Here is a 56,691-nt window from a genome sequence, read left to right as displayed (position 1 = left end):
CGTCTGATCGTTCCATGAACGACCCGAATGGCCTGACCCCCGAAGACCGCGCGCATCACAGGGGCAAGGCCCGAACCGGGCTGGACCGGCAACTCGCCAAGGTCCGGCCGGGTTCGTACGCGTTCGAGATCCTGAAGCGGACCTCGATCGGCGTCTTCAACGACGGGTTCATCCATGCGGGCAACCTGGCCTATCTGGCGTTGATGACGGTGTTCCCGTTCTTCATCACCACGGCCGCCCTCCTGTCGCTGTTCGGGCAGAGCAACGAGACGCAGCATGCGGTCGAGAGCTTCCTGCACGTCCTGCCCCCCGATGTCAGCGACCTGTTGCGCAAGCCGATCCGCGACGTGCTGGCGGCGCGGACGGGATCGCTGCTCTGGCTGGGCGGGCTGGTCGGGCTGTGGACGGTCGGCGGGTTCATCGAGACGATCCGCGACATCTTCCACCGGGCCTACGGCGTGAAGGCGACGGCGGCCTTCTGGCGATCGCGGCTGTCCTCGACTTTGGTCATCATCGCCTCGGTCGTCATCGCGCTGCTGTCCTTCCTGGCGGCCGGTATCCTGACCGCCGCCGAGCAGTTCATCTATCGCCTCGTCCCCTTCGCGCAGAATGTCGCAGGCTGGGTCGGGCTGTCGCGGCTGATCCCCGGCGCGGTGATGTTCGGCGCGCTCTACATGCTCTTCTATTCGGTCACCCCGTCCAAATATCGCGAGAGCAACTGCCGCAAATGGCCCGGCGCGCTGTTCACCGCCGTCTGGTGGGTCAGCATGACCGCGCTGCTGCCCTGGGCGCTGTCGCAACTGGGCGGGTACGACCTGACCTATGGCAGCCTGGCGGGCGTCGTCGTGATGCTGCTGTTCTTCTATCTGATCGGCCTGGGGCTGGTTTTCGGCGCTCATTTGAACGCGGCACTGGCGGAACCGCCCGAACCGGCGCTAGAGAGGGCGATTGAAGACAGCGAACCGGCAGGAGCGGTAACGGCGTGAACGGATTGATGGCAGGCAAGCGGGGGCTCATCATGGGCCTGGCCAATGACAAGTCGCTGGCCTGGGGCATCGCCAAGCAGCTTTCGGAGGCGGGCGCGGAGCTCGCCTTTTCGTATCAGGGTGCGGCGATGGAAAAGCGGGTCCGCCCGCTGGCGGAACAGCTGGGCGTGGCGCGCCTGTTCGACTGCGACGTCTCCGAGATGGAGTCGCTCGACAAATTGTTCGAGGACCTGAAGGCGGAATGGCCGACGATCGACTTCGTCGTCCATGCCATCGGCTTTTCCGACAAGTCGCAGCTGCGCGGGCGCTATTACGACACCACGCTCGACAATTTCCTGATGACCATGAACATCTCGGCCTATTCGCTGGTCGCGGTCGCCCAGCGCGCGCGCACGATGATGCCCGAGGGCGGCTCGATCCTGACGCTGACCTATTATGGCGCGGAAAAGGTCATCCCGCATTACAACGTCATGGGCGTGGCCAAGGCGGCGCTGGAGACGAGCGTGAAGTATCTCGCGGTCGACCTGGGCCCGGAGAATATCCGCATCAACGCGATCTCGGCGGGTCCCATCCAGACGCTGGCCGCGCGCGGCATCGGCGACTTCAACTATATCCTCAAGTGGAACGAGCTGAACTCGCCTCTGCGTCGCACCGTGACGATCGAGGATGTGGGCGGTGCTGGCCTGTACATGCTGTCCGACCTGTCGTCGGGCGTGACCGGCGAGATCCACCATGTCGATGCCGGGTATAATGTCATCGGCATGAAGGCCGAGGACGCGCCGGACATCGCGCTGGCGTAATCAACGCTTCCTCCCCTGCAAGGGGAGGGGGACCAGCGAAGCTGGTGGAGGGGTGTCGCGCTCTGCGAGCGAAGCCCTTTCCTCTCCACCGGCTACACCCCTCCGTCAGGGCTGCGCCCTGCCACCTCCCCTTCCAGGGGAGGAATAGCGGCGAACATTATCTATCGCGCCTTGTGGCCCGGCGACGCTAAAGACGAACCCATGTCCGAACAGCCCAACGCTGCCATCACCATCCGCCCTGCGCAGGGGCAGGACGTCGCCGCGCTCGACGCGCTGCTGGTTGCCAGCTTCCCCGCCCCCGCCGAAGCCGCACTGGTCCGCGACCTGTGCGTCGAGGGCGACATGGTGCTGATGCTGGTCGCGATCGACGAGGCGACGGACGCGCTGGTCGGCGCGATCGCCTTCAGCCGCATGAGCGTCGAGATCGGCGGCAAGCCGATCAATGCGGTCGCCCTCGCCCCGATCGCCGTCGCGCGCGACTGGCGGCAACAGGGCGTCGGCGAGGCGCTGGTCGCTGCGGGGATCGAGCGGCTGGAGCAGGAGGGCGTCGTCCTGTGCTTCGCGCTGGGCGATCCCGCCTTTTACGGACGGTTCGGCTTTGCGGCGGACGTGGCGCGCGGTTTCGACAGCCCCTATGCGGGCGATTATTTCCTGGCGGTGCCGCTGCAAGGCGGACTGATCCCCTGCGGCGTGCGGGGCGCCGCCGCCCATGCCCCCGCCTTCGCCCGGCTTGGAGACGCAGCGTGAGTTTCAACAGTTTCGGCCGCCTGTTCCGCTTCACCACCTGGGGCGAGAGCCATGGGCCTGCGCTGGGCGCGGTGGTCGACGGGTGCCCGCCGGGGATCGCGCTGTCCGAAGAGGACATCCAGCCCTGGCTCGATAAGCGCCGTCCGGGCACCAGCCGCTTCACCACCCAGCGGCGCGAGCCCGATCAGGTCCGCATCCTGTCGGGCGTGTTCGAGGGCAAGACCACCGGCACCCCGATCAGCCTGATGATCGAGAATGTCGACCAGCGGTCGAAGGACTATTCCAACGTCGCGCTCGCCTATCGCCCCGGCCATGCCGATTATGCCTATGACGCGAAATACGGCTTTCGCGACTATCGCGGCGGCGGGCGCTCCTCGGCGCGCGAGACGGCGGCGAGGGTCGCGGCGGGCGCGGTCGCGCGGGCGGTGATCCCGCAGGTCCGCATCCGCGCCTGGGTCGAGTCGATCGGCGGCGACCGGATCGACTATGATGGCTTTGACGATGCGCAGATCGACGCCAACCCCTTTTTCTGCCCCGATGCGGCGGCGGCGGAACGCTGGGAAGCGATCGTGGACGGCGCGCGCAAGTCGGGCTCCTCGGTCGGCGCGGTCGTCGCGTGCGAGGCGACCGGCGTGCCTGCGGGCTGGGGCGCGCCGCTCTATGCCAAGCTGGACAGCGAACTCGCCTCGGCCTGCATGAGCATCAATGCGGTCAAGGGTTTCGAGATCGGCGACGGGTTCGCCGCCGCCGCGCTGACCGGCGAGCAAAATGCCGACCCGATGCGCAGCGGCAATGGCGGCCCGCGCTTCCTGGCCAATCACGCGGGCGGCATCGCGGGCGGGATCGCCACCGGCCAGCCGGTGACGATGCGCGTCGCGTTCAAGCCGACCAGCTCGATCCTGACCCCCGTCGACACCATCACCCGCACCGGCGAGGAAACGCAGATCGCGACCAAGGGCCGTCATGATCCCTGTGTGGGCATTCGCGGCGTTCCGGTTGTGGAGTCGATGGTCGCGCTGGTTTTAGCCGATCAGGCGTTGCTTCATCGCGGTCAGTGTGGTTAAATAGAGGAACGGACGTTCTCCTGCCTCGTTAACCATTACGAGAATAAAGCAGGAGAGAATCAATGCGTTACATGCATATGATCGCAGCCGGTGCCCTTTTGATCCCCGCCGCCGGCATGGCGCAGGTCACGGGCGGCACGACGGGCACGATGTCGGGCCAGACGACCATGCCGGGCCAGGCGCCCGGACAGACCATGGGCCAGCCCGGCGACACGATGAGCACGACGCCGAGCACCACCACCCGCTCGACCACGCGCAGCAAGAGCCGCAGCCGCACGACCACGCCTGACAGCACGGTCAACACCCCCTCGACCATGCCCGACACCACGGGTTCGTCGACGACCACGGGCAGTGGCACGCTGGGCAGCGACCCGACCACCAGCGGCTCGGCAGGCAGCGGTACGACGGGCGGCACCACCACCCCGCCGGGCAGCAGCGGCGGCATGTAACCCCTTCGGGTTCGTCACTACGGAAAAGACCCGGTCGCGCGAGCGGCCGGGTCTTTTGTTTGGGTTCGGGGCGTGGCCTTCGACTTCGCTCAGGCGGAACGGAGCGGAGGACAAGACCTTCCACAACATCCGTTCAGCCTGAGCGAAGTCGAAGGCCAAGGGACTCCGCCCCAAAAAAGGCCCCGACTCTCGCCGGGGCCTTCCAGATCAATCCGCAAACGGATCGCGCACCAGGATCGTGTCCTCCCGCTCCGGGCTGGTCGAAACCAGCGCCACCGGGCAGCGGATCAGTTCCTCGATCCGCCGGATATATTTGATCGCCTGGGCAGGCAGATCGGCCCAGCTGCGCGCGCCCGCGGTCGATTCCTGCCAGCCTTCCATCGTCTCGTAGACGGGAACGACCTTGGCCTGATCCGCCGCATGGGTCGGGTAGTAATCGAGCGTCTGATCGCCCAGCTTGTAGCCGACGCAGATCTTCACCTCGTCGAACCCGTCGAGCACGTCGATCTTGGTCAGCGCGATGCCGGTGATGCCGCCGACCGCCGCCGACTGGCGCACCAGCACCGAGTCGAACCAGCCGCAACGCCGCTTGCGGCCCGTGACGGTGCCGAACTCATGCCCACGCTCGCCCAGCCGCTGGCCGGTCTCGTCCTCCAGCTCGGTCGGGAACGGGCCCGATCCGACGCGGGTGGTATAGGCCTTGGCGATGCCCAGCACGAAACCGACGCCCGACGGCCCCAGGCCCGAACCGCCCGCCGCCGCACCCGCGATGGTGTTGGACGAGGTGACGAAGGGATAGGTGCCGTGATCGATGTCGAGCAGCACGCCCTGCGCGCCCTCGAACAGGATGCGCTTGCCGCCCGCCCGCGCCTCGTTGAGGTCGCGCCACACCGGCTTGGCAAAGGGCAGGACGAAATCGGCGATCTCGCGTAGATCGGCCAGCAGCCGCTCGCGATCGATCGGCGGCTCGCCGAACCCGGCGCGCAGCGCATCGTGATGCGCGCACAGCCGGTCGAGCTGCGGCCCCAGGTCATCCAGATGCGCCAGATCGCAGACGCGGATCGCCCGGCGGCCGACCTTGTCCTCATAGGCCGGGCCGATGCCGCGCCGCGTGGTGCCGATCTTGCCCGCGCCGCTCGCATCCTCGCGCAGACCGTCGAGGTCGCGGTGGATGGGGAGGATCAGCGGGCAGTTGTCGGCGATGCGCAGCGTCTCCGGCGTGGCCTTCACGCCCTGCTCGCCCAGCCGCTCAATCTCGGCCTTCAGCGCCCAGGGGTCGAGGACGACGCCGTTGCCGATGACGCTGGGGGTGCCGCGCACGATGCCCGAGGGAAGCAGCGACAGCTTGTAGACATTCTCGCCGACGACCAGCGTGTGACCGGCATTATGCCCGCCCTGGAAGCGGACGACCATGTCGGCGCGCTCGGCCAGCCAGTCGACGATCTTGCCCTTGCCTTCGTCGCCCCATTGCGCGCCGATGACTGCTACATTTGCCATGGATGCTATGCTCCGCCTGCCGGACGGACCCCATGCGCCCTTCGACAGGACTCGGCGCGAGGGGGGTTTCCAATGATGTGCGGGGCGCGCCTAGCGGGACGCGGCCCCCGATGTCAACCGGCGATGGCGCGTGGGATAGCACCGTCGAGGATATGAGTGCAAAGCTGCGCCTGCGGGGTATCCCCCTCCTCCAGCGCCTGCACCGTCACCCAGCCCTGCGCACGCAGCGAAGCCCCCGTTGCAGGCGCGGTGCCGAAGGGAAGGAACAGCCGCCGCCGCTCGGTCGGCGGGGCGGTGGCGACGATGGCGTCGGCATAGAGCGAGAAGCCGGTCGCCTTCTCCTCGGCGCCATCCTCGTGGAAGATGGTATAGGTGCCGCCGCGTCCCACCTCGCGCGGGGGGCCCGCGACGAACAGCGAGAAGCCCAGCCAGCTCTGGAATTCAAAGCCGTGCCGCTCGGTCGGGTCGAGCGTCATCGACACCCCCTCGCCCAATGCGGCGGCGATCGCCTCCAGCGCGTCGAGACGGCTGGCCAGCACGCCTTGGGTGTCGAAGGCGCGCAACCGCTCCATCGCGGTGGTGAACGGCCCAGCCGCCTCGACAAGGGGCAGATAGTCGGGAGCGATCGCCGCGACACCGCCCGCATCCTTGGCATCCAGCCGATCACGCAACGCCGCGACCTGATCGCTCGCGACCGGGAGCGGCCCGGCGGCGAGCAGGTCGACCAGATCGGGCAGCGTGAAGTCGATCGAAATCCCGGTCGTGCCCGCCGCGACCAGCGCCTCGACGGCGACGCGCACCACTTCGGTGGCAGCGGCCGTCGAGTCGAGCCCGATCAACTCCGCCCCGATCTGCCGCCACTCGCGCGCGGGCGCCAGTTCGGAGCCGCGCAGGCGCACGACGGTGCCCGCATAGGACAGCCGCACCGGGCGCGGGTGATGGCCCATGCGGGTCGCCGCGATCCGCGCCACCTGCGCGGTCAGGTCGGGCCGGATGGCGAGCGTGCGCTGCGACACCGGATCGACGAAGCGAACCGCATCATGCAGCCCCCCCGCCTTCAACCGCGAGCCCAGCGCCTCGGCAAACTCGATCGACGGCGGATCGGCGCGCTCATAGCCATGCAGCCGCGCCGCCTCCAGCACCCGCGCCTCGACCGATGCGGCGGCATCGGCATAGGGCGGAAGACGGTCGTGATAGCCTTCGGGAAGGAGCGCGGTCATCGGGTAAACCTGTTCATCAGCGTGTGCGCCACGCCGTCGGGGTTGGTCATGACTTCCGCATTGGGAAACCGGATCACCTGGTATCCCGCTTGCGCCAGCCATGCCGTACGACGGGCATCGCGTGATTGGTCGCTATGCGTATCGCCGTCAACCTCGATGACCAGCTTGTGGGACCGCGCGGCGAAGTCGGCGATATAAGGGCCGACCGGGACTTGGCGCGAGAATTTGATGCCGTGGAAGCGACGGTCGCGGAGAATGAGCCAAAGGCGCTTTTCGGGCTCGGTCATTGCGCGACGCATTGCGCGGGCACGGTCGCGGAGCACCGGATCGGTCTGCATTATGATAGCTCCCCGTTTTGGGGAACGTATCACTCCCTCTCCCCACTGGGGAGAGGGCCGGGGTGAGGGGCTGGGGCCAGGCGAGACGCCAACGCCCAGCCCCCGCCCCTCACCCAACCCTCTCCCCGAGGGGGAGAGGGCTTTTAGGCTTCAGAACACCAGGCCCATCGCGGTCTTCACGCCCGGCAGCGCCTTGACCTTGGCGAGCAGGTCCGTGTCCACCGCCTCGTCGACCGAGAGCAGCAGCACCGCCTCGCCACCCGCCGAGCGGCGGCCGAGGTGGAAGGTGCCGATATTGACGCCCGCCTCGCCCAGCGTGGTACCGAGACGCCCAATGAAACCGGGGGCGTCCTCGTTGACGACGTACAGCATCGGCCCGGCCAGATCGGCCTCGACCTTGATGCCGAACAGCTCGACCAGGCGCGGGGCCTGATCGCCGAACAGCGTGCCCGCGACCGAGCGCTCACCGTCCGCCGTCTTGACCGACACCCGCAGCAGCGTGTGGTAATCGCCCTCGCGCTCGGTCCGCACTTCACGCACCTCGACACCGCGGTCGCGGGCGAGCAGCGGCGCGTTGACCATGTTGACCGTGTCGGTCTGGTTGCGCAGGAACCCGGCCAGCACCGCGCTGACCATCGGCTTGGCGTTGAGGTCGGCCGCCGCACCCTCGGTATGGACCGAGATGCGCGCGATCGCGCCCGTCGTCAGCTGGCCGACCAGCGCGCCCAGCTTTTCGGCGAGCGCCATGTACGGCTTCAGCTTGGGGGCTTCCTCGGCCGACAGGCTAGGCATGTTGAGCGCGTTGGTGACGCCGCCCGACACCAGGAAATCGGCCATCTGCTCGGCGACCTGGATCGCGACATTGACCTGCGCCTCGGTGGTCGACGCGCCGAGATGCGGCGTCGAGATGAAGTTCGGCGTGCCGAAGAGCGGGCTCTCCTTGGCGGGCTCCACCTTGAACACGTCGAGCGCCGCGCCCGCGATATGACCCGAATCGAGCCCGGCCTTCAGCGCCTCCTCATCGACCAGGCCGCCACGCGCGCAGTTGATGATCCGCACGCCCTTCTTGGTCTTGGCGAGATTCTCGGCCGACAGGATGTTGCGGGTCTGGTCGGTCAGCGGCGTGTGCAGCGTGATAAAGTCGGCACGGGCGAGCAGCTCGTCCAGCGTCACCTTCTCGACGCCCATTTCCAGCGCGCGCTCGGGCGTCAGGAACGGGTCGAAGGCGACGACCTTCATCCGCAGGCCCAGCGCGCGGTCGGCGACGATCGAGCCGATATTGCCCGCGCCGATCAGGCCCAGCGTCTTGGACGTGAGTTCGACGCCCATGAAGCGGTTCTTCTCCCACTTGCCGGCCTGGGTCGAGGCATCGGCCTCGGGCAGCTGGCGGGCGAGCGCGAACATCAGCGCGATGGCGTGTTCGGCGGTGGTGATCGAGTTGCCGAACGGCGTGTTCATCACCACGACGCCCTTGGCGCTGGCGGCGGGGATGTCGACATTGTCGACGCCGATTCCGGCGCGGCCGACGACCTTCAAATTGGTCGCGTGCTCGAGGATCTCCTTGGTGACCTTGGTCGAGCTGCGGATCGCCAGGCCGTCATACTGGCCGATGATCGCCTTCAGCTCTTCCGGAGTCTTGCCGGTGATCTCGTCCACCTCGACCCCGCGCTCGCGGAAGATCTGGGCGGCCTTGGGGTCCATTTTGTCGCTGATGAGAACTTTGGGCATGGGGATTGCTCCGGGAATAGGGGAATAGCTCCCTCTCCCCGCTGGGGAGAGGGTCGGGGTGAGGGGTTGGGGCTGGGCGATCCATTTGCGGATCAGCCTAGTGCCGCCCCTCACCCAACCCTCTCCCCAGCGGGGAGAGGGCTAAGAAGGGTCAGGCCTTGGCGGTCGCGTAGGCCCAGTCGAGCCAGGGGCCGAGCGCCTCGATATCGGCGGTCTCGACCGTGGCGCCGCACCAGATGCGCAGGCCCGCGGGCGCGTCGCGGTAACCCGCCACGTCATAGGCGGCCCCTTCGGCCTCCAGCAGCGCGGCCATCTTCTTGATGACCGCCTCGTCCGCGCCCTCGACCGTCAGGCAGACGCTGGTGGTCGAGCGGATCGCCGGATCGGCGGCGAGATGGCCGAGCCAGTCGCGCTCTTCCACGATCTTGTTCAGCGCCGCCGCATTGGCGTCCGAACGCTTGACCAGCGCCTCAGCACCGCCCAGCGCCTTGCCCCATTCGAGCGCGAAGATCGCGTCCTCGACGGCGAGCATGGACGGCGTGTTGATCGTCTCGCCCTTGAACACGCCCTCGGCCAGCTTGCCCTTCGACACGAGGCGGAACACCTTGGGCAGCGGCCAAGCGGGGGTGTAGGTTTCGAGCCGCTCGACCGCGCGCGGGCCCAGGATCAGGACGCCGTGCGCGCCCTCGCCGCCCAGCACCTTCTGCCACGAGAAGGTCGCGACATCGATCTTGTCCCAGGGCAGGTCATAGGCGAACACCGCGCTGGTGGCGTCGGCGAAGGACAGGCCCTCGCGGTCGTCGGCGATCCAGTCGCCATTGGGCACGCGCACGCCCGAAGTGGTGCCGTTCCAGGTGAAGAGCACATCGTTCGACCAGTCGACCGCGTTCAGATCGGCGATCTGGCCGTAATCGGCGCGCAGGACGGTGGGTTCGAGCTTCAGCTGCTTGACCGCGTCGGTCACCCAGCCCTCGCCGAAGCTTTCCCAAGCCAGCGTCGTCACGGGACGCGCCCCCAGCATCGTCCACATCGCCATCTCGAACGCGCCGGTGTCGGAGCCGGGGACGATGCCGATACGGTGGGTGTCGGGGAGCTTGAGCAGCTCGCGCATCAGGTCGATGCAATATTGCAGCCGCTGCTTGCCCAGCTTCGAGCGATGCGAACGGCCGAGGCTGTCCGTCGCGAGCTTGGCCGCTTCCCAACCGGGAGGCTTGGCGCAGGGACCGCTGGAGAAATAGGGGCGCGCCGGTTTGGTGGCGGGCTTCGCGGACGCAAGAGTGGCGTCGGCGACAGTCGTATCAGTCATTTAAGACTCTCCTCACAGAGAGCACGCGCGGCGTTGGGACCGCGTGGCCCGTCGACGGCCCTAGCGATGTCGATCGAAGATGACAACCACAATCGCAACGGCGCAATTTTGCGTCGATCGGGGCCCTCGCCGAGAATGTTGAAACGGTTGCAGCGACAGAGGTCGTCAGGCGCCCGACGCCACCGCGACCGCGCTACACGGCCAGCCCGGCGATGGGCCGGAGCATGTCGCAACCCCGGCTCTGCACGCCGGATCGGGGCTGACAAAAGCGCAGCGGCAGCGGACAAGGGGATACATGGTTCGCGTTCCCCTTTCCCTCGCCCTCCCGATTCTCGGGGCCGTTCTGCTTTCGGGATGCGGCCGCCCCGACCGCCCCACCCAACCGGCCTCGCGGCCCGAGCCCTATCGCCCGCCGGTGCGCGAAACCGCGCAGTGCGAGGCCGATCTGCGGCGCGAGGGCGTGGCCTATCGCCGCCTGCCCGACAAGGAACTGGGGCCGGGTTGCGGCCTGTACGGCGCGGTGCAGCTGACCGATATCGGCGTGCCCGTGACTGGCGTCACCGCGATGCGGTGCGGCAATGCCCGCGCCTTTGCCGGATGGGTGCGCAATGCCGTGGCCCCCGCCGCCTGGCAGATATTGGGATCGCAACTGGTCAAGGTCGAGGGGATGGGCAGCTATGCCTGTCGCAACATCGTCGGCACCACGCGGATGGGGGATCGCCGATCGGGCCATGCGCTGGCCAATGCGGTCGATGTCGGCGGCTTCGTGCTGAAGGACGGGCGGCGGATCACCCTGTTGAACGACTGGTATTCCAGCGATCCGCGAATCCGCCAGTTCTGGACGACGATTCGCGCGTCCGCCTGTCGGCGCTTCGGCACGGTGCTCAGCCCCGACTATAACGCCGCGCACCGCAATCACCTGCATCTGGAAGACGATAACGCCCGTTTTTGCCGGTAGCATCGGCCCCGGCGATCCCCTACATCATCCGAAATGACCGATAAGACCCAAGTACCGAACCGCGTCTTCCCCAATGCCAGCCAGGACGCCGAAAGCGCCAAGACGATCGTCTCGACGCCGCAGACCGAAAGCCCGGCCTATACGCTGGCCTTTCAGGACATGGACTTCCTGCTGCGCGAAGACCTTCGCCCCGTCCGTTTCCAGCTGGAATTGCTGAAGGCGCAGCTGCTGCTCGAAGAGGCCAAGATCGCCTCGACCTTCGTCTTCTACGGCTCGGCGCGCATCCCCGAGCCCGCCAAGGCGCAGGCGATGCTCGAGCTGGCGCATGACGACAAATCGCGCAAGATCGCCGAGAATCTCGTCGCCAAGAGCAAATATTACGACATCGCGCGCGAGCTGGCGCAGATCACCAGCCGCCTGCCGCGCGACGATCGCGGCATGCGGCAGTTCGTCGTCTGCTCGGGCGGCGGTCCGTCGATCATGGAGGCGGCCAATCGCGGCGCGCATGACGTCGGTGCCGAGTCGGTGGGTCTGAACATCGTCCTGCCGCACGAGCAGGCGCCCAACCCTTACGTCACGCCGTCGCTGAGCCTGCAGTTCCACTATTTCGCGCTGCGCAAGATGCACTTCCTGCTCCATGCGCGCGCGCTGGCGGCCTTTCCGGGTGGGTTCGGCACGTTCGACGAGCTGTTCGAGCTGCTGACGCTGATCCAGACCGGCAAGATCCAGCCCATTCCCGTGCTGCTGTTCGGCCGGGCCTTCTGGGAGCGCGTCGTCAATTTCGAGGCGCTGGTCGAGGAGGGCGTGGTGTCCGAGCGCGACCTTGGCATCTTCACCTATGTCGAGACCGCCGAGGAAGCCTGGGACGTGGTGCGCAACTTCTATGAGGAGCGCGCCCGCAAGGAAGCCGAGCGGGGCTGAACCCCGGCAACCCGACAAAAGCGGTTCCCAAAGCCCGTCTTCGCCAGAAGGCGGGCTTTGTCGTTGGCGACGCGAATCGATTGTCTTCGCCCACGGCGTCGCGCATGATCGCGGCACCTCTTGGGATGATCGTCGATGCTTGCGCTGGCCTTTTTCGCTTTCGTCGCTGCGGATCATTGCCGGGTCGAGAATGCCCGCTACGTGCTGCGCCATCAGCCGAGCGTGACCGCCGCGTTCCGTCCGGTCGATAGCGGCCCGGAATGGCCCGCCGGGGTCGCCATGGCCATTCGCTTCGGCGATAGCGGGCGGCGCCTCTGGTGGCTGCCCTGGAACGGCGGCACCGATGGCCGCCAGCATCTGGCCTCCACGACCGACGTGACCCGGCCCGGCTGGCACCCGCCCTCTCCCGATGGCGGGCCCCGGCCGCTGGGCGACATGGCCTATGTCGGAACGACCGCCGCCTATGATGTCATCGAATCGGTGCCACGGCGCGGCGGACCGGCACCCGCGCACATCCTGCTTACCGATCTGCGCGATGCGGCGTGGCATGGCGATACGGGCCAGCGCGATCGGGCGGCCACGCAATTCTTCGATCTGGTCGAATGTGCGCCCGCCACCCGCTCGGGCAGCCGCTGAGCCCATTCGGGCCGTCCTCACCCGCCGATCATCAGCCCCCGCTCATGACCGAGCCGGGCGGCGGAAAACGCCGCCCGCGCGTCAGCGAGTCGTCGGAATCATCCGGGCGATCGCGCAGCCAAACACGACCGAACCCACTATCCAGCTCACACCGATTTCAATGGCCAGTGCCATGACACCCCTCCCCGTCTCTCTATGACGATCCATGTATCGGGATAAACACTATCGCGCCAACAAACTTGTTCGCAGTCGGTGATCGGAGGCGTGATTGAAGGCCGCCGCGTCCTTCCTCTGGACAGGCCGCCGCCCCCAAAGAAAAAGGGCCGGACGTTTCCGTCCGACCCCCTTTCCGACAGGCTGGCTGTTACGCCGCCTTCGAGCGCGCGGCGCGCTTGCGCTCGTTGGGGTCCAGGAAGCGCTTGCGCAGACGGATCGACTTCGGGGTCACTTCGACCATTTCATCGTCGTCGATATAGGCGATGGCCTGTTCCAGCGTCATCTTCTTCGGCGGGGTCAGGCGGATGGCGTCATCCTTGCCGCCCGACGCGCGGAAGTTGGTCAGCTGCTTCGCCTTCATCGGGTTGACCTCGAGGTCATCCGTCTTGGCGTTCTCGCCGATGATCATGCCTTCGTACAGCGCTTCGCCATGGCCGACGAACAGGATGCCGCGCTCTTCGAGCGGACCCAGCGCATAGCCCTGCGCTTCGCCCGCGCCGTTCGAGATCAGGACGCCGTTCTTGCGACCCTCGATCTTGCCCTTGTGGGGGCCGTACTTCTCGAACAGGCGGTTCATGATGCCGGTGCCGCGCGTGTCCGACAGGAACTCGCCGTGATAGCCGATCATGCCACGCGACGGCGCGGAGAAGGTGATGCGGGTCTTGCCGCCGCCCGAGGGACGCATGTCGGTCATCTCGGCCTTGCGCAGGTTCATCTTCTCGACGACCGTGCCCGAATATTCCTCGTCCACGTCGATGATGACGGTTTCGTACGGCTCGGTCTTCTTGCCGTCCTCGTCCTCGCCGAACAGCACGCGCGGGCGGCTGATGCCCAGCTCGAAGCCTTCGCGGCGCATCGTCTCGATCAGAACGCCCAGCTGGAGTTCGCCGCGACCGGCAACCTCGAAGCTGTCGCGGTCGTCGCTCTCGGTGACCTTCACCGCGACGTTCGATTCCGCTTCGCGCATCAGGCGGTCGCGGATCATGCGGCTGGTGACCTTGGTGCCCTCACGGCCCGCCATCGGCGAGTCGTTGACCGCGAAACGCATCGACAGCGTCGGCGGATCGATCGGCTGCGCCTGAAGCGGCACGGTGACCGAGGTGTCGGCGATGGTGTTCGCCACGGTGGCGACCGCCAGACCGGCCAGCGAGATGATGTCGCCCGCCTTGGCTTCCTCGACCGGCACGCGGTCCAGGCCGCGGAACGACAGGATCTTCGACGCGCGGCCGGTTTCGATCACATTGCCCTCGGCGTCGAGCGCGTGGATCGCCTGGTTCAGCTTGACCGTGCCTGAATTGACGCGGCCGGTCAGGATGCGACCCAGGAAGTTGTCGCGGTCGAGCAGCGTCACCAGGAAGGTGAAGGGCACGTCCTCGACCTCGACCTTCGGCGCGGGGACGTGGTTCACGATCGTCTCGAACATCGGGATCAGCGTGCCTTCGCGCGCGTCCATGTCGGTCGAGGCATAGCCGTTGCGGCCCGAGGCATAGAGGACGGGGAAGTCCAGCTGCTCGTCATTCGCGTCGAGCGAGACGAACAGGTCGAACACTTCGTCCAGCACTTCCTGGATACGCGCGTCGGCGCGGTCGACCTTGTTGACGACGACGATGGGCTTCAGGCCCAGCGCCAGCGCCTTGCCGGTCACGAACTTCGTCTGCGGCATCGCGCCTTCCGACGAGTCGACCAGCAGGACGACGCCGTCGACCATCGACAGGATGCGCTCCACCTCGCCGCCGAAGTCGGCGTGGCCGGGGGTGTCGACGATGTTGATGCGGATCGACTCGTCGCTGCCCGGGGGAGTCCAGTCGACCGAGGTCGGCTTGGCGAGAATGGTGATCCCGCGCTCCTTTTCCAGGTCGTTGGAGTCCATCGCGCGCTCTTCCACGCGCTGGTTGTCACGGAAGGTGCCCGACTGGCGGAACAGCTGATCGACCAGGGTCGTCTTGCCATGGTCGACGTGCGCGATGATCGCCACGTTGCGGAGGCTCATGCAGGTTTCTCTTGTTCGGAGGGTATGTCGCCGCGCGCCATAGCCGAAAGCTGCGCAAAGCGAAAGGGCAGCGCGGATTTTGCAGCGCACAAAGGCTATAGGCGGGCAAAACGACGCCCATGCGAACAAGTTCCTCCCCTGCAAGGGGAGGTGTCAGCCCAAAGGGCTGACGGAGGGGTGTCACGGCCAGCGAGGATACCCCTCCACCATGCTGCGCATGGTCCCCGTCCCCTTGCAGGGGCAGGAATTTACTTTTGACGCGGCACGACCTTCAGCGTCCAGTCGGTGTCGGGCCGCAGATATTTCGCCGCCACCGCCTGGATGTCGGCGGGGCCGATCGAAACGAAATCCTTCGCCAGCCGCTGGGTCGCCTCGATCCGGCGGGAGTCGTAGGAGGCGCCCGCCAGCCGCTGCATCCAGAACTGGTTGCCCGACGACATCCGCATCAGCCGCTGCGCCATCGGGCGCTTGATCCGCTGCAACTCGTCGGCATCGATCGGATGCGCGGCAAGGTCGGTGGCGATGGCGCGCGCGGTCGACAGGAAGAAGTCGACCTTGTCGGGGGCGACCATGCCGATCGCGATCATCCGCCCGCCGCCGGGCAGGCCGAGCGGCCACTGGCTGCCGACCTGCGGGCTGTAGCTGGCCCCGGCCTGCGAACGGAGCCGGTCGAACAGCCGGTCCGAAAAGACCTGCGCCAGCACGTCCAGCCGGTTGCGGATCCGGTCGTCCCCCGCCCCGCCGCCGGTCGGCCAGGCGATCACCGCCGCCGCCTGGTCGGCGGGGCCGCCATGGGTGCGCACGATCGGCGTGGCGACATGCGCGGGGAAGCGGACCGGGGGCGCGGGCGACCCATCGACCTTGCGCGCGGGGATCGCGCCCAGGCTCTCGGCCACCGCCTTGATCGCCTCGTCCGCCTTCACGTCGCCGAACACCGACACCTCGATCGGGCCCGAGGCGAGCAAGGGCGCCCACAGCGCCTTGAACGACGCGGGGGTGACCGCCGCCACCGCCTCGCGCGGCGGGGTGCCCCAGCGCGGATCGCCGTCGCGCAGCAACCGCTCCAGATCGCGGCCCAGCACGCTGTCGGGCGAGGCGTCGAGCCCGTCATACCCCGCCAGCATCGCCGCCTTGGCCCGGTTGACCGGCGCGGCGTCCCAGCGCGGCGCGATCAGCTTGGCCGCCATCAGCTTCAGATTGTCGGCATAATCGTCGGGCGAACTCAGCGCGTTGAAGGCAAAGGCATCGTCCTCGATCCCAAAGTCCATCCCCATGCGCCGCCCGGCGGTCAGCCGGTCGAGATCGCCCTGGTCGAACTTGCCGATCCCGCCCGCCACCAGCGCCAGATCGGCCGCCCAGGCCGGGCTCTCGCGGTTGGCGGGCAGCGCGTCATAGCCACGCCCGAACCGGACGCGCAGATAGATGCGCGCCGTCTCGCCGTCATTCGCGAACAGCAACAGCCGCACGCCATTGGCGAAGGTGATCTTTTCCAGCCCCAGCGCATCGATCTTCTCGCGCGCCACGACCTTGCCCGGCGCGCCCAGCCTGGGCAACTGGGCGAAGCTGATCGTGCCCTGTCGGCGGCGCTGTTCGGCCAGCGGGCGGACATCGGCCTTCAGCGCGGCGGTCAGCCGGGCGACCGCATCGGCTTGCGCGGTGCGGGTGTTGACCAGCGCGCGCGTCGCGGTCCCCTGGAAGATCCGGCGCGTCGACGCCAGCACCGTATCGGGCGTGAACATCCGCGCCGCCACCGCCTGCTTCAAGATCTGATAGCTGCTCTCCGGCGCGGTCACGGTCTCGCGAATGTCGAGCGCGCCGACCATGTCGTCGGCCTGCTTGGCCCCCGCCTCGACCCGCGCGGTCTCGACCTCGGTGCGCAGGATCGCGTCGTAATCGGCGAGTTCACGGTCGATCTCGGCCTGGGTGGGCGCGGTCGCCATCGCATCGGCGATGACCGCGCGCACGTCCTTGAGCGCGGCCTCCCAATCCTCGCCGAGCGGCACGACGTTCACCGTCGTCATATTGGCCGAGCGGGACACGTCGTCGAGCGCGACGCTGGCCTGCAGGAAGCTGCCCCCCGCCCGCGCCCGGTTTTCCAGCCGGCGGCTGATCAGGCGGGCGGCCACCATGTCGACCATCCGCTTCTGGTTGAAGATCGCGGTGTCGTCGCGATACTGCCAGGGGCGCAGCACCCCCATCGCCACGGTCGGCGGCAGGGCGGGTTCGACCAGCGCGCCCGCCATCGGCGCATCGGCCCTGGGGCTGCCGAAATCGGGATCGGGCGGATTGGCGCCGACGCCCTGCCAGCTGCCGAAATTCCTGGTGACCAGCTGCGCCAGGACGAGCGGGTCCATGTCGCCCGAGATGACGACCACCGCGCGCTCGGGCCGATACCATCGGTCGTGGAACGCCCGTACGCTCTCCGGCGTCGCCGCCTCCAGCGTGGCGAGCTGCCCGATCGGCGACCGCTCCGCGAGCGGCTGGCCGGCGAAGAAGGTCTCGCGCAGCTTGTCCGAATAGCGGACCTGCGGCCCCGGCTGCTCGCGGCGCTCGGCCAGCACCACCGGCCGCTCGGCATTCAGCGATTGGGCGGTGATCGAGGGGGCCGCCATCATGCCCGCCAGGATCTTCAGGCTCTCGTCCAGCCCCGCTTCGGTCGCGCCGGGCAGGTCGAGCTGATAGACGGTCTGGGTCGGCGTGGTCGAGGCGTTGGAGTCCGAGCCGAAGGTCGCGCCCAGCCGCTGCCAGATCCGCTTGGCCTCGCCGTCGGGGACATATTGCGAGCCGCGGAACGACAGATGCTCGATCAGATGGGCAAAGCCGCGTTCCGGGTCGCGTTCGTTGAGCGACCCCGCATCGATCCGCACCCGCACCGCCACCTGCCCCGGCGGCACCCCGTTGCGCCGGACCGCGAAGCGCAGGCCATTGGCCAGCCGCCCGAACTTCCACGCCTTGTCCTGCGGCAGGTCGGAGCCCTTGTAGAGCCAGGCGCTCTGGTCGACGCCGGGGATGGGCGGCAGCGGCGCGAGCGGATCGCGCTCGGCGGGCGCGGCGGGCGCGGTCGCCACCGTGACGGGGACGGGCATCCCCTGCGGCACCGAACGCTGGTCCGTCGGGCCCGGCCGGGGGGCCTGGGCGATGACGGGAAGGGCCAGCCCGATCAGGACCGGCAGGGCAAGACTGCGCAACGCGCGGATCGTGAACGCCATGCCCCCCTCTTATCGCGGCGAACGCGCCACCGCCAGTCGCCCCCAAATCGCCCCAATCCCCCGTCCCGTGGCGCTCCCCGCCGGGTCGTCGCCATCATTTCGACCCATAGGCGGGCTAGTCCGGCGACACTGACCTTGCGGCAGGAGGACGGCCAACGTCCCCGGTGCAGGCGTCGAGGCCGGGGATATGAAGCGCGTGATGACCAAGTCGATGAATGCCGGAGTCCAGCGTCCTTCGCAGGGCGCAATATGGCATAAATCGGGCGCATGCGACGCGGATGCCCCCGCCCCCAGGGCCGACCTGTCGCTGGTCCCGCCCCAGCCCGCCCCGTTCCCGCCGACCGACGCGGCGGCGCGGCCGTCGCTCGGCCGGGCGATCGGCGCGCGGTTGCGGCACCTGCCCGACCGGGTGATCGCGGCCTCCTCGCTGGTCGCCAATGATCCGGTACTCGACGTGCGCGACTTCGGCTGGACGGCGGGGCTCCGTTGCCAGTGGACCGCGATCCGCGACGAGGTGCGCGCCGATCCGGCGGCCGGGGCGGACTGGCGCGCCTGCCCGCGCCTGGCGGCGATCGTCGCGGCGATTCCGGGGCTCCATGAAGCCCATATCGCCCGACTCGCGCCCGGTGCGCATGTCCCGCCCCGGCGCGGCGCGACCAAGGGGCTGATCACCTGCCATCTGGGGCTCGCCGTCCCGCGCGACGGCGATGCGCGGATGCGGGTGAAGGATCGCATCGTCCGTTGGGCCGAGGGCGAGACCCTGGTGTTCGACGACACCTATGTCCATGAAATGTGGAACGAGACGGGCGGGACCCGCACCGTCCTGGTCGTCCAGGCCGTCCGCCCGATGCGCCAGCCGGGACGCTGGATCGCCGAGTCGCTGTTGGGACTGGGGCAGCACGACCGCCCCGCCTAAAAATCCCGACCGGGGGCCCGTGACGCGGCGACGTTAATATTTTGGCAACCCGCCGACACCAATGGCAAGTCATTCTTTCCATTGGCTTTTGTCACAAAATTGTCATGAAAATCAAAAGTGTCGCCGCCCGCCTGATCGCCCCGATCCTGGTGTCCGTGATATTGCTCGCCAGCCTGTCGGGGGTGACGCTTCACCTCTCGCAGAGGGTGGCCGCCGCCAATGAAGCCGCGACCGATGCGGGCGCGCTGATGTTCCGGCTGGCGGAACTGCGCTCGCTCAGCCGGTCGTTGCAGCGCGATGCGCTCAACCTGGCGCTGGAGGAGGACCCGGCGGAGCGGCAGGTGATCCTGACCAAATTCATCAAGCGACTGGCCAGCTTCGGTGACGAGCTGGCGTCGCTGCGCCGCGCGCCGCCGGGATCGGTGTCGGCCGAGTATCTGGCGTCGCAGGACCAGGTGCGCGCCGAACTGGCGATCGCCGGGCGGCTGGCCAATGGCGGCGACCGGGCGGGCGGCCTGGCCCATTTCCGCCAGCGCGTCCGCCCCGCAGAGCGGCGCGCCTCCAGGATCGCCGACAGCCGGATCGACGCGCTGAAGGAGGACGTCGCCGCGCTTCACGACCGCGCCGCCGAGACCGCCGAACAGGGTCGCTGGATCCTGATCGGCGCGACCGTGATGCTGGCGGTGGTCGGGCTGGCCATGGGGCTGACCATCGCGCTGCGCACGGTGGTGCGCCCGCTGCACGACCTGCGCGCCGCAATGGGGGCGCTGGCCGCCGGGCGGACCGACATCGCCATCCCGCACGGATCGCGCGCGGACGAGGTGGGCGAGATGGCCCGCTCGATGGCGGCGTTTCGCGACCATCTGGCCGAGGCCGAGGCGGCCAAGGCGCGCCAGACCGACCTGATCGTGTCGAGCATCGGCCAGGGCCTGTCCGCGCTGGCGAAGGGGGACCTGACCGCCCGGATCGACGCGCCGCTGGAGGCGCCCTTCGCGCGGCTGAAGGCCGATTTCAACGGCGCGATGCTGGCCTTGCAGGCCGCCATGGCGGCGGTGGCGGGCACGGCGGACGGCATCCGGGCGGGCGCGATCGACATTCGCCAAGCCTCCGACGACCTGTCCCGCCGGACCGAGCAACAGGCCGCCAGCCTGGAGGAAACCGCCGCCGGGATGGACGAGGTCACCGCCACCGTCCGCCACGCCGCCGACGGTGCCGCCCGGGCCGCGCAGGTGGTCGAGCGGACCCGCAGCGAAGCGCGCGAGGGCGGCGCGGTGGTCGACCGCGCACGCGCCGCGATGGGCGACATCGAACACGCCTCGACCGAGATCGCCACGATCATCGGGGTGATCGACGGCATCGCCTTCCAGACCAATCTGCTCGCGCTCAACGCCGGGGTCGAAGCCGCGCGGGCGGGCGATGCGGGCAAGGGCTTCGCGGTCGTCGCGTCCGAGGTGCGCGCGCTGGCACAGCGTTCGGCGGATGCCGCGCGCGACGTGAAGGCGCGGATCCTGGCCAGCGCGGATCAGGTGCGCGTCGGCGTCGACCTGGTCGGCCAGACCGGCGACGCGCTGACCCGGATCAATCAGGGCATAAGCGAGATCGGCGCGCTGATGACCGGCATCGCCAAGGACACCGCGCATCAGGCGGGCAGCATGGGCCAGATCAACCTTGCGCTGACCGAGATGGACGGCGTCACCCAGCAAAATGCCGCAATGGTCGAACAGGCGACCGCCGCCGCGCGCACCCTGGCGCAGGAGGCGGAGGAGCTGAACGCGGCGATCGCCCGCTTCCGCCTGGCCGAGCCGCGCAGCGCCCGGCCGTCGGCGCCGCTGCACCTCGTCGCCTGAGGGGTCGTTTGGAAACGCGCTGGCAGCGCGTTCGGGCGGTGCCGGCCCGCTCCCCCACCCGGCCTCCCACAGAGTATCCTTGATGGGAGGCCGGGTGGGGGAGCGGGCCGGTGCCGCCGGAATCGGGTGGGGAGCATCATGGCTTGGGGATTCGAAACGCATCCTTTCCCCGCCCGTGCTTGATCCCCGTCGCGACCCGCGCCACATGGGGGACATGCTGATCGAGACCGAACCGACGCCCAATCCGGCGACGCTGAAATTCCTGCCCGGCCGCAAGGTCATGGACAGCGGCACCCGCGACTTCGCCTCGCCCGAGGAAGCCGCCGCCAGCCCGCTGGCCGAGGCGATCTTCAACCTGGGCGACGTGACCGGCGTGTTCTTCGGCCGCGACTTCGTCTCGGTCACGGTCGCGCCCGGCACCGACTGGTCGGATGTGAAGCCCGATGTGCTGGGCATCCTGCTCGACCATTTCTCGGCACAGATGCCACTGTTCAGGCAGGGCGCGGCCGACTTCGCGGTTCCGGGCGAGGAAGAGGCGTTCGCCGACGATCCCGAGGATGCCGACATCGTCGCGCAGATCCGCGAACTGATCGACACGCGCGTCCGGCCCGCGGTCGCCAATGACGGCGGCGACATCGTCTATCGCGGCTTCGACAAGGGCAAGGTCTATCTCAAGATGCAGGGCGCCTGCGCGGGTTGCCCCTCCTCCACCGCGACGCTCAAGAACGGCATCGAGCAGCTGCTGCGCCATTATGTCCCCGAAGTCACCGAAGTGAGGGCCGTCTGATGAACCCGATCGACGACGCCAGCCTCGACCGGCTGTTCCGCGAAGGCCGGACCTTCAACCATTATCTCGACACGCCTGTCGGCGAGGACGAGATTCGCGCGGTCTGGGACCTGATGAAGATGGCCCCGACCTCGACCAACCAGAGCCCGGCGCGCATGGTCTGGTGCCTGAGCCAGGAGGCGAAGGACAGGCTGGCCGACTGCGCGACGGGCAGCAATGCGGACAAGATCCGCGCCGCCCCCGCCGCCGTGGTGATCGGCATGGATGTCAATTTCCACGAAAACCTGCCGCAGCTTTTCCCGCATGTCGATGCCAAGAGCTGGTTCGACGGCAATACCGAGCTGCGCGAAGCCTCCGCCTTCCGCAACAGCTCGCTTCAGGGCGCCTATCTGATCCTGGCCGCGCGTGCACTGGGGCTGGATACCGGCGCGATGTCGGGCTTCGACCAGGGCGCGGTGGACAAGGCGTTCTTCGCCGACCAGCCGGGCGTGCGGTCCAACTTCATCGCCACGATCGGCTATGGCGACCGCAGCACGCTGCACCCGCGCAATCCCCGCCTGTCGTTCGAACAGGCCAACCGGATCGTCTGAGCCCATCTTGCGCACGCTGGTCATCGACACCGCCACCGCCGCCTGCTCGGTCGCCCTTCTGGAGGGCGAGCGGGTGATCGGCCATGCCCATGACGTCGTCGGGCGCGGCCATGCCGAAAAGCTGGTGCCGATGATCGCCGCGCTGCCCGATGGCGGCCGGGCGGCGCGCATTCTGGTCGATTGCGGCCCCGGCAGCTTCACCGGCATCCGGGTCGGCATCGCCGCCGCGCGCGGGCTGGCGCTGGGCTGGGGCGTCGGCGCCACCGGCTATCACTCGCTGGCGCTGGTCGCCGCCGCCGCCTTTGCGACGCGGACGGACGAGGCGCTGACCGTCGTGCTGGAGGGCGGGCATGGCGAGGTGTTCGTCCAGGCCTTTGCCCGCGACCTGACGCCGCTCTCCCCCTTCGCCTCGATGAAGCCCGATGCCGCGCTCGCCGCGCTGGAGGGCCGGGTGGCGGTCGGCAACGGCGTGCGCTGGCTGACCGCGCTCGCCCCCGACCTGCCGGTGGTCGAGGCGCTGCCCGATGCGTCCGAGGCGTGGCGGCTGCCGCCGGAGCTGGTCGGCTTGACGCCGCGCCCCGTCTATGGCCGCGCGCCCGATGCCAAGCTGCCCGGCGGCATCACCCCGCCCGGGCTCGCCGCCTGATGGCCAGCCTCAGCGTGCAGCTGCGCGCCGGGGATGCCCGCGATGCTGGCGCGGCCGAGCAGGTCATGGCCGCCGCCTTCGATCCGCAATGGGGCGAGGCCTGGACGCGGGCCCAGCTGCTGGGCGTGATGGCGATGCCCGGCGTCCATCTGCTGATCGCCGCGGCGGGCGGCGAACCGGCGGGCTTCGCGCTGACCCGCGCCGTGATGGACGAGGCCGAGCTGCTGCTGCTGGGCGTCGTCCCCGATCATCGCCGCCATGGGATCGCCAGCGCGCTGATCCGCTCGGTGATCGCCGACTGCGCCGCATCGGGGGTGGTGACGCTGCACCTGGAGGTCCGCTCGAACAATCCGGCCGTGCTGTTCTATACCGCGCACGGCTTTGCCAAATGCGGCGAACGGCGCAATTATTACAAGGGTGCGGACGGGCGGCATTACGATGCCCACACCTATGCCCGCGCCATCGGCTGACCCGATCACAGTTTCCGGGTTATTGCGAGTCGCTATCCCCTTTTCGCAATTAGGCTTTGCGCGTAGAGAGGGGGTCAGCCCGAGGAGTTGAACGTTACCATGGCCCGCAAAATCGATCTTGAAGCGCTGTGCGCGCAAAAGGGACTGCGCATCACCGAACAGCGCCGCGTGATCGCCCGCGTCCTGTCGGAAGCGGAGGACCATCCCGATGTGGAAAAGGTCTATGAGCGCGCCGCCAAGATCGATCCGGGCATCTCGATCGCGACGGTGTACCGCACCGTCCGCCTGTTCGAGGAAGCCGGCATCCTGGACCGCCACGATTTCGGCGACGGCCGCGCCCGCTACGAACCCTCGCCCGAGGCGCATCACGATCACCTGATCGATGTCGAGACCGGCCGCGTGATCGAGTTCGTCGACCCCGAGCTGGAACAGCTGCAAAAGGCGATCGCCGAGAAGCTGGGCTTCCGCCTGGTCGACCACCGGATGGAGCTTTACGGCGTCAGCCTCGACCGCAAGGGATGACGGCGAGCGTCGCCTCGTTCGATGCCGACCACCAGGGCGGCCTGCGTGCAGCGGGTCGCCTTTCGTGCATTATCGGCACCCTACTGGTCGCGCTGGTGCTGCATGGGGCCTGGCGGGCGCTCGGACGCCGCTCGCCCTGGCCGCGCCGGTTCCTGCGTCGGGTCGCGATCATCCTGGGCGCGGATATTCGGGTCACCGGCACCCCGCTCCGGCGGGATGCGATGATCGCGGCCAATCACCTGAGCTGGATGGACATCCTGCTGCTGGCGGGCACATCGGGCACCCGCTTCGTCGCCAAGGCGGAGGTGGCGGCGCTGCCGCTGATCGGCTGGCTGGCGGGGCTCAACCGCACCTTGTTCGTCGCGCGCGGCGACCGCCTGGGGGTCGGCGATCAGGTAGCGACCATCCGTGCCGCGCTGACCGAGGGGCAGCCGCTGGCGATCTTTCCGGAGGGGACGACGGGCGACGATCTGCACCTCCTGCCCTTCAAGCCCGCGTTGTTCGCCGCCTTGGTCCCGCCCATCCCCGGCATTCGCGTCCAGCCGGTGCGGATCGACTATGCTGCGGCAGCGGCCGATCTGGCCTGGCTGGGCGACGATGCGGGCGACGCCCATGCCAGACGGGTGCTGCGGCGACCGGGGCGCTTCGTGGTGACGCTTCATTATCTGGAGCCGTTCGACCCCGCCGATTTCCCTGACCGCAAGGCGATCGCCACCGAGGCCCGGGCGCGCATCGCCGCGTCCTGACCCGTTTGTCGCACCGTGCGGGGGCCCTGTCCTGCCCGGCGCGACGCCCCCATCGCCGACGCTGGCGAGGCCCCGCGATTTGCGATAGGAGGCGCGTCATGCCCGCATCTCCCAAGACCTTCCACGTCAAGTCCTTCGGCTGCCAGATGAACGTCTATGACGGCGAGCGCATGGCCGAGCTGATGGCCGCGCAAGGCCTGTCCGCGACCGACGATGCCGGTGCCGCCGATCTGGTGGTGCTCAACACCTGCCACATCCGCGAACGCGCGACCGAGCGCGTCTATTCGGAGATCGGCCGTATCCGCAAGGACGCCGCCGACGAAGGCCGCAAGCCGATGATCGCGGTCGCCGGCTGCGTCGCGCAGGCCGAAGGGCCCGAGATCGTCCGCCGCGCCAAGGTCGATGTGGTGGTCGGCCCGCAGGCCTATCACAACCTGCCCGACCTGGTCGCCAGGGCGGCGGCGGGCGAGGCCGCGCTCGACACCGACATGCCGGTCGAATCGAAATTCGTCCACCTGCCCGGCCGTCGCAAGGTCGGCCCCTCGGCCTTCCTGACCGTGCAGGAGGGCTGCGACAAATTCTGCACCTATTGCGTGGTGCCCTATACGCGCGGGGCGGAGGTCAGCCGCTCCTATTCGGCGATCATGGACGAGGCGCGCGCACTGGTCGATGCGGGCGCGCGCGAGATCACGCTGCTGGGCCAGAACGTCAATGCCTGGAACGACGCCGACGACCGGGGCCTGCACGGGCTGATCCGCGAGCTGGACCGGATTCCGGGGCTTCACCGCATCCGCTATACGACCAGCCATCCCAACGACATGACGCAGGGGCTGATCGACGCGCACCGCGACGTCGAGAGCCTGATGCCCTTCCTCCACCTGCCGGTCCAGTCGGGCAGCGACCGCATCCTGAAGGCGATGAACCGCCAGCATAGCCGCGACAGCTATATGCGGGTGATCGACCGGGTCCGCGAAGCGCGCCCCGACATCGCGCTGTCGGGCGATTTCATCGTCGGCTTTCCGGGGGAGACCGAGGCGGAGTTCGCCGACACGCTGAGCCTTGTCGACGCGATGGGCCATGCGCAGGCATTCAGCTTCAAATATTCCCCCCGCCCCGGCACCCCCGCCGCGACCATGGCCGACCAGGTCCCCGCCGAGGTGATGGACGACCGGCTCCAGCGCCTCCAGGCCGCGCTCAACCGCGACCAGCACGCCTTCAACATGGCGAGCGTCGGGCGGACCTGCACCGTCCTGATCGAGCGGCGCGGCAAGCTGCCCGGCCAGATGCTCGGCAAGTCGCCCTGGTTGCAGTCGGTCCACCTGATCGGCGACCACCAGATCGGCGATCTGGTCGAGGTGGAACTGGTCGCGGCGGGCCCGAACTCGCTGACCGGGCAGGCCAAGGTGAAGGCGGCGGCGTAAGCCGTCCCCCTACCTCTGTTCGGGCCGGGCGAAGGCGAAGCCCACGCGACGATGTTTGTTCACGCGAAGACGCGAAGGCGCGAAGTGAAGCCGGTCACCGACAGCGCATCCCGCTCTCGCGACCGGAAGACCTATCGAAACGGTCGAGAGGGATAGGCCGCCTTCGCCCGCGATACGACATCATCGCGTCTTCGCGTCTTCGCGCGAACCAAATCTTCTGATCGCGCAGAGGCGCAGAGAGCGCAGAGGAAGAAGAGGGTCTGCCGATCGCAAAGGGGTGCTCTTCTTCTCTGCGTCCTCCGCGCCTCTGCGCGCGAAAAACCGTCCCTCCGACACACCTATGTCATGCAATTTCGCTGGCGTTCCGTGCCCCGCCATCCCATCTTGGCGGGACAACAGACGGTGAAAGGACCGCATGAGCCGCAAGCCCCTCCCCGCCCAGGCCGGTGAACGCAGCCGGGCGGAACTCAGCTTCGACAAGCCGCAAGTGCTGGCGCAGCTGTTCGGCCAATATGACCGCAATCTGGTCGCGTTGGAAAATCGATTGGGCGTCTACATCACCGCGCGCGGCAACCGCGTCGGGCTGGAGGGGACCTCGGAGCAGGTGGCGCTGGCCCGCGACGTGCTGAACGACCTCTATGCCCGTATCCAGCGCGGCGAGGAGGTCGATACCGGCCTGGTCGACGCCGCGATCGCGATGGCCTCCGAACCGACGCTCGATGGCATCCTCAGCGCCGAGCGGACGTCCGCCCCGCCGATCATGATCCGCACGCGCAAGAAGACGATCGTCCCGCGCACGCCCGCCCAGGCGCATTATATGAAGCAGCTCGTGTCCAACGACATGATCTTCGCGCTCGGCCCGGCGGGCACCGGCAAGACCTATGTCGCGGTCGCGCAGGCGGTGGCGCAGCTCATCACCGGCTCCGTCCAGCGGCTGATCCTGTCGCGCCCCGCGGTCGAGGCGGGCGAGCGGCTGGGCTTCCTGCCCGGCGACATGAAGGAGAAGGTCGATCCCTATCTCCGTCCGCTCTACGACGCGCTCTACGACTGCCTGCCCGCCGAGCAGGTGGAGCGGCGGATCGCCAGTGGCGAGATCGAGATCGCGCCGATCGCCTTCATGCGCGGCCGGACGCTGGCCGATGCCTTCGTCATCCTCGACGAGGCGCAGAACACCACCCCTGCGCAGATGAAGATGTTCCTGACCCGCTTCGGCCAGAACAGCCGGATGGTGATCTGCGGCGATCCCAACCAAGTCGACTTGCCCGGCGGCGTCGCGGCCTCGGGCCTGGCGGATGCGGTGCGGCGCCTGGAGGGCGTGGAGGGAATCGCGATGAGCCGCTTCACCGCCGCCGACGTGGTGCGCCATCCCATCGTCGGGCGGATCGTCGATGCCTATGAAGGGCCGAATGCCTGACGGCCTCGTCCTTTCGTTGGCGTAACGCCGGAACTGTTGATAGGGGGCGGCGATTTACCGTCCGACCGCCCCCGCCGCCCCTGAAAGGCCCCGATGATCGAGATTGCGCTGATCCATGAAGAGCCCTGGTCCGGCGACGAGGACCAGTGGACCGCGCTCGCCACCCGCGCCGCCCGCGCCGCGATCGAGCGGACGCCGCATGGCCCCCTGCTGACCACCCCCGCGATCATCGAGATCTCGGTCCGGCTGACCAGCGATGACGAGGTGCACGCGCTCAATCGCCAGTATCGGCAAAAGGACAAGTCGACCAACGTCCTGTCCTTCCCGATGGTCCAGCCCGACCTGATCGAGACGGTCACGCAGAATTCGGACGATGGCGAGGTGCTGCTGGGCGACATCGTTCTGGCGCATGGCGTGTGCGTCGCCGAGGCGGCCGAACGCGGGATCGCGACCGAAACCCATGCGACTCATCTGCTGGTGCACGGCGTGCTTCATCTGCTAGGCTATGACCATATGCAGGATGACGAGGCCGAAGCGATGGAAGCGATCGAGCGCGACGCGCTGGCCAGCCTCGGCATCGCCGACCCCTATCTGATACGCGAGGACTGACACCCCCCGATGGCCGACGGCCCCAGTAGCAGCACCGGCAACGGTGACTCCCACGAATCCGGTATCTGGCAGGGGCTGAAATCCCTGATCTTCGGCGGCGATCAGGAAGAATCGCTGCGCGACCAGCTGGAAGAGGCGATCGACCGGCACGAGGACGATCCCGGCCCCGACGCCAAGGGCGACCTGACCCCGCTGGAGCGGCAGATGGTCCGCAACCTCCTGCATTTCGGCGAGCGCGACGCGGGCGATGTGGGCGTCCCCCGCGCCGACATCATCGCGATCGAGGAGCGGACGACCTTCGACCATCTCGTCCAGATCTTTGCCGAGGCCGGGCATAGCCGTCTGCCCGTCTATCGCGAGACGCTCGACCAGATCATCGGCATGGTCCATATCAAGGACGTGTTCAACATCCTGGCGACCGGCGCGGAGCATCCCGCCACCCTCGCCGGGCTGATCCGCGATCCGCTCTATGTGCCGATGTCGCGCGGCGCGCTCGATCTGCTCGCCGACATGCGCCAGAAGCGGGTGCATCTGGCGGTGGTGCTCGACGAATATTCGGGCACCGAGGGGCTCGTCACCATTGAGGACCTGATCGAGGAAATCGTCGGCGAGATCGAGGACGAGCATGACGAGGCGCCGCAGGCGCTGCTCGTGCCGCTCGACGGCGGGGCCTGGGACGCCGATGCGCGGGTCGGGCTGGAGGAGGTCGCGCGCACCGTCGACCCCGCGCTCGAAGAGGCGGAGGACGATGTCGACACGCTGGGCGGCCTGACCGCGGTGATGGCGGGACAGGTGCCGCCGGTAGGCACGTGCCTCGACCATCCCAGCGGCTGGCGGATCGAGGTGACGGAAGCCGACGAGCGCCGCATCCACCGCCTGCGCCTGCATCCTGCGGTGGTGGCGGCGGAGGAGTGATCCGCGCCTGACGAGCCGGGGAGCGCGACGCCTGCCTGGCGCTGTTCGACGGTAACAGCGCCCCCTATATTTCGCCGTCCAGGCGGGCCGATTTTGCGCATTTCCTCGACCATGAGGCTGCGCAATGGGGCTTTCAGGTGGCGGGGCGGGATGACCGCGTTATTGACTGAGGCGACATGGCGATCGGCGCGGACGGGCGAATTGCGCATTGCTGCTGAGGCATGGTCGATCGCGCACTTCACCGACGGGGCTCCGGTCCAAGCGAGACTGGACAAGGCGGGCGAAGCAGGTGTCCGCGAGGTCCGCCTGGATACCAGCCAGCACAGCCGGGCTTTTTACGAGCGACTGGGTTTTGGCACGGATGGTGTGACCACGGGTGGTTGCGGGCCTGGCCTCGACCGCTACGACATGATTCTTGGCCTATAATACCCCACCAAGCACTCATATTCTTTCTGGGGCCGACCTGCCGCACGGTAGCAGCAGGTCGGCCGGCAAGGGTATCGGCGTTAGTTCAAGTCCCCCTCGCGCCGGAAGGCGATCCAGTCGTTCCCGCCGCTCCAGAACGAAGGTCCGCCCGTGCATCGCCAGGCAGTCTCTTCCTCGACGCACTCTTCGTAGCTGGAATGACGGGTATCCAGCCGAGGCCGTCCCTGCACGTCATGCCCCGAACAGCGAATCCGCACCTCCTGTTCGCAGGACGGCATGGCGGCAGCTGGCTGCGGTGCCGTCAGGCATCCCAGGATGCCGATCACGCTGAACATCGGAACAGTTTTGAGGAAATTCTTCATCGGATACCTCCCTCGGCGGCGCCCCTTGCGCCGTCGGGGAGGTTGAAGGTCGAACGCCATACCCTGCAATGGCAGACATGTCCGTTCCGGGGAAAGCGCGGACCGACGAACCCATTTCGGCCGTTTCCACCCGCGAAAAATGATTCAATCGATTACAGAGCGCATTTTAATGCATTACCCAACCTGACGGACCTGCCCTATAATCGGTGGCATTGGCGATCAGGCCAAGTCTTTCCCAGTTCGAGGGCGCGGATAAACTCCCTGACATTCGTGCCCTTGATGGCCGCCGGTGCGCTTCCTGTGCATCGGCGGCCAAATCTTATCCCTCAAAGATGCTCCGTCCGGCTCAACCGATCGGTATTGGGGAATCGACGCCGTCCCTTGCCACGGCGGGGCGGTAAAGGACGACTGGCCGCGCGTAACGAAAATGCAGGAACTCGATCTCGATTGGTCCGTGGTGACCTAGAGGCTGTTATGAACCTGCGGCGAACGCGGCAGCCTGCTTCATCATGATGCAGGCGAAAGCGACGACGTGAAGTCCGGCGAGTGTTTGAGCATAGCGTTCATAGTCTTTGACGAGACGGCGGAAGCGGGTTGCCCAGGCGAATGACCGCTCGACGACCCAGCGGCGCGGCAGGAGAACAAAGCCGCGCTTGGCCTGCGGCAGTTTGACGACTTCGAGCGCGATGCCGTGCAAGGCTGCGGCATCGGCGGCCCGCCCGCCGGTATAGCCCTGGTCCACCCAGGCCAGCTCGACCGTGTCGCCGGTGACCGCCTGTACGGTGCGGGCGAGCCGCTCCATCTCGCCGCGATCCTCGGCGCTGGCTGGCGTGACATGGAGGGCCAGCAGATGGCCCAGCGTATCGACGGCCATGGGGATCTTCGAGCCCTTCTTGCGCTTGGCCCCGTCATAGCCGGCCCGCTCGCCACTCTCGGGCGTCGATCGAAGCGTCCGGCTGTCGATGATCGCAGCGGTCGGCTCGGCCTTGTGCCCCGCTGACAGCCGCAGCACCGCGCGCAAGTCGTCCACCAGCGCCTCGAAGCAGCCCGCCGCCAGCCAGCGCTGTGTCTGCTGGTACACAGCTGCCCAGGGCGGCAGATCGTTCGGCATCCACCGCCATGGCGCGCCCGTCTTAACAATGTAGCCAAGGCCGTTGAACACCTCCCGCAGGTCATGCTCCCGCTGCCCGGCATCCTCGCGTTGCAGCAGTAGGTACGGTGCAACCAGCAACCATTCCTCGTCGCTCACGTCAGATGGATACGGCTTGCCGCAAATGCTCATCCCACCTCGGATGAATCAGCAAACCTCTCAAGTCCATAACAGCCTCTAGGCAATGCCCCCTGATCGAGAACGCAATAGACATATTGGACTTGAAGCGCAGGCTGGCCATGCACTCTCGTCAGTCGGGTGGCGTCGTCCGGTTAGGAACATACCAGACATTGCAGCGCCCGCGCGCGAATCCGTTCGTCGGGATCGGCGAGACGTAGCGGGCGAGTCTCCGTCGCCCCAGTCGGGCCCGAACGGAGGGATGGTCCACTGGCCAAGTCGTCAGTTCCACCTCTGGCGCGCAATGCGCGACGCCATGCTTTCCCCTTCCCCCCGCGCCGTCCGCCGCCTATCCTGCCCACCATGCGCAAACACGTCCTGATCGTATCCGGCATCATCGTCCTGATCGGCATCGCTATCGTCGTCTGGCTGGCCTGGCCCGACACGGCCCGGCTGAGCGTCGACCAGGTGGCGGGCAAGCAGCCGACCATTGGGGCACCGCGTGAACAGGTGATCCCGACCGTCGACATCGCCAAGCCGGTGGGCTGGGCGAACGGGGCCAAGCCGAGCGTGGCGCCGGGGCTGGCGATCCAGGCCTTTGCAAGCGGGCTCGATCATCCGCGCTGGCTGTACGAACTGCCCAATGGCGACGTGCTGGTGGCCGAAACCAACTCGCCGCCCCGGCCCAATGCCGGGATCGTGCAGCGGGTCATGAACTTCTTCCTCGGCCGGGCGGGCGCGGCGGTGCCGTCGGCCAACCGGATCACGCTGCTGCGCGATACCAATGGCGACGGCGTGGCCGATCTGAAGACGCCGTTCCTGACCGGGCTGAACTCGCCCTTCGGCATGGTGCTGTTCGACGGCTATCTGTACATCGGCAACACCGATGCGCTGGTGCGCGTGCCGTATCGCGACGGCGAGACCAGGATCACCGCCCGCCCCGAAAAGGTCGTACCGCTGAACCCGGCGGGCAATCACTGGGCGCGTAACGTCATCGCCTCGGGCGACGGCCAGACGCTGTTCGTCTCGGTCGGATCGGCCAGCAACGTCGCCGAGAACGGCATGGAGGCCGAGAAATACCGCGCCGCCATCCTGCAGGTCTGGCCCAGGGACAAGAATTGGCGGATCTATGCCTCGGGCCTGCGCAACCCGAACGGCATGGCGCTGAATCCGCAGAACGGGCGACTGTGGACCGTGGTCAACGAGCGCGACATGCTCGGTTCGGACCTCGCGCCCGACTATCTGACGCAGGTGGAGTTCGGCGACCAGTTCGGCTGGCCCTGGTATTATTGGGGCGGCTATCCCGATGACCGGGTCCAGCCCGCCAACCCCGCGCTCCAGCAATATGTGAAGCGCCCCGACTATGCGCTGGGGCCGCACGTCGCGGCGCTGGGCCTGACCTTCGCACAGGGGGCCAAGCTGGGCGACCGCTTCGCACAGGGCGTGTTCGTCGGCGAGCATGGCTCGTGGAACCGCAAGCCGCCCTCGGGCTACAAGGTCGTGTTCGTGCCGTTCGCCGCGAACGGCTTTCCGGTGCCGGGGGTGAAGCCGGTCGATGTCGTCACCGGCTTCCTCAACGCCAAGGGCGAGGCGCAGGGGCGTCCCGTCGGCGTGATCGTCGACAAGGCGACGGGCGGCCTGCTGGTGGCGGACGATGTCGGCAATGTGGTGTGGAAGGTCCACGCCGCCCAATAAGGTGGGAGGGGGTCCGGTCGGTCCGGGCCCCGCCCTCCCGCTCAGGGCCCGCTCAGGCGGGTTTCACCTTCAGCAGCGCCAGGCCGAAGCCCATGAAGATCGCGCCCGTCAGGCGGTTGAACGCGCGCTTCACCGACGGCCTGCCCAGATAGCGCGACAGCGAACGCCCGCCGAGCGCATAGACCGCATACCACAGCCCCTCGATCACCGCGAAGGTGGCGACCAGGATCGCGAATTGCGGCATCTGGGCTCTGGCGGGATTGATGAACTGGGGCAGGAAGGCGACGGCGAACAGGATCAGCTTGGGGTTGCTGATCCCGATCAGGAAACCGCCGCGAAAGACCGCGCGGTGCGACAGGCTGGGCGGGATCGCGCCGTCACCGACATCGACCGGCGCGACGTCCGCGCGCCACGCCTTGATCCCCAGGAACAGCAGATAGGCGACGCCCGCATAGCGGATCACCTCGAACGCGCCGGGCAGCGCCAGCAGCACGGTCGTCAGCCCCGCGGCGGACGCGGCCAGGACGATCACCACCGCGCTCAGGCATCCGGCCATGGCGGCCGTGCTGCGCCTCAGCCCCATATCGACCGACCGGGTCATGATGTGCAGCATGTTGGGACCGGGCGTGCCCGACAGGAGGAACACGGCCCCGACAAAGAGCCACCATGTATGCAGTGCCATCATTCCCCCCTCTTTCCCCCGATGGACCCGTGCGGGCCCCCTTACTTCAGCAGCTTGGGCGCCTCCGACCGGATGACCGCTTCCAGCTGGCTGGAAAACAGCGACAGGAAGGCGGGCAGGTTCACCACCGCATGGACCTTGTCGTCATAGACGGTCGCCTGCGCGCCGATGGTCTGGCCCATCGCGCCGACGGTGAAGTGCATCGTGTCGCCGTCCCAGCGATGCTCGACCGTGGCGCCGCCGGGGATCATCCGGCCGATCTTGCCGATGCCGCCGTCCAGCCGCTGACGGACGCCCTCCTTGCCGAGCTTGTGCGGGATATCGAGCGAAATGGGCGCGGTCATGCGGGCATCTTCGTGGCGAACAGCATCTTATCATCGGCAAAGGCCTTGAACTCCAGCGCATTACCGCTGGGGTCGCGGAAGAACATCGTCGCCTGCTCGCCGGGTTGCCCCTTGAAGCGGACATAGGGCGCGATGCCGAACGTCACGCCCGCCGCCTCGACCCGTGCGGCCAGCGCCTGCCAGTCCGCCATGGTCAGCACGACGCCGAAATGCGGCACCGGCACCTGATGGCCGTCGACCGCATTCTCCACCGCGACCGGCTGCGCGGCGGGATCGAGATGCGCGACGATCTGATGCCCGAACAGGTCGAAGTCGATCCAGTGATCGCTCGAACGTCCCTCGGCACAGCCGAGAATCTCGCCATAGAAATGGCGGGCGGCGGCCAGGTCGTGGACCGGGAAGGCGAGGTGGAAGGGGCGCAGGGTCATGGAGGGAAGCTAGGGAGGCGGGGTCCGTTTTGCCACCCTTTCCTCCCCGGCGCGGCTCGCTTGCACATACGCAGCGGGGTGGAGGGAGCGGGGGCAGATCGACGTTCACGATTGCGTCTTCTTGCCCTCTCCCCTGGACAGGGGAGAGGGTTAGCGAAGCTTGCCAGCCTGCTGGCTAGCGCAGCTTGGGTGAGGGGTTGAGCGAGCCCAAGGGCTCGCGCGCTGCGCGCATTCACCCCTCACCCAGCTCCGACTAAGCCTTTGCTTTCGCAAAGACCAAGTCTGCGCAACCCTCTCCCCTCTGCGAGGGGCGAGGGAAGGAAAGGCATCGCTGAATGTCGATCGGCCCCAGAGAGGATTGCGAACTCCCGCATTGCTCCTGTCATGACCACGCGCCATATCCTGCCGCCGTGACCCGCTATCCCGCCCTCCTCGCCCTGATCGCCGGGGCCGCCGCCGCCTGCGGCTTTGCCCCGCTCGACCTCTGGCCGCTGATGCTGGCCGGGCTGATCGTCCTGCTAGCGCTGGTGCAGGACGCGCCGACCATGCGGGCGGCGCTGTGGCGCGGCTGGGCGTTCGGGGTCGGGCATTTCACCGTCAACAACAACTGGTTCCAGCACGCCTTCGACTTTCAGGACAAGATGCCGCCGGTGCTGGGCTATTTCGCGGCGGTCGGCCTGGCGCTGTATCTCGCGGTGTTTCCGATGGCGGCGGCGGGCGTCGCGTGGCGGTTTCGCGGACGGCGGGCCGACACCGCCTATGTCCTGATCTTCGCCGCGGCCTGGATCGCGACCGAATATCTGCGCGCGCGGCTGTTCACCGGCTATGCCTGGGACCCGGTGTCGGTCATCTGGCTGCCGGTGATCGGCGTGGCGCGGATGAGCGCCTTTGTCGGCACCTATGCGCTGTCGGGGCTCACCGTGCTTCTGGCGGGGGCGATCTGGCTGGCGCTGCGCCGGGACTGGCGCCCGGCCGCCGTGATGGTGCCCGCGACCGCGCTCGCCGCCCTGTCCGCCCCGCTCACCCGCGCGCCCGAGCCCGGCGCCGATGCGCCGCTGGTCCGCGTCGTCCAGCCCAATGTCAGCCAGGACCAGCGCGGCGAGAGCGACGGGCCGGAGATGCTCGAGCGGCTGATCGCGCTGTCGGGCCGCCCCGGTCCCCGCCCGCGCCTGGTCGTCTGGCCCGAGGGCGTGGTGCGCGACATGATCGAGGACGGCTATCCCGACTGGGCCTATTTCGGGTTCAACTATGCCCCGCCCTTCTGGGATCGCCGCCGGATCGCCAGCGTGCTGGGCCCGCGCGATACGGCGCTGGTCGGCGGCACCGCGCTGAACTTCTCACCCGATCGCCGCCGGGTGGTCAGCGCGACCAACAGCGTCTTCGCGATCAGCCCGGCGGCGCGGATCACCGGCCGCTATGACAAGGCGCATCTGGTGCCCTATGGCGAATATCTGCCCATGCCTTGGCTGCTCAAGCCGCTGGGCCTGGCGCGGCTGGTCCCCGGCGACATGGATTTCAGCCCGGGCCCCGGCCCCCGTAACCTGCGCGTGCCGAATTTCGGGCCGGTCGGGGTGCAGCTCTGCTACGAGATCATCTTCTCGGGCCAGGTGGTGGACGAGGCACATCGTCCGCGCCTGCTGTTCAACCCGTCCAACGACGCCTGGTTCGGCCGCTGGGGCCCGCCGCAGCATTTGGCGCAGGCGCGGATGCGCGCGATCGAGGAAGCGCTGCCCATCCTGCGCGCCACGCCCAACGGCATCTCCGCGATCATCGCCGCCGATGGCCGGTTGGTCGCGACCGTCCCGCATCTGGTGACCGGCGCGGCGCAGGCCCCGCTGCCCGCCGCCCTGCCGCCGACGCCCTTTTCGCGGATCGGCAACATGCTGGCGCTGGCCATCGCGGCGGCGCTGGCCGCGATCGGCGTTGCCATCCGCCGCCGCGCCCGCTAGGACCGATATAAAGCTATCTTTATATCCTTATGAGGACGGGAATGCGGAACTCGTACATCTTCACCTCGGAATCGGTTTCCGAAGGTCACCCCGACAAGGTCGCCGACCAGATCAGCGACGCGATCGTCGACCTGTTCCTGTCCAAGGATGCCGAAGCGCGCATCGCGTGCGAGACGCTGACCACCACCAACAAGGTCGTGCTGGCGGGCGAGATCCGCTGCAAGGGCGTGTTCGAGAACGACCAGTGGGCCGAGGGCGCGCTGGAAGAGATCGAGCAGACCGTGCGCGATACCGTCAAGCGGATCGGCTATGAGCAGTCGGGCTTCCACTGGGCGAATTTCGACTTCTCGAACAACCTGCACGGCCAGTCGGCGCACATCGCGATGGGCGTGGACGAGAGCGGCAACAAGGACGAAGGCGCCGGCGACCAGGGCATCATGTTCGGTTACGCGACCGACGAGACCCCTGGCCTGATGCCCGCCACCCTCTATTACAGCCACAAGATCCTGGAAAAGATGGCGGCCGACCGCCACTCGGGCGCGGCCCCCTTCCTGGAGCCCGACGCCAAGAGCCAGGTGACGCTCCAATACGAAAACGGCGTGCCGGTCCGCGCGACCGCGATCGTCGTGTCGACCCAGCATTCGGCCGAGCTGTCGAACGAGGCGGGCCAGGCCAAGCTTCGCGACTATGTGAAGTCGGTGCTGACCGAAATCCTGCCCGAAGGCTGGCTGCCCGAGGACAAGCAGATCTACGTCAATCCGACCGGCCTGTTCGAAATCGGCGGCCCGGACGGTGACGCCGGCCTGACCGGCCGCAAGATCATCGTCGACACCTATGGCGGCGCGGCTCCGCATGGCGGCGGCGCGTTCAGCGGCAAGGACCCGACCAAGGTCGACCGCTCGGCGGCTTACGTCGCGCGCTATCTCGCCAAGAACGTCGTCGCGGCGGGCCTGGCCAAGCGCTGCACCATCCAGCTGTCCTATGCGATCGGCGTCGCCGAGCCGCTGTCGGTCTATGTCGACCTGCACGGCACCGGCACCGTCGAGGAAGCCAAGCTGGAGGCAGCGCTGCCCAAGCTGGTTCGCCTGACGCCCAAGGGCATTCGCGAGCACCTGAAGCTCAACGCGCCGATCTATTCCAAGACCGCCGCCTATGGCCATTTCGGCCGCGAAGCCGAAGGCGCGCTGTTCACCTGGGAAAAGACCGATCTGGTCGACCGGATCAAGGCCGCCGTCGCCTGATCCGATCACCGAGGAATGACGCGAAAGGGGAGCTTCGGCTCCCCTTTTTCATGGCTGGTCCGGCGTCTCGCCCTGCACCTGGCCATGCGCCAGCAGCGTGAACAGACCCGCCCCGCCGACCAGATTGCCGAGGATCGCCGGAAGCATCAGCCCCAACACGGCCTGTTCGATCGTGACCTTCCCGGTGAAGACCAGCAGGAACGTCTCGTCCGCGCCGACGATCGAATGGCTGAACCCGGCGATCGCGATGACATAGGTGATCGCCAGGATGATCCAGAAGGCCTGGTTCCGGCCATTGGGCAGGATCCAGGCGACCACCGCGATCAGGAAACCGGCGGGGATGGCGTTGATGAACGTCTGCCACCCGTTCAGCTCCAGAATGCCCGCCGACACCGCGATCATCGCCTCGCGAATCTCGGGATTGCCCAGCGCCCCGCCCGCGACCATCCCGGCGGCGAGCGCGGTGCCGATCAGATTGGCGAACAGCACGATCCCCCACAGCCGCAGCGTCCGCTGCAACGCCCAGCCCGATGGCCTGGTCACCAGCGGCAGCATCGCGGTGATCGTGCTCTCGGTGAACAGCTGCATCCGCCCCAGGATCACGACGAGGAACCCGACCGGATAGCCGAGCGCCGTAACCAGCTCGCGCCACGGTGCCTCGGGCAAACCCGCATGCAGCGCGCCCTCGGCGATCAGCGAGCTGTGGATCGCGATTCCCGCCGCCAGCCCCGACCAGAACAGCGCGCCCGCGGGGCGGTCGAGCTCGCTCTCCCCCGCCTCGCGCACCGCACGGTGGAGGTCCTTGGCATCGGCGGCTTTCTGCGCCTTGCCCTCGGCTTTGCTGTCATCCTGATCCATTCCCCGCCAGCAACGCGCGCGCACGGTCTTGGCTCCCGCCCCCTCCCCGCGCTAAGGGCGCGCGATGAACGATCCGACGACGATCCGCCGCCTCTATGGCCGGCGACAGGGCCATAAGCTGCGCCAAGGTCAGGCCGCGCTGGTCGAGGACATGCTGCCCACCCTCAGCGTGCCTGAGGACGGCCCGCTCGACGCCGTGCGGCTGTTCGGCGACGCGCGCCCGCTCCAGGTCGAGATCGGCTTCGGCGCGGGCGAGCATCTGGCGGGCCAGGCCGAGGCGACGCCGGGCACCGGCTTCATCGGCTGCGAGCCGTTCCTGAACGGGGTGGTCGGCGCGCTGGGCCATATCCGCGACCGCGACCTGACCAATGTCCGCCTGCACATGGGCGACGCGCTGGAGGTGATCGAGCGGCTGCCCGATGCCAGCCTCGACCGCGTCTACCTGCTCCATCCCGATCCCTGGCCCAAGGCGCGCCACGCCAAGCGCCGGATGATGAACCACGGTCCGCTCGACACCATCGCCCGCAAGCTGAAATCGGGCGGCGAATTCCGGCTGGGCACCGACGATCCGACCTATTGCCACTGGTCGATGATGATCATGAACGCGCGGGCCGACTTCACCTGGCAGGCGCGAACCCCCGCCGACTTCCTCACCCGCCCCGCCGACTGGCCCGAAACCCGTTACGAGCGCAAGGCCCGGCGGCAGGGGCATGAGGTGTGGTATTTCCGGTATATCCGCCAGTGACGGCGGCGCGCGCCTGATGGCCCTGGGCGGTCAGGCGCGCAGTTGGGCGATCATCGGCGTGGTCGGTGCCGGGTCGCGCGCGACCGTCAGCGGCCCAAGGTCGCGCCGGGCGATCTCGGCGAGGATGACGGTGCGGTCGCCGCGCTCCGGCGCGACCGTTATGGTGGCCAGCGCGGTCAGCAGGGTCGCATCGTCCATATATTCGATCAGATCCGGGTCGAACATCGGGTCCATCGCATCCTCCCATCCTGGATTATTATCGGAGATAACAAGCGGATCGCGTTGCGGTTGCCTCGTCGCGCCCTGCCGTTACGGGTTCGCCGATCGGGACTGGCACGACGGGGGCGTGGCGCTATAGAGCCGGGCGCGGATATGATGGTAGAAAGCCTGAATCTTGGTCGATGACAGCTGGGGCGTGTCCCCACCGCGCGGCGGATTGCGCGTGCGCACGAACGACAGTCTGGAGGAACGGGCCGCCGCCCGTGCGAAGGCGCGCGAAGCCCGGGCGGGCGAGCGGGCCGCGATTATGGCCGACCGGATGGAGGCCCGCATGGCCAATCGCGTGCGCGACACGGCCGCGCGCGAGGCCGAGCGGACCGCCCGGCGCGAGCAGGAAATGGCCGCCGCCGCGCGCGACCCGCACGCCGCCGCCGCCAAGCGTCACCGCACCTCGGGTCGCAAGGACGTGGTGCGCGAGCAACGCGACACGCGCGGCTATGCCACGCTGGTCGATGAGGGGCGGATTCGCGAACTGGCCAAGCGGGGCGCGTCGCTGGGCGGACTGGCCGCGGCGTTCGGGATCGAACAGGATGAAATCCGGCGAATCCTGGAAACGGAGCCCGAGGTCGATCCGGCCTAACGCCTCGCTTACCAAATTGCGCTAGGGGTGCCCGCCTGATGTCCGAAGTCGCCGCCCCGCCCCGCCCGCCCCGCCCCGCCTCGGCGGTCGGACATGGTGTGGGGCTGGCGGGGCTGGCGGGATCGCTGGCCTGGCTCGGCTTTGCCTATTACCGCCATCTCGACGGGCCCTATGCCGCGCTGACCCATCTGGTCGCCGTGGCGGTGCCGATGATCCTGTGGTCGCTGCTGGTCGACCGGGTGCATCGCAACCCCTCGACCGGGATCGACTGGGCCAATCCACGCCAGCCCCGCGAGACGCTGGACATCAGCCTGACCAAGCTGGCCGGTTTCTGGGCGACCTTTGCGGGTATCGCGCTGATCTACATGACGTTCCGCTTCTATTGGCAGGGCAGCTTCGCCTTTGCCATGTGGTGCCTGGGATGGCTGGCGCCCGTGCTGTTCCTGGGGTCGATCCCCTATGTCCTGTGGCTAGACCGGCGGCTGGTCGAGCCCAGGGACGGCGCTTGGAGCCTGGGGGCCTGGCTAACCGGGCAGAAGGGCGCCGAGCCGCAGGCGATCCATGCGCATCTGCGTGCCTGGGGGGTGAAGACCTTTTTCCTGGCCTTCATGCTCGGGGTGGTGCCGGGGGGATTTGCCGCCTTTGTCGACGGCGACCTGCCGACCCTGATGCGCGATCCGGTGGCGCTGGCCAACTGGCTGATCACGCTGATGTTCCTGATCGACGTGGCCTTTGCGACGGTCGGTTATATGCTGACCATGCGACCGCTCGATGCGCATATCCGCTCGGCCAATCCCTATGCGGCGGCGTGGATGGCGGCGCTGATCTGCTACCCGCCGACGATCCTGATGACCGATGGCGGACCGCTCGACTATCGACCCGGCACCGCGCCGTGGAGCCATTGGTTCGCCGGGCATCCGGTGGTGCTGGCCGCGATCGGTGCAGTGCTGGTGGCGCTGACCGCCATCTATGCCTGGGCGACGGTGGCGTTCGGGCTTCGCTTCTCCAACCTGACGCACCGGGGCATCCTGACCCATGGCCCCTATGCGGTGTCGCGGCATCCGGCCTATCTGTCGAAGAACATCTTCTGGTGGATCGCGACCGTGCCCGTCCTGTCGACCGGAAGCTGGGGGGATGCGATGCGCAGCACGCTGCTGCTCGGCGTGGTCAGCGGGATCTATTATTGGCGCGCGAAGACCGAGGAGCGGCATCTGTCGGCCGATCCGGCGTATCGGGATTATGATGACTGGATGGCGCGGTACGGGCTGGTGCCGCGTTTCTTTCGGTGGGTTTCGGGGCGGGGTTGAGCCCTTGGCCTCCGACTTCGCTCAGACTGAACGGAGGTTTTCCCCTATGATCCGTTCAGGCTGAGCGAAGTCGAAGCCCAGGCGACTCCCTCAGAAGCTCGCCTCGCCATAGACCCGCGAGATGTCCCCGCCCCATTCGCCGTGATAGCGATCGAGCAGCACCTGCGCGGGCACCTTGCCCGAGCGGACGATCTCGCGCAGCGGGTCGAGGAAGCCGGTCTCGTTATCCCCCGCCCCGTTCAGCCGCCCGCGCGCCGCCAGCCCGGCATGGGCGATGTCGAGCACTTCGCCCGCAATGTCGCGCAGCCGCCCGCCGCCCGGCAGCGGGGCATCCAGCGCCAGCTCGGGCACCGCGTCGCGCAGCGCCTGCCGCTCGTCCAGCGACCAGCCCTTGACCAGATCCCAGGCGGCATCGAGCGCCGCATCGTCGTACAGCAATCCGACCCACAGCGCGGGCAGCGCGCAGATGCGGTTCCAGGGACCGCCATCGGCCCCGCGCATCTCGAGGAAGGTCTTCAACCGCACCTCGGGAAAGGCGGTCGACAGATGATCGTTCCAGTCGTCGATCGTCGGCCGCTCGCCCGGCAGGACCGACAGCTCGCCCTTCAGGAAGTCGCGGAAGGACAGCCCGGCCGCGTCGATATATTTTCCGTCGCGGTAGACGAAGTACATCGGCACATCGAGCGCATAGTCGGCATAGCGCTCATAGCCGAACCCGTCCTCGAACACGAAGGGCAGCATGCCGGTGCGCGCGGGGTCGGTGTCCGACCAGATATGGCTGCGGAAGGACAGCTTGCCGTTGGGCTTCCCTTCCGTGAAGGGCGAGTTGGCGAACAGCGCGGTTGCCAGCGGCTGCAACGCCAGCCCGACGCGGAACTTCTTCACCATGTCGGCCTCGGACGCGTAATCCAGGTTCACCTGGATGGTCGAGGTCCGCAGCATCATGTCCAGCCCGAGCGAGCCGACGCGCGGCATGTGGCGCAGCATGATCGCATAGCGCCCCTTGGGCATGATCGGCAGCTCGGCGCGGGTCTTGTCCGGCCACATGCCCAGCCCCAGAAAGCCCAGGCCCAGCGTGTCGCCCGCCGCCTTCACCTGTTGCAGGTGGCGGCCCGTCTCGGCACAGGTTTGGTGCAGATTGTCGAGCGGCGCGCCCGACAGCTCGAACTGCCCGGCGGGCTCCAGGCTGATCGAGCCGTCGGCGCCGGTCAGCGCGATGACGTTGCCGCCCTCGAGGACCGGGGCCCAGCCATATTGTTCGAGCTGGCCCAGCAGCGCGCGGATGCCCGACGCCTCGTCATAGGAGGGGGCGTGATGATCGCCCAGCGCATAGACGAACTTCTCGTGCTCGGTGCCGATCCGCCAGCGGTCGCTCGGCTTCTCGCCGCGGGCAAAGCTTGCGATCAGCTGATCGCGCGACTCGATGATGGCGCCCTTGGCGGTGCTCGCGGTCTTGGTGCTCATGAACCGCGCCTTACGCGGGCGCGCGCGGAGACGCCATAGGCTGAATCAACGCCAGTCGCCCGCCGCCGCCATCCAGAGGGACACCGCCGCCGCCGCCGCCGTGTCGGCGCGCAGGATACGCGGCCCCAGGCCGATGCCGATCGCGCCCGGATGCGCGCGGATCGCCGCGCGTTCCTCGGCGTCGAAGCCGCCCTCCGGCCCGATCAGGATCGCCGCCGGGCCGTCATGCGCGCGCATCGCCTCCAGCGCGGGCACGCCGCCCGTCTCGTCGGCGAAGAACAGCGCGCGACCTTCGGGCCAGTCGCGCAGCAGCGCGGGCAGCTTCACCGGCTCGGCGACTTGCGGAAGCGCGGTGCGGCCGCATTGCTCGGCCGCCTCGATCATGTGCGCGCGCAGCCGCTCGGTATTGGGCTTGTCGACCACGGTGCGGCGGGTGACGACGGGGACCAGCCGCGCCACGCCCAGTTCGCACGCCTTTTCGGCCAGCCAGTCGACCCGCCCCTTCTTCAGCGGCGCGGCGCACAGCCACAGATCGGGCACAGCCTCGCGCGCGCGGAACATCTCGGTCACGTCCAGCGTCAGGTCACGCTTGCCCACCGAGGCCGCAACGCCCAGCCATTCGCCGGTCCGGTCGTCGAACAGCTTGACCGGATCGCCGACCTTGGTGCGCATCACCGAGACCAGATAATGCGCGGCGGGTCCGTCGATGCGGATCGGCCCCTCGGCCAGCATCTGGTCGACGAACAGGCGGGGCGTGGATTGCGGCGGCCAGGCGGGAGTAGCGGGCATGGGGTCCGCTTACACGGCTCGCGCGCGGCTTGCCACTTTTGCGGTTTCGGGTGTTTCTTCATGCCAAGGAGGCACGAATGGGCAAGCATTACCAGGAAGAACTCGAAGCGCTGCAACTGGCGCTGGTCCGCACCCAGATGGCGATGACGGGTTCGGACGCCCAATCGGACGAGCGCGTCGTCATCGTGCTGGAGGGCCGCGACGGCGCGGGCAAGGACGGGACGATCAAGCGGATCACCGAACATCTCTCGGTCCGCGCGACCCGCGTCGTCGCGCTGCCCAAGCCGTCCGATCGCGAACGCACCCAATGGTATTTCCAGCGCTATGTCGCGCATCTGCCCGCAGCGGGCGAGATCGTGATCTTCAACCGCAGCTGGTACAACCGCGCCGGCGTCGAGGTCGTGATGGGCTTTTCCACCGCCACCGAGCAGGAGGCGTTCCTGCGCGACGCGCCCGATTTCGAACGGATGCTGGTCGAAAGCGGCATCCGGCTGGTCAAGATCTGGCTCGACATCTCGAAGAAGGAGCAGGCGGAACGGCTGGAGGCCCGGCGGACCGATCCGCTCAAGGCGCTGAAGGTGTCCGACATGGACAAGGTCGCACAGGCCAAATGGGCCGAATATTCGGCGGCGCGCGACACGATGCTGACCCGCACCCACACCCCCTTCGCACCGTGGCATGTGGTGCGCGCCGACGACAAGAAGGACGCGCGGATCGCGATCATCCGCCACATCCTCCACCGCATCGCGCCCGCCAAAATCGCCGACACGGTCGACGCGCCTGACCCCGAACTGCTGTTCGCGTTCGACATGGCCGCGCTGGAGGATGGTCGGCTGGCACGATAGGCGGCGGCGCGCGGGCCGGTGCCCCGGACGCGTGACCACGGGACGTTTTCGGGCCGCCTCTTAGGCCGATCTTTACCAAGGCATGGCTTTATCCCGGCAAACGCCCTCATCGAGGACCGACCCCAATGCCTTCCTCCCCGCGGATCGCCGCGACGCTGATCGCCCGCAACGAGGCACGCTGCATCGCCCGCTGCCTGTCGAGCATCGCCCCCTGGGTCGACCGCATGGTGGTGCTCGACACCGGGTCGACCGACGACACCGTCGCCATCGCGCAGGCGGCGGGGGCCGAGGTACATCACCTGCCCTGGCCCGACGACTTCGCCGCCGCGCGCAACCATGTGCTGGACCTGGCCGATGCCGACTGGAACCTGGTGCTCGACGCCGACGAGTGGATTCGCGATGGCGGCAAGCGGCTGCGCCGCTGGTGCGCCGGGCCGCCGCGGCTGGGCTTTGCCTGTATCGAGAATGCCGTGGAGGGCAGCGCCGACCCGACGCGCTGCTGGATTCCGCGATTGCTGCCGCGCGGTGCCCGTTACGAGGGGCGGGTCCATGAACAGGTCGTCTCCCTCGCCCCCCAGGCGCGCATCCCGCTGCACATCGGCCATGACGGCTATCTTGCCGCCCAGAAGGTCAGGAAGCGCGACCGCAACTATGCGCTGCTGCTGCGCGAACTCGCCGAGCAGCCCAACAACCCCTATCTGATGTTCCAGTTCGGCATGGAGGCCCAGGCGCGTCGCGACCTGCCGATGGCATGCGATTACGTGATGCGCGCGCTGGCGACGGCTCCGCGCGAGGCGGGTTGGCGGCACGCCCTGGTCACCGCCGCCATCCCGCTCCTCTCCTGCGCGGGGCGGCTCCCCGATGCGGTGGCGCTGGCCGATGCCGAATTCGGACAATGGCCCGAGTCGCCCGATTATTTCTATGTGCTGGGGGATGTGCTGTTCGACCAGGCGATGGCCGATCCGGCACAGGCGATCGGCCATTGGCTGCCTTTGGCGCAAAGCGCATGGGAACGCTGTCTGGCCATCGGCGAGCGCCCCGACCTGGACGGCAGCGTCGCCGGGCGCGGCAGCCATCTGGCGCAGCAGAGCCTCGACATCGTCCGCTCGCAACTGGCGACGCTGGCGGCCTAGGCGGATCGACATTCAGCAATGCCTTCCTTCCCTCTCCCCTGTCCAGGGGAGAGGGAAGGAAGGGATCGGTCCTAGCGCCGCCGCCGGATCAGCCACCAGGCCAGCGCGAGGGCGAGCGCCACGGCCAGTACGACGCCGCCCACCATCCCCGCCACGCGCAGGATCGCCCAGAACAGGGCCTCGACGAAGCGGCCGACGGCGACCGACAGGCCAATCATGAAACGGAAGATGGCGGGAGGATCACGGACGCAGGATAGCCGCGAACGGGCTTGCACGCCACGGGTCGCCCCCATAGGCGATGCGAATGACCATCGAGATCGTACCCGATAGCGAACATAAGGGACTGGTCGGGCGATTGCCGCCCCGCCTGCGCGGGCTGGCGCTGCTGGCCAGGTTCGACCGGCCGATCGGCTGGTGGCTGTTGTTCTGGCCCGGCGTCTGGGCGATCGCGCTGGCGGGCGGCCTGCCGGATCGCTGGCCGCTGATCCTGTGGTTCCTGCTGGGATCGATCGCGATGCGCGGCGCAGGGTGCGTCTTCAACGACATTGTCGACCGCGATCTGGACGCGCAGGTCGCCCGAACCCGCGCGCGGCCCATCCCCTCCGGCCTGGTATCGGTGAAGCTGGCCGCGATCTGGCTGGTCGCGCTCTGCCTGATCGGGCTGGTCGTGCTGGTGCAGCTGCGCCCGCTGGCCGCCCTCGTCGCGCTCGCCAGCCTGGCGCCCGTCGCCGCCTATCCCTTCATGAAGCGGATCACCTGGTGGCCGCAGGCCTGGCTGGGCATGGTGTTCAGCTGGGCCGCGCTGGTCGGCTGGGCCGAGGTGGCGGGCGCGCTCTCCGCGCCGCTCTGGCTGCTCTATGCCGGGTCGATCGCCTGGGTGATCGGCTATGACACCATCTATGCGCTGCAGGACCGCGAGGACGATGCGCTGATCGGCGTGCGCTCCTCGGCGCTGCGCATGGGGGCCTATGTGAAGCCGGGCGTGGGCGCCTTCTATGCGGTGGCGCTGCTGTGCTGGGCGGGAGCGATCTGGCTGGTGCGGCCGGACGTGCTGGCGGTCGCCGCGCTGGCGCCTGTCGCGCTGCATTTGGGATGGCAGGTCGCGACGCTGACGCCCGATGATGGGGCCGGGGCGCTGTACCGGTTCCGCTCGAACCGCTTCGCCGGGCTGCTGATGGCGCTGGCCTGTGCGGTGGTGGGGAGCACAGGCTGACCGTCGCCCCAGCGCAGGCTGGGGCCTTTTCGAGAGGACATCCGATCATCGCCACAGATCCCGGCCTTCGCCGGGATGACGGCCCTGCCTTGATCTCGCGCAACGCTTTGGCGGGTTGTCGCGTTGCGGAAACTCCGTCACATCTGAAGGTCGATGACCGTAGCCACGCCCGCCACCCGCTCGCTTGCCGAAAGCCATCGCTCGATCGCCATCCCGGAAGGTGCGTCCTTCCTGCGGCGGCTGTTCGCCTTTGCGGGGCCGGGCTATCTGGTCGCGGTCGGCTATATGGACCCCGGCAACTGGGCGACCGACATCGCGGGCGGATCGGCCTATGGCTATGCGCTGCTGTCGGTCATCCTGCTGTCCAACATCATGGCGATGATCCTCCAGGCGCTGTCGGCGCGGCTGGGCATCGCCGCCGGGCTGGACCTGGCGCAGGCGTGCCGGGCGGCCTATTCCAAGCCGGTCTCGCGCATCCTGTGGCTGCTCTGCGAGATTGCGATCATCGCCTGCGACCTGGCCGAGGTGCTGGGCACCGCCATCGCGTTGCAACTGCTGTTCGACCTGCCACTGGTCTGGGGCGTGCTGATCACCGGATTCGACGTCTTCCTGATCCTCGCGCTCCAGCGTTACGGCTTCCGCAAGGTCGAGGCGTTCATCATCGCGCTCCTCCTCATCATCGGCGGCTGCTTCCTCTATGAGCTGATCGCCTCGCGCCCCGATCCGGGCGCGGTGCTGGCGGGGTTCGTGCCCACGACGCGGATCGTGACCGATCCGGCGATGCTGTACATCGCCATCGGCATCCTCGGTGCGACGGTGATGCCGCACAATCTCTACCTCCATTCCTCGGTGGTGCAGACCCGCGCCTTCGGCCTGACGACCGAGGGCAAGCGCGACGCCATCAAGATGGCGACGATCGACAGCACGGTGGCGCTGTTCTTCGCCTTCTTCATCAATGCCGCGATCCTGATCGTGGCAGCGGCGACCTTCCATGTCGCGGGCCGCACCGACGTCGCCGAGATCGACCAGGCCTATCGCCTGCTCGCCCCCATGCTGGGTGCGGGCGCGGCGAGCGTGGTGTTCGGCGTGGCGCTGCTCGCCTCGGGCCAGAATTCGACCGTGACGGGGACGCTGGCGGGGCAGATCGTGATGGAGGGCTTCCTCGACCTCCGGCTCGCGCCCTGGCTGCGGCGGCTGATCACCCGCGGCCTCGCGATCATTCCCGCCGTGCTGGTCGTCGGCGCCAGCGGCCAGGCGGGGGCGACCAGGCTCCTCGTGCTCAGCCAGGTGATCCTCAGCCTGCAACTGCCCTTCGCCGTGGTGCCGCTGGTCCGCTTCACCGCGAACAAGGCCATGATGGGGCCGTTCGCCAGCCCGGTCTGGCTGCGCGTTCTGGCCTGGATCATCGCGGCGACGATCATCGTCCTCAACCTCACCCTGCTCTGGGGAATCGCCACCGGCTGAATGGTTTCGCGGTGGCGAGTGGTTGGCGCGTGACTTCGGATCGGGCCCCGTTAATCTGGCGAGAACTGGGACACAGGGATCGCCGAATCAATGACGACCACCATCACCACCCTGCACGTCGACGATACCGGGCCGCTGGCCGATGCGATCGTCGACACGCTGGTCCACCGGATCGGCAAGGATGCCGCCAATGCCCGCCGCCACGACTGGCTGGCCGCAACCATCCTGACCGTGCGCAACGACATCATCGAACGCTGGATGGCCTCCACCCGCGAGGCGCATGCGGCGGGCGCCAAGCGCGTCTATTATCTCAGCCTGGAATTCCTGATCGGACGGCTGCTGCGCGACGCGCTGTCCAATCTGGGGGTGATGGCGCAGGTGGCCGGCGCGCTCCAGTCGCTGGGCGTCAACCTGGCCGATCTGGAGGAGATGGAACCCGACGCCGCGCTGGGCAATGGCGGCCTGGGGCGACTGGCGGCCTGCTTCATGGAAAGCCTCGCCAGCCTCGACCTGCCCGCTTACGGCTATGGCATCCGCTATGTGAACGGCATGTTCCGCCAGCGGATCGACGATGGCTGGCAGGTCGAGCTGCCCGAAACCTGGCTGAGCCACGGCAATCCCTGGGAGTTCGAACGTCGCGAGAGCGCCTATTTCGTCGGCTTCGGCGGCGAGGTGGTGGGCACCGAGACGGGCGCGGTCCACTGGAAGCCCGGCGAGGCGATCGAGGCGATCGCGGTCGACACCCCCGTCGTCGGCTGGCGCGGCAAGCGGGTCAACACGCTGCGGCTATGGACCGCGCAGGCGATCGACCCCATCCGGCTCGATCGGTTCAACGCGGGCGATTATACCGGCGCGCTGGCGGGACAGTTGGCGGCGGAGACGCTGGTCCGCATCCTCTATCCCTCGGACAGCTCGCCCGCCGGCCAGGAGCTGCGGCTGCGGCAGGAATATTTCTTCTCCTCCGCCTCGATCCAGGACATCGTCCGGCGGCATATTCAGTATTTCCACGACATCCGCACCCTGCCCGACAAGGCGGCGATCCAGCTGAACGACACCCATCCGGCGGTGTCGGTCGCCGAGCTGATGCGGCTGCTGGTCGATCATCACGACCTGGGGTTCGAACAGGCGTGGGACATCACCCGCCGCACCTTCGGCTATACCAACCACACGCTGCTGCCCGAGGCGCTGGAAAGCTGGCCGCTGCACCTGTTCGAGCGGCTGCTGCCGCGTCACATGCAGCTGATCTATGCGATCAACGCCAAGCTCCTGCGCGAGGCGCGGGCGATGGAGGGCGTGGACGACCGCGCCATCGCCGCGATCAGCCTGATCGACGAGAGCGGCGAGCGCCGGGTGCGCATGGCGAACCTGGCCTTTGCGGGCAGCCACAGCGTCAACGGCGTCGCCGCGCTGCATACCGAGTTGATGAAGAAGACGGTCTTCGCCGACCTGCACCACCTCTATCCGACGCGGATCAACAACAAGACCAACGGCATCACCCCGCGCCGCTGGTTGCAGCAATGCAACCCGCAACTCACCGCGCTGATCCGCGAGGCGATCGGGCCAGGCTTCGAGGATGACGCGGAAAAACTGATAGCGCTCACGGAATTTGCGGACGACGCGAATTTCAGGGAACGGTTTCTCGCCATCAAACGTTCCAACAAGGTGGGGCTGGCAAATTATCTCAAAGAGTCGACCGGGTTGCGCGTGGCCCCCGATGCGCTGTTCGACGTCCAGATCAAACGCATCCACGAATATAAGCGCCAGCTGCTGAACATCATCGAGACGGTAGCGCTCTACGACCAGATTCGCAGCCATCCGGAACGCGACTGGACCCCGCGCGTGAAGTTGTTCGCGGGCAAGGCGGCGTCGAGCTATCACAATGCCAAGCTGGTCATCAAACTGGCCAACGACGTCGCCCGCCGGATCAATTCGGACCCCAGCGTCGGCCATCTGCTGAAGGTCGGCTTCGTGCCCAACTACAATGTCAGCCTGGCCGAGAAGATCATCCCGGCCGCCGACCTGTCCGAACAGATTTCGACCGCGGGCATGGAGGCGTCGGGCACCGGCAACATGAAGTTCGCGCTCAACGGCGCGCTGACCATCGGCACGCTCGACGGTGCCAATGTCGAGATCAAGGAGCATGTCGGCGACGATCATATCGTCATCTTCGGCCTGACCGCCGACGAGGTCGCCGCCAAGCGCCGCGACGGCTACAACCCGCGCGAAGTGATCGAGGGCAGCCCGGAGCTGCGCCAGGCCGTCTCTGCCATCGCCTCGGGCGTGTTCTCGCCCGACGATCCCGGCCGTTATGCCGGGCTGATGGGCGGGCTGTACGATGGCGACTGGTTCATGGTCGCCGCCGATTTCGATGCCTATGCCGCCGCGCAGCGCCAGGTCGATACCCGCTGGCAGGACCAGGCGGGCTGGGCGACCTCGGCCATCCACAATGTCGCGAAAGTCGGATGGTTCTCCTCCGATCGCACCATCCGGCAATATGCCGAGGAAATCTGGAACGTGATGTGAAGCCACCCCGTGCCGCTCTGGAAGCCCTGATCGAGGGCCGCAACGCCGATCCCTTCGCGTTGCTGGGACCTCATCAGGGACCGGGCGGCACGTTCCTTCGCGCCGTGGTGCCGGGGGCGGAACGGGTGACCGCCTTCGATCTGGCGGGCACCCGGCTGGGCGAACTGAAGCAGGTCGACGCGCGCGGGCTGTTCGAGGGCGCGGTGACGGGCGAGCCGCAGCCGGTCAAATATTGCGCCAGCGGACACGGCGCGGAATGGTGGATCACCGACCCCTACAGCTTCGGCCCGGTGCTGGGGCCGCTCGACGATTTCCTGATGGGCGAAGGCAATCACTTCCGCCTCTATGACAAGATGGGCGCGCATCTGATCGAGCATCAGGGCGTGGCGGGCGTCCACTTCGCGGTCTGGGCCCCCAATGCCGAGCGGGTGGCGGTGGTCGGCGACTTCAACGACTGGAACCCCGGCCGCCACGTCATGCGCCGCCGCCTGGATGTCGGCGTCTGGGAAATCTTCATCCCCGATATCGGCGAGGGGCGCGCCTACAAATTCGCGATCCACGGGCCCCACGGCGCCGAACAGCCGATGAAGGCCGACCCCTTCGCCTTCGCCGCCGAACTCCGCCCCAAGACCGCCTCGATCACCACCGCCCCGCCCGAGCATCGCTGGCAAGACAAGGAGCATCGCGAGCATTGGGCGGGCGTCGATCCGCGCCGCGTGCCGATCAGCATCTATGAGGTTCATGCCGGATCCTGGGACCGCGACGAGAATGGCTGGTATCTCGGCTGGGACGCGCTGGCCGACCGGCTGATCCCCTATGTGGTCGAGATGGGGTTCACCCATATCGAATTCCTGCCCATTTCCGAGCATCCTTACGACCCCAGCTGGGGCTATCAGACGACCGGCCTCTACGCCCCCTCGGCGCGGTTCGGCGATGTGGAGGGGTTTTCGCGCTTCGTCGACGGCGCGCACCGGGCCGGGATCGGCGTGATCCTCGACTGGGTGCCCGCGCACTTCCCCACCGACGCGCATGGGCTGTCGCATTTCGACGGCACCGCGCTCTACGAGCATGAGGACCCGCGCCAGGGTTTCCATCCCGACTGGAACACCGCCATCTATAATTTCGGGCGGCGCGAGGTGGCAAGCTTCCTGGTCAACAACGCGCTGTTCTGGCCCGAACGTTACCATATCGACGGGCTTCGCGTGGATGCCGTCGCCTCGATGCTCTACCGCGATTACAGCCGCAAGGACGGCGAATGGGTGCCCAACGAACAGGGCGGCCGCGAGAATTGGGAAGCGGTCGAGTTTCTCCGCCAAGTCAACCGGCAGGTTTACGGCCAGCATCCCGGCGTCTTCACCGTCGCCGAGGAGTCCACCGCCTGGCCCGGCGTCTCCGCCCCCGCGCATGACGGCGGGCTGGGCTTCGGGTTCAAGTGGAACATGGGCTTCATGCACGACACACTCCAATATATGGCGCGCGAGCCGGTGCATCGGCGGCACCATCATGGCGAGATCCTGTTCGGGCTGCATTACGCATTCGACGAGAATTTCGTCCTGCCGCTCAGCCATGACGAGGTGGTGCACGGCAAGGGCAGCCTGCTGACCAAGATGGCAGGCGACGACTGGCAGAAATTCGCGAACCTGCGCGCCTATTACGCCTTCATGTGGGGCTATCCGGGCAAGAAGCTGCTGTTCATGGGCCAGGAATTCGCCCAGCGCGAGGAATGGTCGGAGGCGCGCGCGCTCGACTGGCATCTGCGCACCAGCCATGCGCATGAGGGCGTCCGCTCGCTGGTCCGCGACCTCAACCATCTCTACCGCGAGACGCCCGCGCTCCACGCCCGCGACTGCGAGCCCGAGGGGTTCGAATGGCTGGTCGCCGACGACAGCGCGCATTCGGTCTTCGCCTGGCTGCGCAAGGCACCGGGCGAAAAGCCGGTCGCGGTCGTCGCCAACATGACCCCGGTCGCCCGCGCGCCCTATCGCCTGCCGCTGCCGCATGACGGCCGCTGGACCGAGGTGCTGAACTCCGACGCGGCCCAATATTGGGGATCGGGGCTGGGCAATATGGGGGGCGTGGATGCCAGCGACGGCGCGGCCTGGATCACCCTGCCGCCGCTCGCCACCGTCATCCTGCGGTTCGACGGATGATCCAGATTTAGACCTTTTCACGAATATCAACGCGTGGCCGGCGCGTTGCGATACGGACAGACGAATGGGAGACGGACGATGGACCTGAGGCGCGGACAACCGCTGGCGCGCGATGCCATGGCCTATGTGCTGGCGGGCGGCCGCGGCAGTCGCCTGATGGAGATGACCGATACCCGCGCCAAGCCCGCCGTCTATTTCGGCGGCAAGGCGCGGATCATCGACTTCGCCCTGTCCAACGCGATCAACTCGGGCATCCGCCGCATCGGCGTCGCGACCCAGTACAAGGCGCATTCGCTGATCCGCCATCTCCAGCGCGGCTGGAACTTCCTGCGCGACGAACGCAACGAGAGCTTCGACATCCTGCCCGCCAGCCAGCGGATCAGCGAATTCCAATGGTATGAGGGCACCGCCGACGCGGTGTTCCAGAATATCGACATCATCGAGAGCTATGCGCCCGAATTCATGGTCATCCTGGCGGGCGACCATGTCTACAAGATGGACTATGAGCTGATGCTCCAGCAGCATTGCGACAGTGGCGCCGACGTCACCGTCGCCTGTCTGGAGGTGACGCGGACCGAAGCGAGCGCCTTTGGCGTGATGCATGTCGATGAGACCGACCGCATCGTCGATTTCGTCGAAAAGCCCGCCGATCCGCCATCCATCCCCGGCAATCCGGACGTGTCGCTGGCGTCGCTGGGCATCTATGTCTTCCGCACCGCCTTCCTGTTCGAACAGCTCCGCCGCGATGCCGAGACGCCGGGGTCGAGCCGCGACTTCGGCAAGGACATCATCCCCTATCTGGTCGCGCACGGCAAAGCCCAGGCGCACCGCTTCTCCGCCAGCTGCGTGCGCTCCAGCGACGAGCCCGGCGCCTATTGGCGCGATGTCGGCACGGTCGACGCCTATTGGGAGGCCAGCCTGGACCTGACCGACGTGGTGCCACAGCTCGACCTGTACGACCGCAGCTGGCCGCTCTGGACCTATGCGGAGATCACGCCCCCCGCCAAGTTCGTCCATGACATCGACGGACGACGCGGATCGGCGGTGGCCAGCCTGGTCGCGGGCGACTGCATCGTGTCGGGATCGTCCATCCACCGCTCGCTGCTGTCGACCGGGGTTCGCACCCACAGCTTCGCGATGCTGGACGAGGCGGTGGTCCTGCCCTTCTGCCATATCGGGCGCGGCGCGCGGCTGCGGCGGGTGATCCTGGATCGCGGCGTCAGGATTCCCGACGGGCTGGTGGTCGGCGACGATCCGGTGCTCGACGGACAGCGTTTCCGGCGCACCGACAAGGGCATCTGCCTCATCACCCAGCCGATGATCGACCGTCTGGCCAACTGAAAGTCCCCATGACCCTCTCTGTCCTGTCGGTCGCCTCGGAAGCGTTCCCGCTCATCAAGACCGGCGGCCTCGCCGATGTCGTGGGGGCGCTGCCCGAGGCGCTCAGCCCCCATGACATCGCCGTCACCACGCTGATCCCCGGCTTTCCCAAGGTCATGCGCGCGATCGGCGACGCACCGCGCGTGCATCACTTCCCGCACATTATCGGCACCGAGGCCTGGCTGCGCGAGGCCCGGATCGGCGAGCATCGGCTGCTCGTCATCGACGCGCCCCATCTCTATGAGCGCGAGGGGCTCCCCTATGTCGATACCGACGGCCATGACTGGCACGACAATTGGCGGCGTTTCGCGGTGCTGGCGCGGGCAGGCGCCGACCTCGCCTCGGGCGCGGTGCCGGGCTATGACTTCGACCTGCTCCATGCGCATGACTGGCAGGCGGCGCTGGCCCCGGCCTTTCTCCATTATGCCCCCGGCCCCGGCAAGGTCGCCAAGAGCATCGTCACCATCCACAATATCGCCTTTCAGGGCTCGTTCGCGGCGCACCACTTCCCCGATCTGGGCCTGCCGCCTTATGCGTGGAGCGTCGACGGCGTCGAATATTACGGCCAGATCGGCTATCTGAAGGCGGGACTGCGCACCGCCGATGCGATCACCACGGTCAGCCCGACCTACGCTGAGGAAATCCACCGGCCGCAATATGGCATGGGGCTGGAAGGGCTGATCGCCGCCCGCGCCGAATGCGTCAGCGGGATCGTCAACGGTATCGACCCCGCCATCTGGAGCCCCAGGGCCGACGCCGCGCTGCCCGCCCCCTTCACCGTCGACACGCTGGACGATCGCGTCGCCAACAAGCGCGCGGTCGAGGAGCAGTTCGGGCTGGAGCGGGATGACGGCCCGATCTTCACCGTCATCAGCCGCCTGACCTGGCAAAAGGGCATGGACCTGCTGGTCGAGGTCATCGACGATCTGGTCGCGATGGGCGGACGGCTGGTCGTGCTGGGCACCGGCGACCCGGCACTGGAGATCGCCTTCGCCACCGCCGCGCTGCGCCATTCCGGCCGCGTCTCGGTGCGCATCGGTTATGACGAGCCGGTCTCGCATCTGCTGCAAGGGGGTTGCGACGCGATCATCATCCCCTCGCGCTTCGAGCCGTGCGGACTGACCCAGCTTTACGGCCTGGCCTATGGCTGCGTGCCCGTGGTCGCGCGGACCGGCGGGCTGGCCGACACGATCATCGACGCCAACGAGGCCGCGCTGGCCGCCGGAGTCGCGACGGGCCTTCAGTTCGACGACATGACCCCCGACAATATCGTCGCGGCGCTGCGTCGCACAATGAGACTCTATGCCGATCAAGACCAATGGCGTACCATTCAGGTGAATGGCATGAATGCCGATTATAGCTGGCACCATAGCGGCCGCCACTATGCCGAACTCTACCGATCCGTCTTGGGGGACCAATGATCAAGACCGTCGCGACTCAGCCCTATCTCGACCAGAAGCCGGGCACCTCGGGCCTGCGCAAGAAGGTGCGGGTGTTCCAGCAACCCCATTACGCCGAGAATTTCGTCCAGTCGGTCTTCGACGCGCTGGGCGATGAGAAGACCGGCCAGACGCTGGTCATCGGTGGCGACGGCCGCTTCCTGAACCGCGAGGTGATCCAGGTCGCGATCCGCATGGCTGCCGCGAACGGCTTTGCCCGCGTCGTGGTCGGCCAGGGCGGCATCCTGTCGACCCCGGCGGCCAGCAACGTGATCCGCCAGCGCAAGGCCCTGGGCGGCCTGGTCCTGTCGGCCAGCCACAATCCGGGCGGGCCGGACGAGGACTTCGGCATCAAGTACAATATCTCCAATGGCGGCCCCGCCCCGGAGAAGGTGACCGACGCGATCCACGCCAATACCAAGGCGATCAGCCGCTGGCTGACCGTCGAGGCGGCGGACATCGATCTCGACACGCTGGGCGAGGTGACGGTCGGCGACATGACGGTCGAGGTGATCGACCCGGTCGCCGATTATGCCGCGCTGATGGAGAGCCTGTTCGACTTCGCCGCGATCCGACGCGCGGTCGAGGGCGGCTTCACCATGTCGTTCGACGCGATGAGCGCGGTGACCGGCCCCTATGCGACCGAGATCCTGGAAAAGCGGCTGGGCTTCGCGCCCGGCACCGTGCGCAACGGCACGCCCCTCCCCGATTTCGGCGGGCATCATCCCGACCCCAATCTGGTCCATGCCAAGGAACTCTACGACCGGATGATGGCGGCGGACGCGCCCGATTTCGGCGCGGCCTCGGACGGGGACGGCGACCGCAACCTCATCATCGGGCGCGGGCGGTTCATCACGCCCTCGGACAGCCTGGCGATGCTGGCGGCGAACGCGCATCTGGCGCCTGCCTATGCCGGTGGGCTGAAGGGCATCGCCCGCTCGATGCCGACCAGCGCCGCCGCCGACCGGGTGGCCGAGAAGCTGGGCATCCCGGCCTATGAGACGCCGACGGGGTGGAAATTTTTCGGCAACCTGCTCGACGCTGGCATGGCGACCATCTGTGGCGAGGAGAGCGCCGGCACCGGCTCGGACCATGTCCGCGAGAAAGACGGGCTGTGGGCGGTGCTGCTCTGGCTCAACATCCTTGCCGCCTCGGGCAAGTCGGTCGACCAGATCGCGCG

General features: G+C 67.9%; 54 protein-coding genes (2 of these 54 running past the window's edge). 37 read left to right on the top strand and 17 right to left on the bottom strand.

Annotated features, from left to right (window positions below; translation table 11 throughout):
- The 6 genes from QE385_RS14175 to QE385_RS14150 all read left to right on the top strand — a co-directional run.
- On the top strand, positions 1 to 7 hold the 3' portion of the coding sequence (locus tag QE385_RS14175) for a J domain-containing protein (protein WP_307102897.1). It extends 932 nt beyond the left edge of the window; 7 of the gene's 939 nt are visible here — the last part of the coding sequence; its start codon lies off the left edge, out of view; its stop codon occupies positions 5 to 7.
- 7 nt (positions 8 to 14) lie between these two features.
- Positions 15 to 986, top strand: a complete 972-nt coding sequence (locus tag QE385_RS14170; protein WP_307102896.1) for a YihY/virulence factor BrkB family protein — start codon at positions 15 to 17, stop codon at positions 984 to 986.
- A gap of 8 nt (positions 987 to 994) precedes the next feature.
- The gene (gene fabI, locus QE385_RS14165) at positions 995 to 1,786 is read left to right on the top strand and encodes an enoyl-ACP reductase FabI (protein ID WP_261269366.1); all 792 of its coding nucleotides are present in this window, start codon (positions 995 to 997) and stop codon (positions 1,784 to 1,786) included.
- Between the two features lie 201 nt (positions 1,787 to 1,987).
- The gene (locus tag QE385_RS14160; protein WP_307102894.1) at positions 1,988 to 2,533 is read left to right on the top strand and encodes a GNAT family N-acetyltransferase; all 546 of its coding nucleotides are present in this window, start codon (positions 1,988 to 1,990) and stop codon (positions 2,531 to 2,533) included.
- Positions 2,530 to 3,597: a chorismate synthase gene (gene aroC / locus QE385_RS14155; protein WP_307102892.1), complete on the top strand. Its 1,068-nt coding sequence runs from the start codon at positions 2,530 to 2,532 to the stop codon at positions 3,595 to 3,597. Before QE385_RS14160 ends, aroC begins: the two co-directional genes overlap by 4 nt.
- 62 nt (positions 3,598 to 3,659) lie before the next feature.
- Positions 3,660 to 4,046 (top strand): hypothetical protein, encoded by a 387-nt coding sequence (locus QE385_RS14150; protein WP_307102889.1) that lies wholly within the window; start codon positions 3,660 to 3,662, stop codon positions 4,044 to 4,046.
- Between the two features lie 207 nt (positions 4,047 to 4,253).
- On the opposite strand, the gene QE385_RS14145 is transcribed toward QE385_RS14150, so the two are convergent.
- The 5 genes from QE385_RS14145 to QE385_RS14125 form a co-directional block, all read right to left on the bottom strand.
- Positions 4,254 to 5,543, bottom strand: coding sequence for an adenylosuccinate synthase (locus QE385_RS14145; RefSeq protein ID WP_307102887.1), 1,290 nt, complete (start codon positions 5,541 to 5,543; stop codon positions 4,254 to 4,256).
- Between the two features lie 113 nt (positions 5,544 to 5,656).
- Positions 5,657 to 6,763 (bottom strand): ATP phosphoribosyltransferase regulatory subunit, encoded by a 1,107-nt coding sequence (locus QE385_RS14140; protein WP_307102885.1) that lies wholly within the window; start codon positions 6,761 to 6,763, stop codon positions 5,657 to 5,659.
- Positions 6,760 to 7,101: an endonuclease domain-containing protein gene (locus QE385_RS14135; protein ID WP_307102883.1), complete on the bottom strand. Its 342-nt coding sequence runs from the start codon at positions 7,099 to 7,101 to the stop codon at positions 6,760 to 6,762. The genes QE385_RS14140 and QE385_RS14135 overlap by 4 nt, the downstream gene beginning before the upstream one ends.
- Positions 7,102 to 7,251: 150 nt before the next feature.
- On the bottom strand, positions 7,252 to 8,829 hold the full coding sequence (gene serA / locus QE385_RS14130) for a phosphoglycerate dehydrogenase (protein WP_307102882.1): 1,578 nt from the start codon (positions 8,827 to 8,829) through the stop codon (positions 7,252 to 7,254).
- Between the two features lie 151 nt (positions 8,830 to 8,980).
- Positions 8,981 to 10,135, bottom strand: a complete 1,155-nt coding sequence (locus QE385_RS14125) for a phosphoserine transaminase (protein WP_307102880.1) — start codon at positions 10,133 to 10,135, stop codon at positions 8,981 to 8,983.
- Between the two features lie 295 nt (positions 10,136 to 10,430).
- Here QE385_RS14125 and QE385_RS14120 point away from each other — a divergent pair, with 295 nt between their 5' ends.
- The 3 genes from QE385_RS14120 (at position 10,431) to QE385_RS14110 (ending at position 12,650) form a co-directional block, all read left to right on the top strand.
- Positions 10,431 to 11,093 (top strand): extensin family protein, encoded by a 663-nt coding sequence (locus QE385_RS14120; protein WP_307102877.1) that lies wholly within the window; start codon positions 10,431 to 10,433, stop codon positions 11,091 to 11,093.
- 33 nt (positions 11,094 to 11,126) lie between these two features.
- Positions 11,127 to 12,014, top strand: a complete 888-nt coding sequence (locus QE385_RS14115) for a TIGR00730 family Rossman fold protein (protein ID WP_307102875.1) — start codon at positions 11,127 to 11,129, stop codon at positions 12,012 to 12,014.
- A 135-nt stretch (positions 12,015 to 12,149) separates the two neighbouring features.
- Complete coding sequence (locus QE385_RS14110; protein WP_307102874.1) at positions 12,150 to 12,650, top strand: hypothetical protein; 501 nt, start codon at positions 12,150 to 12,152, stop codon at positions 12,648 to 12,650.
- A 364-nt stretch (positions 12,651 to 13,014) separates the two neighbouring features.
- Here the strand turns inward: QE385_RS14110 and typA are convergent, their stop codons facing one another.
- Together typA and QE385_RS14100 are read right to left on the bottom strand one after the other, a co-directional pair.
- The gene (gene typA, locus QE385_RS14105; RefSeq protein ID WP_307102873.1) at positions 13,015 to 14,856 is read right to left on the bottom strand and encodes a translational GTPase TypA; all 1,842 of its coding nucleotides are present in this window, start codon (positions 14,854 to 14,856) and stop codon (positions 13,015 to 13,017) included.
- A 248-nt stretch (positions 14,857 to 15,104) separates the two neighbouring features.
- Positions 15,105 to 18,065, bottom strand: coding sequence for a pitrilysin family protein (locus tag QE385_RS14100; RefSeq protein ID WP_307102871.1), 2,961 nt, complete (start codon positions 18,063 to 18,065; stop codon positions 15,105 to 15,107).
- Between the two features lie 199 nt (positions 18,066 to 18,264).
- Between QE385_RS14100 and QE385_RS14095 the strand changes: the two genes are divergently transcribed.
- The 13 genes from QE385_RS14095 (at position 18,265) to QE385_RS14035 (ending at position 29,374) form a co-directional block, all read left to right on the top strand.
- On the top strand, positions 18,265 to 18,981 hold the full coding sequence (locus QE385_RS14095) for an aspartyl/asparaginyl beta-hydroxylase domain-containing protein (RefSeq protein ID WP_307102869.1): 717 nt from the start codon (positions 18,265 to 18,267) through the stop codon (positions 18,979 to 18,981).
- A 104-nt stretch (positions 18,982 to 19,085) separates the two neighbouring features.
- Positions 19,086 to 20,828, top strand: coding sequence for a methyl-accepting chemotaxis protein (locus tag QE385_RS14090; protein WP_307102868.1), 1,743 nt, complete (start codon positions 19,086 to 19,088; stop codon positions 20,826 to 20,828).
- Positions 20,829 to 21,042: 214 nt separating this feature from the next.
- The gene (locus tag QE385_RS14085; protein WP_307102865.1) at positions 21,043 to 21,615 is read left to right on the top strand and encodes a NifU family protein; all 573 of its coding nucleotides are present in this window, start codon (positions 21,043 to 21,045) and stop codon (positions 21,613 to 21,615) included.
- Entirely contained in the window at positions 21,615 to 22,205 is a 591-nt protein-coding gene (locus tag QE385_RS14080) for a malonic semialdehyde reductase (protein WP_307102863.1), read from the top strand. The genes QE385_RS14085 and QE385_RS14080 overlap by 1 nt, the downstream gene beginning before the upstream one ends.
- A 7-nt stretch (positions 22,206 to 22,212) precedes the next feature.
- A complete protein-coding gene (gene tsaB / locus QE385_RS14075) occupies positions 22,213 to 22,851 on the top strand; it encodes a tRNA (adenosine(37)-N6)-threonylcarbamoyltransferase complex dimerization subunit type 1 TsaB (protein WP_307102861.1) in 639 nt (212 codons plus the stop codon).
- Positions 22,851 to 23,321 carry a GNAT family N-acetyltransferase gene (locus QE385_RS14070; protein WP_307102859.1) on the top strand — a complete coding sequence of 157 codons (471 nt, stop codon included), beginning with the start codon at positions 22,851 to 22,853 and terminating at the stop codon, positions 23,319 to 23,321. The genes tsaB and QE385_RS14070 overlap by 1 nt, the downstream gene beginning before the upstream one ends.
- Before the next feature lie 99 nt (positions 23,322 to 23,420).
- A complete protein-coding gene (locus QE385_RS14065; RefSeq protein ID WP_007406973.1) occupies positions 23,421 to 23,843 on the top strand; it encodes a Fur family transcriptional regulator in 423 nt (140 codons plus the stop codon).
- Positions 23,840 to 24,589 carry a 1-acyl-sn-glycerol-3-phosphate acyltransferase gene (locus QE385_RS14060; protein WP_307102857.1) on the top strand — a complete coding sequence of 250 codons (750 nt, stop codon included), beginning with the start codon at positions 23,840 to 23,842 and terminating at the stop codon, positions 24,587 to 24,589. The genes QE385_RS14065 and QE385_RS14060 overlap by 4 nt, the downstream gene beginning before the upstream one ends.
- A 98-nt stretch (positions 24,590 to 24,687) precedes the next feature.
- Positions 24,688 to 26,010, top strand: a complete 1,323-nt coding sequence (gene miaB / locus QE385_RS14055; protein ID WP_307102855.1) for a tRNA (N6-isopentenyl adenosine(37)-C2)-methylthiotransferase MiaB — start codon at positions 24,688 to 24,690, stop codon at positions 26,008 to 26,010.
- A 415-nt stretch (positions 26,011 to 26,425) separates the two neighbouring features.
- Positions 26,426 to 27,424, top strand: a complete 999-nt coding sequence (locus tag QE385_RS14050) for a PhoH family protein (protein WP_307102852.1) — start codon at positions 26,426 to 26,428, stop codon at positions 27,422 to 27,424.
- A gap of 93 nt (positions 27,425 to 27,517) precedes the next feature.
- Positions 27,518 to 28,033, top strand: coding sequence for an rRNA maturation RNase YbeY (ybeY, locus tag QE385_RS14045; protein WP_307102851.1), 516 nt, complete (start codon positions 27,518 to 27,520; stop codon positions 28,031 to 28,033).
- 9 nt (positions 28,034 to 28,042) lie between these two features.
- A complete protein-coding gene (locus QE385_RS14040; protein WP_307102849.1) occupies positions 28,043 to 28,948 on the top strand; it encodes a hemolysin family protein in 906 nt (301 codons plus the stop codon).
- 150 nt (positions 28,949 to 29,098) lie between these two features.
- Positions 29,099 to 29,374, top strand: a complete 276-nt coding sequence (locus tag QE385_RS14035; protein WP_307102846.1) for a hypothetical protein — start codon at positions 29,099 to 29,101, stop codon at positions 29,372 to 29,374.
- Positions 29,375 to 29,454: 80 nt separating this feature from the next.
- Here QE385_RS14035 and QE385_RS14030 read toward each other — a convergent pair whose 3' ends face one another.
- Both QE385_RS14030 and QE385_RS14025 read right to left on the bottom strand, forming a co-directional pair.
- The gene (locus QE385_RS14030) at positions 29,455 to 29,736 is read right to left on the bottom strand and encodes a hypothetical protein (RefSeq protein ID WP_307102844.1); all 282 of its coding nucleotides are present in this window, start codon (positions 29,734 to 29,736) and stop codon (positions 29,455 to 29,457) included.
- A gap of 472 nt (positions 29,737 to 30,208) precedes the next feature.
- Entirely contained in the window at positions 30,209 to 31,018 is an 810-nt protein-coding gene (locus QE385_RS14025; protein ID WP_307102842.1) for an IS5 family transposase, read from the bottom strand.
- A 348-nt stretch (positions 31,019 to 31,366) separates the two neighbouring features.
- Between QE385_RS14025 and QE385_RS14020 the strand changes: the two genes are divergently transcribed.
- A complete protein-coding gene (locus tag QE385_RS14020) occupies positions 31,367 to 32,698 on the top strand; it encodes a sorbosone dehydrogenase family protein (protein ID WP_307102841.1) in 1,332 nt (443 codons plus the stop codon).
- Positions 32,699 to 32,750: 52 nt separating this feature from the next.
- Here the strand turns inward: QE385_RS14020 and QE385_RS14015 are convergent, their stop codons facing one another.
- From QE385_RS14015 to QE385_RS14005, 3 genes are read right to left on the bottom strand one after another with little or no spacing between them, the layout of a single operon-like run.
- The gene (locus QE385_RS14015) at positions 32,751 to 33,380 is read right to left on the bottom strand and encodes a LysE family translocator (protein WP_307104734.1); all 630 of its coding nucleotides are present in this window, start codon (positions 33,378 to 33,380) and stop codon (positions 32,751 to 32,753) included.
- Positions 33,381 to 33,421: 41 nt separating this feature from the next.
- Entirely contained in the window at positions 33,422 to 33,724 is a 303-nt protein-coding gene (locus QE385_RS14010) for a polyhydroxyalkanoic acid system family protein (RefSeq protein ID WP_307102839.1), read from the bottom strand.
- Positions 33,721 to 34,152 carry a VOC family protein gene (locus tag QE385_RS14005; protein WP_307102837.1) on the bottom strand — a complete coding sequence of 144 codons (432 nt, stop codon included), beginning with the start codon at positions 34,150 to 34,152 and terminating at the stop codon, positions 33,721 to 33,723. The genes QE385_RS14010 and QE385_RS14005 overlap by 4 nt, the downstream gene beginning before the upstream one ends.
- Before the next feature lie 410 nt (positions 34,153 to 34,562).
- Between QE385_RS14005 and lnt the strand changes: the two genes are divergently transcribed.
- Positions 34,563 to 36,101 (top strand): apolipoprotein N-acyltransferase, encoded by a 1,539-nt coding sequence (gene lnt / locus QE385_RS14000; RefSeq protein WP_307102834.1) that lies wholly within the window; start codon positions 34,563 to 34,565, stop codon positions 36,099 to 36,101.
- Positions 36,102 to 36,142: 41 nt separating this feature from the next.
- Positions 36,143 to 37,342 carry a methionine adenosyltransferase gene (metK, locus tag QE385_RS13995; RefSeq protein ID WP_307102832.1) on the top strand — a complete coding sequence of 400 codons (1,200 nt, stop codon included), beginning with the start codon at positions 36,143 to 36,145 and terminating at the stop codon, positions 37,340 to 37,342.
- A gap of 48 nt (positions 37,343 to 37,390) precedes the next feature.
- Here the strand turns inward: metK and QE385_RS13990 are convergent, their stop codons facing one another.
- Positions 37,391 to 38,200, bottom strand: a complete 810-nt coding sequence (locus QE385_RS13990) for a formate/nitrite transporter family protein (protein WP_307104733.1) — start codon at positions 38,198 to 38,200, stop codon at positions 37,391 to 37,393.
- 64 nt (positions 38,201 to 38,264) lie between these two features.
- On the opposite strand from QE385_RS13990, the gene QE385_RS13985 reads away from it, so the two are divergent.
- Entirely contained in the window at positions 38,265 to 38,945 is a 681-nt protein-coding gene (locus QE385_RS13985) for a tRNA (guanosine(46)-N(7))-methyltransferase TrmB (RefSeq protein WP_307102830.1), read from the top strand.
- A gap of 30 nt (positions 38,946 to 38,975) precedes the next feature.
- Here QE385_RS13985 and QE385_RS13980 read toward each other — a convergent pair whose 3' ends face one another.
- Positions 38,976 to 39,179, bottom strand: a complete 204-nt coding sequence (locus QE385_RS13980; RefSeq protein WP_307102828.1) for a hypothetical protein — start codon at positions 39,177 to 39,179, stop codon at positions 38,976 to 38,978.
- 160 nt (positions 39,180 to 39,339) lie between these two features.
- Between QE385_RS13980 and QE385_RS13975 the strand changes: the two genes are divergently transcribed.
- On the top strand, positions 39,340 to 39,804 hold the full coding sequence (locus QE385_RS13975) for a hypothetical protein (RefSeq protein ID WP_307102826.1): 465 nt from the start codon (positions 39,340 to 39,342) through the stop codon (positions 39,802 to 39,804).
- Between the two features lie 38 nt (positions 39,805 to 39,842).
- Entirely contained in the window at positions 39,843 to 41,111 is a 1,269-nt protein-coding gene (locus QE385_RS13970; RefSeq protein WP_307102825.1) for an isoprenylcysteine carboxylmethyltransferase family protein, read from the top strand.
- Positions 41,112 to 41,201: 90 nt separating this feature from the next.
- On the opposite strand, the gene QE385_RS13965 is transcribed toward QE385_RS13970, so the two are convergent.
- Both QE385_RS13965 and QE385_RS13960 read right to left on the bottom strand, forming a co-directional pair.
- The gene (locus tag QE385_RS13965) at positions 41,202 to 42,575 is read right to left on the bottom strand and encodes a glutamate--cysteine ligase (protein WP_307102823.1); all 1,374 of its coding nucleotides are present in this window, start codon (positions 42,573 to 42,575) and stop codon (positions 41,202 to 41,204) included.
- 45 nt (positions 42,576 to 42,620) lie between these two features.
- Positions 42,621 to 43,364 carry a 16S rRNA (uracil(1498)-N(3))-methyltransferase gene (locus QE385_RS13960; protein WP_307102821.1) on the bottom strand — a complete coding sequence of 248 codons (744 nt, stop codon included), beginning with the start codon at positions 43,362 to 43,364 and terminating at the stop codon, positions 42,621 to 42,623.
- Between the two features lie 77 nt (positions 43,365 to 43,441).
- On the opposite strand from QE385_RS13960, the gene ppk2 reads away from it, so the two are divergent.
- Both ppk2 and QE385_RS13950 read left to right on the top strand, forming a co-directional pair.
- The gene (ppk2, locus tag QE385_RS13955) at positions 43,442 to 44,209 is read left to right on the top strand and encodes a polyphosphate kinase 2 (protein ID WP_307102819.1); all 768 of its coding nucleotides are present in this window, start codon (positions 43,442 to 43,444) and stop codon (positions 44,207 to 44,209) included.
- A 125-nt stretch (positions 44,210 to 44,334) separates the two neighbouring features.
- Positions 44,335 to 45,342 carry a glycosyltransferase family 2 protein gene (locus tag QE385_RS13950; RefSeq protein ID WP_307102817.1) on the top strand — a complete coding sequence of 336 codons (1,008 nt, stop codon included), beginning with the start codon at positions 44,335 to 44,337 and terminating at the stop codon, positions 45,340 to 45,342.
- Between the two features lie 71 nt (positions 45,343 to 45,413).
- Here the strand turns inward: QE385_RS13950 and QE385_RS13945 are convergent, their stop codons facing one another.
- Positions 45,414 to 45,617, bottom strand: coding sequence for a hypothetical protein (locus tag QE385_RS13945; RefSeq protein WP_307102815.1), 204 nt, complete (start codon positions 45,615 to 45,617; stop codon positions 45,414 to 45,416).
- A gap of 29 nt (positions 45,618 to 45,646) precedes the next feature.
- Here QE385_RS13945 and ubiA point away from each other — a divergent pair, with 29 nt between their 5' ends.
- The 7 genes from ubiA to QE385_RS13910 all read left to right on the top strand — a co-directional run.
- Positions 45,647 to 46,555: a 4-hydroxybenzoate octaprenyltransferase gene (gene ubiA, locus QE385_RS13940; RefSeq protein ID WP_307102812.1), complete on the top strand. Its 909-nt coding sequence runs from the start codon at positions 45,647 to 45,649 to the stop codon at positions 46,553 to 46,555.
- Positions 46,556 to 46,708: 153 nt separating this feature from the next.
- Complete coding sequence (locus QE385_RS13935) at positions 46,709 to 48,019, top strand: Nramp family divalent metal transporter (protein WP_307102811.1); 1,311 nt, start codon at positions 46,709 to 46,711, stop codon at positions 48,017 to 48,019.
- A 90-nt stretch (positions 48,020 to 48,109) separates the two neighbouring features.
- Complete coding sequence (locus QE385_RS13930; protein ID WP_307102809.1) at positions 48,110 to 50,542, top strand: glycogen/starch/alpha-glucan phosphorylase; 2,433 nt, start codon at positions 48,110 to 48,112, stop codon at positions 50,540 to 50,542.
- The gene (gene glgB, locus QE385_RS13925) at positions 50,539 to 52,692 is read left to right on the top strand and encodes a 1,4-alpha-glucan branching protein GlgB (protein ID WP_307102807.1); all 2,154 of its coding nucleotides are present in this window, start codon (positions 50,539 to 50,541) and stop codon (positions 52,690 to 52,692) included. The genes QE385_RS13930 and glgB overlap by 4 nt, the downstream gene beginning before the upstream one ends.
- 78 nt (positions 52,693 to 52,770) lie before the next feature.
- Entirely contained in the window at positions 52,771 to 54,033 is a 1,263-nt protein-coding gene (glgC, locus tag QE385_RS13920; RefSeq protein ID WP_307102805.1) for a glucose-1-phosphate adenylyltransferase, read from the top strand.
- A gap of 8 nt (positions 54,034 to 54,041) precedes the next feature.
- Entirely contained in the window at positions 54,042 to 55,493 is a 1,452-nt protein-coding gene (glgA, locus tag QE385_RS13915) for a glycogen synthase GlgA (protein WP_307102803.1), read from the top strand.
- A protein-coding gene (locus tag QE385_RS13910) for an alpha-D-glucose phosphate-specific phosphoglucomutase (protein WP_307102801.1) crosses the window boundary here: on the top strand, positions 55,490 to 56,691 show its 5' portion. 424 nt of this gene lie beyond the right edge of the window; only the first 1,202 of its 1,626 coding nucleotides appear in the window; its start codon is at positions 55,490 to 55,492; the stop codon falls past the right edge of the window. Before glgA ends, QE385_RS13910 begins: the two co-directional genes overlap by 4 nt.

The sequence above is a fragment of the Sphingomonas sp. SORGH_AS_0950 genome (assembly GCF_030818415.1).
GTDB lineage: Bacteria > Pseudomonadota > Alphaproteobacteria > Sphingomonadales > Sphingomonadaceae > Sphingomonas.
This window is presented reverse-complemented; position numbering and strand designations above follow the sequence as displayed.

Coding starts and splice junctions, on each gene's coding strand:
- QE385_RS14140 (WP_307102885.1), bottom strand. CDS start 6,763: ATGACCGCGCTCCTTCCCGAAGGCTATCACGACCGTCTTCCGCCCTAT.
- QE385_RS14120 (WP_307102877.1), top strand. CDS start 10,431: ATGGTTCGCGTTCCCCTTTCCCTCGCCCTCCCGATTCTCGGGGCCGTT.
- QE385_RS14080 (WP_307102863.1), top strand. CDS start 21,615: ATGAACCCGATCGACGACGCCAGCCTCGACCGGCTGTTCCGCGAAGGC.
- QE385_RS13985 (WP_307102830.1), top strand. CDS start 38,265: ATGAACGATCCGACGACGATCCGCCGCCTCTATGGCCGGCGACAGGGC.
- fabI (WP_261269366.1), top strand. CDS start 995: ATGGCAGGCAAGCGGGGGCTCATCATGGGCCTGGCCAATGACAAGTCG.
- QE385_RS14150 (WP_307102889.1), top strand. CDS start 3,660: ATGCGTTACATGCATATGATCGCAGCCGGTGCCCTTTTGATCCCCGCC.
- QE385_RS13970 (WP_307102825.1), top strand. CDS start 39,843: ATGTCCGAAGTCGCCGCCCCGCCCCGCCCGCCCCGCCCCGCCTCGGCG.
- QE385_RS14060 (WP_307102857.1), top strand. CDS start 23,840: ATGACGGCGAGCGTCGCCTCGTTCGATGCCGACCACCAGGGCGGCCTG.
- QE385_RS13980 (WP_307102828.1), bottom strand. CDS start 39,179: ATGGACCCGATGTTCGACCCGGATCTGATCGAATATATGGACGATGCG.
- QE385_RS14050 (WP_307102852.1), top strand. CDS start 26,426: ATGAGCCGCAAGCCCCTCCCCGCCCAGGCCGGTGAACGCAGCCGGGCG.
- QE385_RS13990 (WP_307104733.1), bottom strand. CDS start 38,200: ATGGATCAGGATGACAGCAAAGCCGAGGGCAAGGCGCAGAAAGCCGCC.
- QE385_RS13950 (WP_307102817.1), top strand. CDS start 44,335: ATGCCTTCCTCCCCGCGGATCGCCGCGACGCTGATCGCCCGCAACGAG.
- ubiA (WP_307102812.1), top strand. CDS start 45,647: ATGACCATCGAGATCGTACCCGATAGCGAACATAAGGGACTGGTCGGG.
- QE385_RS14095 (WP_307102869.1), top strand. CDS start 18,265: ATGACCAAGTCGATGAATGCCGGAGTCCAGCGTCCTTCGCAGGGCGCA.
- QE385_RS13965 (WP_307102823.1), bottom strand. CDS start 42,575: ATGAGCACCAAGACCGCGAGCACCGCCAAGGGCGCCATCATCGAGTCG.
- QE385_RS14030 (WP_307102844.1), bottom strand. CDS start 29,736: ATGAAGAATTTCCTCAAAACTGTTCCGATGTTCAGCGTGATCGGCATC.
- serA (WP_307102882.1), bottom strand. CDS start 8,829: ATGCCCAAAGTTCTCATCAGCGACAAAATGGACCCCAAGGCCGCCCAG.
- QE385_RS14005 (WP_307102837.1), bottom strand. CDS start 34,152: ATGACCCTGCGCCCCTTCCACCTCGCCTTCCCGGTCCACGACCTGGCC.
- QE385_RS14025 (WP_307102842.1), bottom strand. CDS start 31,018: ATGAGCATTTGCGGCAAGCCGTATCCATCTGACGTGAGCGACGAGGAA.
- glgA (WP_307102803.1), top strand. CDS start 54,042: ATGACCCTCTCTGTCCTGTCGGTCGCCTCGGAAGCGTTCCCGCTCATC.
- ybeY (WP_307102851.1), top strand. CDS start 27,518: ATGATCGAGATTGCGCTGATCCATGAAGAGCCCTGGTCCGGCGACGAG.
- metK (WP_307102832.1), top strand. CDS start 36,143: ATGCGGAACTCGTACATCTTCACCTCGGAATCGGTTTCCGAAGGTCAC.
- QE385_RS14100 (WP_307102871.1), bottom strand. CDS start 18,065: ATGGCGTTCACGATCCGCGCGTTGCGCAGTCTTGCCCTGCCGGTCCTG.
- QE385_RS14160 (WP_307102894.1), top strand. CDS start 1,988: ATGTCCGAACAGCCCAACGCTGCCATCACCATCCGCCCTGCGCAGGGG.
- QE385_RS14090 (WP_307102868.1), top strand. CDS start 19,086: ATGAAAATCAAAAGTGTCGCCGCCCGCCTGATCGCCCCGATCCTGGTG.
- QE385_RS14010 (WP_307102839.1), bottom strand. CDS start 33,724: ATGACCGCGCCCATTTCGCTCGATATCCCGCACAAGCTCGGCAAGGAG.
- QE385_RS14070 (WP_307102859.1), top strand. CDS start 22,851: ATGGCCAGCCTCAGCGTGCAGCTGCGCGCCGGGGATGCCCGCGATGCT.
- QE385_RS13935 (WP_307102811.1), top strand. CDS start 46,709: ATGACCGTAGCCACGCCCGCCACCCGCTCGCTTGCCGAAAGCCATCGC.
- QE385_RS14135 (WP_307102883.1), bottom strand. CDS start 7,101: ATGCAGACCGATCCGGTGCTCCGCGACCGTGCCCGCGCAATGCGTCGC.
- QE385_RS14035 (WP_307102846.1), top strand. CDS start 29,099: ATGACCGCGTTATTGACTGAGGCGACATGGCGATCGGCGCGGACGGGC.
- QE385_RS14125 (WP_307102880.1), bottom strand. CDS start 10,135: ATGACTGATACGACTGTCGCCGACGCCACTCTTGCGTCCGCGAAGCCC.
- QE385_RS14110 (WP_307102874.1), top strand. CDS start 12,150: ATGCTTGCGCTGGCCTTTTTCGCTTTCGTCGCTGCGGATCATTGCCGG.
- QE385_RS14020 (WP_307102841.1), top strand. CDS start 31,367: ATGCGCAAACACGTCCTGATCGTATCCGGCATCATCGTCCTGATCGGC.
- QE385_RS14015 (WP_307104734.1), bottom strand. CDS start 33,380: ATGGCACTGCATACATGGTGGCTCTTTGTCGGGGCCGTGTTCCTCCTG.
- glgC (WP_307102805.1), top strand. CDS start 52,771: ATGGACCTGAGGCGCGGACAACCGCTGGCGCGCGATGCCATGGCCTAT.
- QE385_RS14145 (WP_307102887.1), bottom strand. CDS start 5,543: ATGGCAAATGTAGCAGTCATCGGCGCGCAATGGGGCGACGAAGGCAAG.
- QE385_RS14170 (WP_307102896.1), top strand. CDS start 15: ATGAACGACCCGAATGGCCTGACCCCCGAAGACCGCGCGCATCACAGG.
- QE385_RS13930 (WP_307102809.1), top strand. CDS start 48,110: ATGACGACCACCATCACCACCCTGCACGTCGACGATACCGGGCCGCTG.
- typA (WP_307102873.1), bottom strand. CDS start 14,856: ATGAGCCTCCGCAACGTGGCGATCATCGCGCACGTCGACCATGGCAAG.
- ppk2 (WP_307102819.1), top strand. CDS start 43,442: ATGGGCAAGCATTACCAGGAAGAACTCGAAGCGCTGCAACTGGCGCTG.
- miaB (WP_307102855.1), top strand. CDS start 24,688: ATGCCCGCATCTCCCAAGACCTTCCACGTCAAGTCCTTCGGCTGCCAG.
- QE385_RS14040 (WP_307102849.1), top strand. CDS start 28,043: ATGGCCGACGGCCCCAGTAGCAGCACCGGCAACGGTGACTCCCACGAA.
- QE385_RS14115 (WP_307102875.1), top strand. CDS start 11,127: ATGACCGATAAGACCCAAGTACCGAACCGCGTCTTCCCCAATGCCAGC.
- QE385_RS13960 (WP_307102821.1), bottom strand. CDS start 43,364: ATGCCCGCTACTCCCGCCTGGCCGCCGCAATCCACGCCCCGCCTGTTC.
- QE385_RS14085 (WP_307102865.1), top strand. CDS start 21,043: ATGCTGATCGAGACCGAACCGACGCCCAATCCGGCGACGCTGAAATTC.
- QE385_RS14065 (WP_007406973.1), top strand. CDS start 23,421: ATGGCCCGCAAAATCGATCTTGAAGCGCTGTGCGCGCAAAAGGGACTG.